51 protein-coding genes and 1 tRNA gene (1 of these 52 running past the window's edge) are annotated in these 54,070 nt (G+C 34.5%); 20 read left to right on the forward strand and 32 right to left on the reverse strand.

What is annotated here, in order from left to right; genetic code table 11:
• The 4 genes from dut to H3T96_RS10975 all read right to left on the reverse strand — a co-directional run.
• Positions 1-205: the 5' portion of a dUTP diphosphatase gene (dut, locus tag H3T96_RS10960; protein ID WP_025316822.1), read on the reverse strand. 254 nt of this gene lie to the left of the window's left edge; the window shows 205 of its 459 coding nt (coding positions 1-205); it begins with the start codon at positions 203-205; its stop codon lies beyond the left edge, outside the window.
• Entirely contained in the window at positions 189-1,415 is a 1,227-nt protein-coding gene (gene coaBC, locus H3T96_RS10965) for a bifunctional phosphopantothenoylcysteine decarboxylase/phosphopantothenate--cysteine ligase CoaBC (protein ID WP_144092619.1), read from the reverse strand. The genes dut and coaBC overlap by 17 nt, the downstream gene beginning before the upstream one ends.
• Before the next feature lie 53 nt (positions 1,416-1,468).
• Complete coding sequence (recN, locus tag H3T96_RS10970) at positions 1,469-3,130, reverse strand: DNA repair protein RecN (protein ID WP_086326115.1); 1,662 nt, start codon at positions 3,128-3,130, stop codon at positions 1,469-1,471.
• 270 nt (positions 3,131-3,400) lie between these two features.
• The gene (locus tag H3T96_RS10975; RefSeq protein WP_086325864.1) at positions 3,401-4,753 is read right to left on the reverse strand and encodes an Nramp family divalent metal transporter; all 1,353 of its coding nucleotides are present in this window, start codon (positions 4,751-4,753) and stop codon (positions 3,401-3,403) included.
• Positions 4,754-5,119: 366 nt separating this feature from the next.
• Here H3T96_RS10975 and H3T96_RS10980 point away from each other — a divergent pair, with 366 nt between their 5' ends.
• Positions 5,120-5,671 (forward strand): DUF1440 domain-containing protein, encoded by a 552-nt coding sequence (locus tag H3T96_RS10980; RefSeq protein ID WP_144092621.1) that lies wholly within the window; start codon positions 5,120-5,122, stop codon positions 5,669-5,671.
• A gap of 172 nt (positions 5,672-5,843) precedes the next feature.
• Here H3T96_RS10980 and H3T96_RS10985 read toward each other — a convergent pair whose 3' ends face one another.
• Positions 5,844-6,104, reverse strand: coding sequence for a hypothetical protein (locus H3T96_RS10985; RefSeq protein ID WP_086325866.1), 261 nt, complete (start codon positions 6,102-6,104; stop codon positions 5,844-5,846).
• Positions 6,105-6,304: 200 nt separating this feature from the next.
• On the opposite strand from H3T96_RS10985, the gene metE reads away from it, so the two are divergent.
• A complete protein-coding gene (metE, locus tag H3T96_RS10990) occupies positions 6,305-8,578 on the forward strand; it encodes a 5-methyltetrahydropteroyltriglutamate--homocysteine S-methyltransferase (protein ID WP_086325867.1) in 2,274 nt (757 codons plus the stop codon).
• A 112-nt stretch (positions 8,579-8,690) separates the two neighbouring features.
• Positions 8,691-9,566 carry a methylenetetrahydrofolate reductase [NAD(P)H] gene (gene metF / locus H3T96_RS10995; RefSeq protein ID WP_144092623.1) on the forward strand — a complete coding sequence of 292 codons (876 nt, stop codon included), beginning with the start codon at positions 8,691-8,693 and terminating at the stop codon, positions 9,564-9,566.
• A 40-nt stretch (positions 9,567-9,606) separates the two neighbouring features.
• Here the strand turns inward: metF and H3T96_RS11000 are convergent.
• Positions 9,607-9,683 (reverse strand) — tRNA-Met (locus tag H3T96_RS11000).
• Between the two features lie 734 nt (positions 9,684-10,417).
• Between H3T96_RS11000 and H3T96_RS11005 the strand changes: the two genes are divergently transcribed.
• Positions 10,418-10,837: a GFA family protein gene (locus tag H3T96_RS11005; RefSeq protein ID WP_144092625.1), complete on the forward strand. Its 420-nt coding sequence runs from the start codon at positions 10,418-10,420 to the stop codon at positions 10,835-10,837.
• 59 nt (positions 10,838-10,896) lie between these two features.
• Here the strand turns inward: H3T96_RS11005 and carB are convergent, their stop codons facing one another.
• Positions 10,897-14,112 (reverse strand): carbamoyl-phosphate synthase large subunit, encoded by a 3,216-nt coding sequence (gene carB, locus H3T96_RS11010; RefSeq protein WP_144092627.1) that lies wholly within the window; start codon positions 14,110-14,112, stop codon positions 10,897-10,899.
• A gap of 1 nt (position 14,113) precedes the next feature.
• Complete coding sequence (gene carA, locus H3T96_RS11015; RefSeq protein WP_144092629.1) at positions 14,114-15,274, reverse strand: glutamine-hydrolyzing carbamoyl-phosphate synthase small subunit; 1,161 nt, start codon at positions 15,272-15,274, stop codon at positions 14,114-14,116.
• A gap of 268 nt (positions 15,275-15,542) precedes the next feature.
• Between carA and argF the strand changes: the two genes are divergently transcribed.
• Positions 15,543-16,553, forward strand: coding sequence for an ornithine carbamoyltransferase (gene argF, locus H3T96_RS11020; RefSeq protein ID WP_144092631.1), 1,011 nt, complete (start codon positions 15,543-15,545; stop codon positions 16,551-16,553).
• Between the two features lie 102 nt (positions 16,554-16,655).
• Entirely contained in the window at positions 16,656-17,156 is a 501-nt protein-coding gene (locus H3T96_RS11025) for a phosphatidylglycerophosphatase A (protein WP_144092633.1), read from the forward strand.
• Positions 17,157-17,255: 99 nt separating this feature from the next.
• Here H3T96_RS11025 and nadK read toward each other — a convergent pair whose 3' ends face one another.
• Complete coding sequence (nadK, locus tag H3T96_RS11030) at positions 17,256-18,134, reverse strand: NAD(+) kinase (RefSeq protein ID WP_065738102.1); 879 nt, start codon at positions 18,132-18,134, stop codon at positions 17,256-17,258.
• Between the two features lie 155 nt (positions 18,135-18,289).
• Between nadK and grpE the strand changes: the two genes are divergently transcribed.
• The gene (grpE, locus tag H3T96_RS11035; RefSeq protein WP_086308186.1) at positions 18,290-18,874 is read left to right on the forward strand and encodes a nucleotide exchange factor GrpE; all 585 of its coding nucleotides are present in this window, start codon (positions 18,290-18,292) and stop codon (positions 18,872-18,874) included.
• 56 nt (positions 18,875-18,930) lie between these two features.
• Here grpE and def read toward each other — a convergent pair whose 3' ends face one another.
• Complete coding sequence (gene def / locus H3T96_RS11040; protein WP_144092635.1) at positions 18,931-19,443, reverse strand: peptide deformylase; 513 nt, start codon at positions 19,441-19,443, stop codon at positions 18,931-18,933.
• A gap of 155 nt (positions 19,444-19,598) precedes the next feature.
• On the opposite strand from def, the gene dprA reads away from it, so the two are divergent.
• Positions 19,599-20,705: a DNA-processing protein DprA gene (dprA, locus tag H3T96_RS11045; protein WP_086328804.1), complete on the forward strand. Its 1,107-nt coding sequence runs from the start codon at positions 19,599-19,601 to the stop codon at positions 20,703-20,705.
• An 86-nt stretch (positions 20,706-20,791) separates the two neighbouring features.
• Here the strand turns inward: dprA and rraA are convergent, their stop codons facing one another.
• The 5 genes from rraA to H3T96_RS11070 all read right to left on the reverse strand — a co-directional run bounded on the left by rraA (position 20,792) and on the right by H3T96_RS11070 (position 25,640).
• Positions 20,792-21,280, reverse strand: a complete 489-nt coding sequence (gene rraA, locus H3T96_RS11050; protein WP_144092673.1) for a ribonuclease E activity regulator RraA — start codon at positions 21,278-21,280, stop codon at positions 20,792-20,794.
• Between the two features lie 90 nt (positions 21,281-21,370).
• Entirely contained in the window at positions 21,371-22,273 is a 903-nt protein-coding gene (locus tag H3T96_RS11055) for a 1,4-dihydroxy-2-naphthoate polyprenyltransferase (protein ID WP_144092637.1), read from the reverse strand.
• A gap of 72 nt (positions 22,274-22,345) precedes the next feature.
• The gene (locus H3T96_RS11060) at positions 22,346-23,533 is read right to left on the reverse strand and encodes an ABC transporter permease (RefSeq protein ID WP_086325875.1); all 1,188 of its coding nucleotides are present in this window, start codon (positions 23,531-23,533) and stop codon (positions 22,346-22,348) included.
• Between the two features lie 14 nt (positions 23,534-23,547).
• Entirely contained in the window at positions 23,548-24,687 is a 1,140-nt protein-coding gene (locus H3T96_RS11065; RefSeq protein ID WP_065738095.1) for an ABC transporter permease, read from the reverse strand.
• Positions 24,669-25,640 carry an HlyD family secretion protein gene (locus H3T96_RS11070; RefSeq protein WP_144092639.1) on the reverse strand — a complete coding sequence of 324 codons (972 nt, stop codon included), beginning with the start codon at positions 25,638-25,640 and terminating at the stop codon, positions 24,669-24,671. The genes H3T96_RS11065 and H3T96_RS11070 overlap by 19 nt, the downstream gene beginning before the upstream one ends.
• Positions 25,641-25,975: 335 nt before the next feature.
• Between H3T96_RS11070 and H3T96_RS11075 the strand changes: the two genes are divergently transcribed.
• The gene (locus tag H3T96_RS11075; RefSeq protein ID WP_144092641.1) at positions 25,976-27,265 is read left to right on the forward strand and encodes an NAD(P)/FAD-dependent oxidoreductase; all 1,290 of its coding nucleotides are present in this window, start codon (positions 25,976-25,978) and stop codon (positions 27,263-27,265) included.
• Positions 27,266-27,364: 99 nt separating this feature from the next.
• Positions 27,365-27,964: a YiiX family permuted papain-like enzyme gene (locus H3T96_RS11080; RefSeq protein ID WP_144092643.1), complete on the forward strand. Its 600-nt coding sequence runs from the start codon at positions 27,365-27,367 to the stop codon at positions 27,962-27,964.
• A gap of 6 nt (positions 27,965-27,970) precedes the next feature.
• Here H3T96_RS11080 and rnhB read toward each other — a convergent pair whose 3' ends face one another.
• From rnhB to fabZ, 4 genes are read right to left on the reverse strand one after another with little or no spacing between them, the layout of a single operon-like run.
• Positions 27,971-28,561: a ribonuclease HII gene (gene rnhB / locus H3T96_RS11085; protein WP_144092675.1), complete on the reverse strand. Its 591-nt coding sequence runs from the start codon at positions 28,559-28,561 to the stop codon at positions 27,971-27,973.
• Positions 28,562-28,596: 35 nt separating this feature from the next.
• Positions 28,597-29,739, reverse strand: a complete 1,143-nt coding sequence (gene lpxB / locus H3T96_RS11090) for a lipid-A-disaccharide synthase (protein WP_144092645.1) — start codon at positions 29,737-29,739, stop codon at positions 28,597-28,599.
• Positions 29,739-30,518, reverse strand: a complete 780-nt coding sequence (gene lpxA / locus H3T96_RS11095; protein ID WP_086325881.1) for an acyl-ACP--UDP-N-acetylglucosamine O-acyltransferase — start codon at positions 30,516-30,518, stop codon at positions 29,739-29,741. The genes lpxB and lpxA overlap by 1 nt, the downstream gene beginning before the upstream one ends.
• Before the next feature lie 40 nt (positions 30,519-30,558).
• Positions 30,559-31,005 carry a 3-hydroxyacyl-ACP dehydratase FabZ gene (gene fabZ, locus H3T96_RS11100; protein ID WP_086325882.1) on the reverse strand — a complete coding sequence of 149 codons (447 nt, stop codon included), beginning with the start codon at positions 31,003-31,005 and terminating at the stop codon, positions 30,559-30,561.
• 236 nt (positions 31,006-31,241) lie between these two features.
• Here fabZ and fkpA point away from each other — a divergent pair, with 236 nt between their 5' ends.
• From fkpA to tusC, 3 genes are read left to right on the forward strand one after another with little or no spacing between them, the layout of a single operon-like run.
• Positions 31,242-32,060 carry an FKBP-type peptidyl-prolyl cis-trans isomerase gene (gene fkpA, locus H3T96_RS11105; protein ID WP_144092647.1) on the forward strand — a complete coding sequence of 273 codons (819 nt, stop codon included), beginning with the start codon at positions 31,242-31,244 and terminating at the stop codon, positions 32,058-32,060.
• Positions 32,061-32,077: 17 nt separating this feature from the next.
• Entirely contained in the window at positions 32,078-32,446 is a 369-nt protein-coding gene (gene tusD, locus H3T96_RS11110) for a sulfurtransferase complex subunit TusD (RefSeq protein ID WP_144092649.1), read from the forward strand.
• A 29-nt stretch (positions 32,447-32,475) separates the two neighbouring features.
• Positions 32,476-32,829, forward strand: a complete 354-nt coding sequence (gene tusC / locus H3T96_RS11115) for a sulfurtransferase complex subunit TusC (protein ID WP_086325885.1) — start codon at positions 32,476-32,478, stop codon at positions 32,827-32,829.
• A 191-nt stretch (positions 32,830-33,020) separates the two neighbouring features.
• On the opposite strand, the gene nagE is transcribed toward tusC, so the two are convergent.
• Positions 33,021-34,514, reverse strand: coding sequence for an N-acetylglucosamine-specific PTS transporter subunit IIBC (nagE, locus tag H3T96_RS11120; protein WP_086325886.1), 1,494 nt, complete (start codon positions 34,512-34,514; stop codon positions 33,021-33,023).
• Positions 34,515-34,763: 249 nt separating this feature from the next.
• Between nagE and nagB the strand changes: the two genes are divergently transcribed.
• From nagB to H3T96_RS11135, 3 genes are read left to right on the forward strand one after another with little or no spacing between them, the layout of a single operon-like run.
• Positions 34,764-35,570 carry a glucosamine-6-phosphate deaminase gene (nagB, locus tag H3T96_RS11125; RefSeq protein WP_086325887.1) on the forward strand — a complete coding sequence of 269 codons (807 nt, stop codon included), beginning with the start codon at positions 34,764-34,766 and terminating at the stop codon, positions 35,568-35,570.
• A gap of 11 nt (positions 35,571-35,581) precedes the next feature.
• Entirely contained in the window at positions 35,582-36,724 is a 1,143-nt protein-coding gene (gene nagA, locus H3T96_RS11130; RefSeq protein ID WP_144092651.1) for an N-acetylglucosamine-6-phosphate deacetylase, read from the forward strand.
• A gap of 35 nt (positions 36,725-36,759) precedes the next feature.
• The gene (locus tag H3T96_RS11135; protein ID WP_144092653.1) at positions 36,760-37,992 is read left to right on the forward strand and encodes an ROK family protein; all 1,233 of its coding nucleotides are present in this window, start codon (positions 36,760-36,762) and stop codon (positions 37,990-37,992) included.
• Between the two features lie 50 nt (positions 37,993-38,042).
• Here H3T96_RS11135 and asd read toward each other — a convergent pair whose 3' ends face one another.
• The 12 genes from asd to H3T96_RS11195 all read right to left on the reverse strand — a co-directional run bounded on the left by asd (position 38,043) and on the right by H3T96_RS11195 (position 48,254).
• Entirely contained in the window at positions 38,043-39,146 is a 1,104-nt protein-coding gene (gene asd, locus H3T96_RS11140) for an aspartate-semialdehyde dehydrogenase (protein WP_025316790.1), read from the reverse strand.
• A gap of 176 nt (positions 39,147-39,322) precedes the next feature.
• Positions 39,323-41,392 (reverse strand): prolyl oligopeptidase family serine peptidase, encoded by a 2,070-nt coding sequence (locus H3T96_RS11145; protein WP_144092655.1) that lies wholly within the window; start codon positions 41,390-41,392, stop codon positions 39,323-39,325.
• A gap of 215 nt (positions 41,393-41,607) precedes the next feature.
• Complete coding sequence (locus H3T96_RS11150) at positions 41,608-42,039, reverse strand: PTS sugar transporter subunit IIA (protein ID WP_065738080.1); 432 nt, start codon at positions 42,037-42,039, stop codon at positions 41,608-41,610.
• A gap of 17 nt (positions 42,040-42,056) precedes the next feature.
• Positions 42,057-43,055: an SIS domain-containing protein gene (locus tag H3T96_RS11155; RefSeq protein ID WP_065738079.1), complete on the reverse strand. Its 999-nt coding sequence runs from the start codon at positions 43,053-43,055 to the stop codon at positions 42,057-42,059.
• A 2-nt stretch (positions 43,056-43,057) separates the two neighbouring features.
• Positions 43,058-44,137 carry an SIS domain-containing protein gene (locus H3T96_RS11160; protein WP_144092657.1) on the reverse strand — a complete coding sequence of 360 codons (1,080 nt, stop codon included), beginning with the start codon at positions 44,135-44,137 and terminating at the stop codon, positions 43,058-43,060.
• Positions 44,138-44,149: 12 nt separating this feature from the next.
• Positions 44,150-44,971, reverse strand: coding sequence for a PTS system mannose/fructose/sorbose family transporter subunit IID (locus tag H3T96_RS11165; RefSeq protein WP_144092659.1), 822 nt, complete (start codon positions 44,969-44,971; stop codon positions 44,150-44,152).
• Positions 44,952-45,785, reverse strand: a complete 834-nt coding sequence (locus H3T96_RS11170) for a PTS sugar transporter subunit IIC (RefSeq protein WP_086325894.1) — start codon at positions 45,783-45,785, stop codon at positions 44,952-44,954. The genes H3T96_RS11165 and H3T96_RS11170 overlap by 20 nt, the downstream gene beginning before the upstream one ends.
• A 17-nt stretch (positions 45,786-45,802) precedes the next feature.
• Entirely contained in the window at positions 45,803-46,270 is a 468-nt protein-coding gene (locus tag H3T96_RS11175) for a PTS sugar transporter subunit IIB (protein WP_086308201.1), read from the reverse strand.
• A gap of 11 nt (positions 46,271-46,281) precedes the next feature.
• Positions 46,282-46,965: a GntR family transcriptional regulator gene (locus tag H3T96_RS11180; RefSeq protein WP_086308202.1), complete on the reverse strand. Its 684-nt coding sequence runs from the start codon at positions 46,963-46,965 to the stop codon at positions 46,282-46,284.
• Positions 46,962-47,684, reverse strand: coding sequence for a GntR family transcriptional regulator (locus H3T96_RS11185; RefSeq protein WP_086325895.1), 723 nt, complete (start codon positions 47,682-47,684; stop codon positions 46,962-46,964). The genes H3T96_RS11180 and H3T96_RS11185 overlap by 4 nt, the downstream gene beginning before the upstream one ends.
• Before the next feature lie 267 nt (positions 47,685-47,951).
• The gene (locus H3T96_RS11190; RefSeq protein WP_186279271.1) at positions 47,952-48,092 is read right to left on the reverse strand and encodes a hypothetical protein; all 141 of its coding nucleotides are present in this window, start codon (positions 48,090-48,092) and stop codon (positions 47,952-47,954) included.
• Positions 48,093-48,101: 9 nt separating this feature from the next.
• The gene (locus H3T96_RS11195) at positions 48,102-48,254 is read right to left on the reverse strand and encodes a type IV toxin-antitoxin system AbiEi family antitoxin domain-containing protein (protein ID WP_144092661.1); all 153 of its coding nucleotides are present in this window, start codon (positions 48,252-48,254) and stop codon (positions 48,102-48,104) included.
• Between the two features lie 402 nt (positions 48,255-48,656).
• Here H3T96_RS11195 and H3T96_RS11200 point away from each other — a divergent pair, with 402 nt between their 5' ends.
• From H3T96_RS11200 to H3T96_RS11215, 4 genes are all read left to right on the forward strand, one after another.
• On the forward strand, positions 48,657-48,839 hold the full coding sequence (locus H3T96_RS11200) for a hypothetical protein (protein WP_086325896.1): 183 nt from the start codon (positions 48,657-48,659) through the stop codon (positions 48,837-48,839).
• Between the two features lie 86 nt (positions 48,840-48,925).
• Complete coding sequence (locus tag H3T96_RS11205) at positions 48,926-49,816, forward strand: hypothetical protein (protein WP_144092663.1); 891 nt, start codon at positions 48,926-48,928, stop codon at positions 49,814-49,816.
• Between the two features lie 184 nt (positions 49,817-50,000).
• Complete coding sequence (locus H3T96_RS11210) at positions 50,001-51,266, forward strand: HlyD family secretion protein (protein ID WP_086325898.1); 1,266 nt, start codon at positions 50,001-50,003, stop codon at positions 51,264-51,266.
• On the forward strand, positions 51,266-53,383 hold the full coding sequence (locus H3T96_RS11215; protein ID WP_198248650.1) for a peptidase domain-containing ABC transporter: 2,118 nt from the start codon (positions 51,266-51,268) through the stop codon (positions 53,381-53,383). The genes H3T96_RS11210 and H3T96_RS11215 overlap by 1 nt, the downstream gene beginning before the upstream one ends.
• The last annotated feature ends 687 nt before the right edge of the window (positions 53,384-54,070 follow it).

Below are 54,070 nucleotides of genomic sequence, written 5' to 3' on the forward strand. Positions count from 1 at the left end.
GTACCAATGCTGCTAAGTTCGGATCGGCAATATGCATTGATAAACCGGTTGGGGTTAAAATGGTTTCACCTGGTTTAATTTCAGTCGTTTTATCAAACATGGCACGTAAATCAATACCAGCGGATCCTTCAGTTGCATACGTTGGTAGTGGAAATTCATTACCTAAACGTTTGTCTAATACTTTAATATCAATTTTTCTTTTCATCATGACTCGCTTTATATCGTGTTATCACCGCTTCAAGTAGCTGTGATGCTAATTGTTGTTTACTGCTTAATGGTAACGTTTGCTCACCATTTTGCCAATAAAGAGTTAATGCATTTTGTTCAGAATTAAACCCGATTGTTTGGTCTGAAACATCATTAGCACAGATCAAATCTAAGTTTTTTGTCGTTAATTTTTTCAGTGCGTAATCTTTGATATTATTGGTTTCTGCGGCAAACCCAACGACAAAAGGTCGATGATTCTTTAATGCCGCTACGCTTGCAACAATATCAGGATTTTTAACTAACTTTATGACTAGTTCATCATTATCATCAGTTTTTTTGATTTTTTGAGGGGCAATTGTTTTAGCATGATAGTCTGCAACCGCGGCACAAGCGATAAAAATTGTTGATTCTTGGGCATGACTTAATGCTGCTTCATACATCTGTTTAGCACTTTTTACATCAATACGATTGACATTATTTGGTGTATCTAGATGAACAGGACCACTAATTAAGGTCACTTTTGCACCCATTTGAGCTGCAACTTTGGCAATAGCAAAGCCCATTTTACCTGAGCTGTAGTTGCTAATATAACGTACAGGATCGATCTCTTCAATGGTTGGGCCTGCCGTAACCGTTATTGAGATCCCAGTAAGTGTTGATGTTGTGGCAAAATAATTCTCAATTTTTTCCACAATTGTTTGTGGTTCAAGCATACGGCCGGGGCCAACATCACCACAGGCCTGAAAGCCACTATCAGGCCCTAAAATTAAGGTATTTCTAGATTTTAGTACGGATAAATTATGCTGTGTCGCAGCCGCTTTATACATTTGTTGATTCATGGCTGGCGCGATGACTATTGGGGCGGGGGTTGCTAAACAGAGCGTTGATAATAAATCATCTGCAATGCCGTTAGCCATTTTAGCGATAATATTTGCTGTCGCAGGTGCAATTAATACTAAATCAGCCCATTTTGCCAATTCAATATGACTCATAGACAGTTCTGCCGATGGATCAAATAGATCATTGGATACCCGATTTCCAGAAACCGCTTGCAGTGTCATTGGCGTAACAAAGTGACTTGCCGAATCTGTCAGTACGACATGTACTTGTGCCCCTGCTTTTTTTAAATGACGGACAAGATCAGGACATTTATAAGCAGCAATGCCACCCGTTATCCCTAATAAAATATGTTTACCAGATAGACTCATGATCTTGCTATTCTCCCATCCAAAATTAAAGGCGTTATATTACCATAATTAAATTAGATAATAAGTAACTCTTTCGCATTGGCAAGTGTCGCATCGGTAATTTTATCTCCACCTAATAACCGAGCAAGCTCATTTAAACGTCCATTTTTATCTAATCTTTGCATATCTGTTGTGGTTTGTTTGCCACTTGTCTGTTTACTCACAAAGTAATGCTGATTAGCTTGTCCAGCGACTTGTGGTAAATGTGTTACGGTAATCACTTGTGTTGATTCTCCAAGTTGTCTTAATAGCTGTCCGACTTTAGCGGCAGTCGGTCCACTGATACCCACATCAATTTCATCAAAAATTAACGCTGGAGTATCCATTTTTTGCGCTGTCAGTACCTGAATTGCTAAGGCAATACGTGACAATTCACCACCGGATGCAACTTTAGCCAGCGGTTGTAAAATTTGCCCTGCATTAGTGCTAACTAAAAAGGTGACTTGATCGGCTCCACTTTCATTTAATCGATTTTCGTCAAAAGTGATATCGATACTCAATTGCCCATTTGGCATAGAAAGTTCATGCATAATTGTTGTCACTTTCTTGGCTAATGTTTTGCTTACCGTTACCCGTTTTTGGTGTAATTTAGTGGCAAGTTCTAGGGCAATTTGATGATATTTGCTAATGTCTGCTTTTAACTGTTCGCCTTGTTCATCTTGTTGATTAATATGTTTAAATTCGTTAAGTAAATTATGATGTAATTCAGGCAATGCTTCTGGTGCAATATGATGTTTGCGTGCTAATGCAATTTGCTTCGATAACCGTTGCTCAAGTTGCATAACCCGCGCTGGATCAATCTCTAAACTCTCACTGTAGTGACGAAGTTCATAACTGGCTTCTTTTATTTGAATGGCTGCTTCTTCCAACATGTTAAGAATATTATTTAAGGTTGGATCGAGCTCGGATAACTGTTGTACACTGTTTTTAACACTGCTAAGTAAATTGCTAACATTGTATTCATCAGCTTCATCTAATACCATGATTGACTGTTGACTAAGGTTAATCAACTGCTCACTGTTTGATAGTCGTTTATATTCTTCATCAATCTGTTGGTACTCACCTTCAATCGGCGAAAATTCATTTAATTCTTTTAATTGATATTGTAAAAGTTGCAGATGTGCTTCACGGTCTTGTCGTGTGGTTTCATATTGCTGATAAGCTTGGCAGGCCGTTTTCCAATCCTTATGAGCTTGGTGCATTTGTGCAAGTAGCGTTGGTTCATTCATATAATGATTCAACAGCAGTTGCTGATAGTCACTGCGTAAAAGCCGTTGAGGTTCATGTTGTCCATGAATTTGAATAAGCATTTGCCCTATATCTTTAAGTTGGGATATGGGCACGGCTCGACCATTAATAAACGCTTTAGAACGACCATCTTGATTAATCACTCGGCGTAAGATGCATTCATTACCCTCATCAAGTTGATTTTCTATTAACCACTCATATGCAGCGGGGGTGTCATCCAGTATAAAACTTGCTGATATGTCTACCCGATTTGCCCCATTGCGAATCGCTGAGGCATCAGAACGATTTCCTAAACATAGTCCTAGAGCATCAATGGCAATGGATTTCCCTGCTCCTGTTTCTCCCGTAATTGCGGTCATCCCTGTTGTAAAATCAACTAACAACTGATCGACAATAGCAAAATTATTAATAGTAAGTTGAGTTATCATAATAATTAAATAAATACATGCAGCTGATTAAAATTGGAACGAGTATATCAACAAAAACACTGTAAATAAATACAGTTTTTTAAATAAAATGATGATTTTGCTTTGTTCTACCAGATGGTATGGTTGTGTTACCTAGATTTTATCTTGTTTTCAACGTTTATTTACCTCATTTAATAAATAAGCAAGTAGATGACAATGAATGACAATTAAGGAGAAAGAAATTAAACAAGCCATTGATCAGAAAATCTCAATGGCTGGTAAGATAGTTAACTAATACAATGAACTAATCACTTCATAAATTAATTGTAGATTTAAAATAATAAGCGAAATCGTCGCTATCCAACCTAAAATAATGGTTAATTTGCAATTCACAAACTCTTTCATGATTTTTTTATTTGAGGTGACTAAAATTAAAGGAATCATTGAAATTGGTAAAGCAATGCTTAAAAAGACTTGAGTATAGATTAATAAATTCTCAACAATATTTTCTTTATCACCCCAGATATAAATACATAAAATCACAGGTGTAACCGCTAATCCTCGACTGATTATTCGTCTAGCCCAGAGCGGAATAGATAAATGAATAAATCCTTCCATGACTATTTGCCCAGTCAGTGTGCCTGTAATTGTTGCGTTTTGACCCGATGCGAGTAAAGCAACGGCAAATAAAGTTGCCATAATTGAACTTGCCACAGGGCCAACCATATGTGGATCTTTCAATGCATCATAAAGTTGGGTAAATCGACCAAGATTGTCGGGATCATTGCCATAAAAAAGCGCAGCCCCAAGAATTAATAATAAACAGTTTATGATAAATGAAAACGACAATTGTATATTGGAATCGATCGTTGCATATTTAATTGCATCTTTTAAGCTTGTTCTGTTTTGTCTATCATATTTTCTAGTTTGAACGATAGACGAATGCAGATACAAGTTATGTGGCATAACGGTTGCACCCACAATACCAAGAGCAATCACTAATGCGGAATCATGTCCTTTGATTGAGGCAGTAAAAATATCACTTCTAGGAATAAACCCATTTAAAATATCACTAAGCTCAGGAGAGGCTCTTAAAACTTCATAAGCGAAGATAATAAATATTGTCGCAATTAAACAAAAGACAATGGCTTCTATTTTTCTAAAACCAAACTTCATCAAAATTAAAAGGATAACAACGTCAAAAACGGTTAATAACACACCAATTAATAATGGAATATCAAATAATAGATTTAAAGCTACTGCACTACCAATGACTTCAGCAATTTCTGTGGCAATAATGGCTAATTCAGTCGATATCCATAAACAAAAAGCTACTTTTTTACCGACCATTGATTTTGTGGCTTGGGCAAGATCCATACCCGTTACTACGCCTATTTTCACACACATTGCCTGAAGGAGCATTGCAATTAAGCTAGAAATGAGTATTACGGATAGTAATAAATAGCTATAAAGTGCACCACCTTGAATAGACGTGATCCAGTTTCCTGGATCCATATAACCAACAGCAACTAAAGCACCCGGACCAGAAAAAGCCCACAGTTTTCGAAGAAAACTCGCATTAGGATCAGGAATATGAACCGTATTATTGATCTCTTCTAAACTTACTGTGGATATTTTTAACATAATTAAACCTCTAAATTAATATAGTGGCATTATATTTGATAATGAGAATCATTATCAAATAATAAATAATTATTTTGTATTTTTTTAAATTATAATTGCGGTAATGTGTATTATTTAGACTTAAAAGTGTATATTATTTATTCTAATTGAGTTTATATATTAGTATGCTATACCTGTTATGATTGATTAAATAGATATTGTTTCATTTCTCAAAAATGATAACAAAACGCAATTATCTGTTTTAAATAAAAAATTCCTAAAACGTATCCTGCAAGTCTTAAGTAAAACTTATTTTAACTAATTTATTGTGCATTCTCATTTAAATATCCATTAAATATCTATTAAAAATAGTAAGGAATCACTCAAATGTTTGGAAATAAAATAAATCGTAAAATTATCATTTGGACTACACTCATTGGTGGTTTTATTAGTTCATTAGTTAAGTGGGGATCGGAAGTGAATATGCCACCTCGTGTTCCCGGTGAAATTTCGCCGCCAGCTGCACATATTGATGCTTGGCTTGGTTGGTTAGGTATTAATTCGCATTCCCTTGATTATATTTATCAAGGGGCAAATGTTTTAGGTGCTGTGACACTTTATCACTGGCTATTTAGTTTTGCTTTTGCATTTGTTTATGTATTTATTGCCTATTTTTGGAATAAAATTCGACTTTGGTATGGTGCCTTTTATGGGTTGATTATTACGGTTGTTATGCATGGCTTTTTTATTCCATTGTTAGGCTTCCGTCATCCAGCTTATGATCCACAAGGTACCGTTGGCTGGTTATGGAATTTAAATGACTATGAATTATGGAGTGAAATTTTAGGTCATATTTATTGGGGCGTCTCCATTGAAATCTGTATGATTGCTGTACTTGCCCATTTTTCAAGACCAATTTATGGTCAGTGGCGTAAATAATTGACTTATTTTTCAATCCTTCTATTCTAAAAAATAGGAGGATTGTTAATCTTAAGCATATTGATTATTTTTTAAAATTTATTGGTATAAAACGGTTGGATTAACTTTAACTATTCTATCCGTATTTAGGACATTAATTTTTTGTTCAACCCCCCGCTTATCAACGTTCTTTTTATTTAATTGCAATAATAATATTGTTAATGGGTACAAAAAGAATAACTGAAAATAATAATGCAATCACAATATAATCAATGCGTTGCTTGTTGGATTTGAATGCCCAGAAACATAAATTCACAATACAGTTAAAACCAAAAATAATGGTAATAATAATGTTGTGAATTATTTGTGAAGATAAAACGACATTATTGTTATCACCCAACATAGGCAAAATTAAAATGACTTCTAAAATATAAAGATAATATAAAAATTTCATTTTTGTCATTCCTTTAAAAAACTAGTTTTACATTATACTGTTATCCTTAAAATCTGCTAATGATTATTCGTTATAACGATAAAAAAGCAATTTGATATAGTTAAAAACTATATTAATTAATAAAAAACTAGAATTATTCAATAACATTTTTTTTTGCTATCTTTTTAACCACGCAAGAACCGTGATTAAAGGAAAATAAAATGAATACAGCCGTTATTGGATATCCTCGTGTTGGTAAACTTCGTGAATTGAAATTTGCAACCGAAGCCTACTTTAAAGGTAATAAAACCCAAACCGAATTATTAAGTGAAGCTAAAGCATTACGTGCCGAGCATTTACAACAACAAGCTTCGCAAAAAATTGCATTTATTTCGTCTAATGACTTTTCATTTTATGATGCAGTATTAGATACCGCCTGCTTACTTAATGTTATTCCTAAACGTTACCAAGATTTGGGATTACCAGAACTTGATCGTTATTTTGCTATGGCTCGTGGTTATCAAGGTGAAAAAGGCGATGTGCGTGCGCTAGCAATGAAAAAATGGTTTAACACCAATTATCATTACTTAGTACCTGAAATAGAAGATTCCGTGCAGATCAAAGTAGCTGGTAGCAAACCGTTTGACGAATATCAAGAGGCCAAAGCGTTAGGTATACAAACTAAACCTGTTGTTGTTGGTCCATTAACGTTTTTCAAATTAGCACAATATTTAGGTAATAAACAGTTTATTGACTTTAAAGCTGATATTATTAAAGCCTACCAAGAAATTATTCAAAAATTCACAACACTTGGCGCTGATTGGATTCAAATTGATGAACCAATTTTAGTCACAGATCTTAATCAAGAAGATATCGCTTTATTTACAGAGCTCTATCAAGCAATCTTATCCGTTAAAGCTACCACTAAAGTGGTTCTACAAACCTATTTTGGTGATGTACGTGACTGTTACAAAGAGTTAGTGGCTCTGCCGTTCGATGGTATTGGTCTTGACTTTGTCGAAGGTAAACAGTCATTAGCATTGCTTGAAAATAATGGTTTCCCTTCGGATAAAGTATTATTTGCTGGTGTAGTGAATGGTAAAAATATTTGGAAAAATAACTACCAAAAAACGTTAGCATTACTCGGAAAAATTAAGCAAAAAGCAGCTAAAGTTGTAATTAATACTTCGTGTTCATTGTTGCACGTACCTTATACGTTACAAAATGAGACTAAATTAACCATTCAACAACGTGCTTACTTTGCGTTTGCACAAGAAAAACTGCAAGAATTAGCGGAGCTTGGCCAGTTATTTAATGAAGCTAACCCAGAAAATAGTGAGACTTATAAAGCTAACCAAACCCTATTTACTCGTGAGCGTGAAGGGGCAAATCAAGATGTTCGTCAAAAAGTTGCGGCATTAAGTGCCTCTGACTTTACTCGTTTACCTGAATTTTCAGTACGTGAAGCAGAGCAGAAAAAAGCATTTAATTTACCATTGTTACCAACTACAACGATTGGTTCATTCCCACAAACGCCAGATGTGCGCTTAAATCGTGCTAAATTCAAAAAAGGTGAAATTTGTTTGAATGAATACACTGAATTCAATAAGAAAAAAATTGCCGAATGTATCAAATTGCAAGAAGAGATCGGTATTGATGTGTTGGTGCATGGTGAGTTTGAACGAAATGATATGGTTGAATATTTTGGTGAAAGCTTAAATGGTTTTGTCTTTACTGAAAAAGCATGGGTGCAATCTTATGGTACTCGTTGCGTTAAGCCACCAATTGTATGGGGTGATATTTCACGTTCAAAACCAATTACGGTTGAATATTCAAAATATGCGCAAAGTTTAACAGATAAACCTGTTAAAGGCATGTTAACAGGTCCAGTAACGATTCTTAACTGGTCATTCCCTCGTGAAGACATTTCACAAAAAGAATCTGTATTCCAAATTGGTTTAGCTATCGGCGATGAGGTACTCGATCTTGAAGCGGCTGGCATTAAAGTCATTCAGATTGATGAAGCAGCACTTAAAGAAAAATTACCATTGCGTAAGGCAGATTGGAACAGCGAATATCTAGATTGGGCAATTCCAGCATTTAGATTAGTACATAGTAAAGTTCAAGCAGATACGCAAATTCATACGCATATGTGTTATAGCGAATTTGCTGACATCATCAAAGACATTGATGCGATGGATGCGGATGTTATTTCGTTTGAAGCATCACGTTCTAATTTACAGTTGATTGATGTGCTTAAAGCCAATAATTTTAAAACCGAAGTAGGACCAGGTGTTTATGATATCCATTCACCGCGTGTACCGCCTGTGGCTGAAATTAAAGGAACTATTGAGAAATTGCTTGCGAAGATCGATAAACAAAAATTATGGATTAATCCAGATTGTGGTTTAAAAACGCGTGGTGAAAAAGAGGTGGTTGAAAGCTTACAACACTTAGTTCAAGCCACATTAGAAGTAAGAAAGACACTCAAATAATACTGTTTTTCAAAATAATTTAACTTTGTTAAATCTGATATTACCGCCGCCTCATTAGGCGGCGGAAACGTCAATAAGGAAAAATAGTAATGATAACCAATGGATAATGCAGATGAAAACAAATCTACTTTTTAATCAAAAAACGGTGTTCTCCTTTGAGGTTTTTCCTCCTAAAAAAACATCACCTTTAGAAACAATTTACAGTACTTTGCGCGAACTCGGTTATTTTAAACCTGATTTTATTAGTGTTACCTATGGTGCAGGTGGTAGCTTGAATGGTCAAACTACTATCGATATTGCTCACTCAGTTAAGCATACCTATGGTATCGAAAGTGTTGCCCATTTACCGGGTATCAATTTTGATAAAACCGAGATGAAAAAAATCCTTCACGATCTTAAATGTGCGGGTATTGATAATGTACTTGCGTTACGAGGTGATATCAATCCAAATATAAAACCGAAAGATGATTTTCGTTTTGCAAGTGAACTTGTCTCTTTTATTAAAGAAAATGGCGATTTTAACGTAATTGGTGCATGTTATCCTGAAGGGCACCTTGAAGCGGCAACCATTAAACAAGATTTAATTCATTTGAAAGAAAAAGTGAACGCAGGTACCGATCAACTGATTTCCCAATTGTTTTTTGATAATGATTATTTTTATGCCTTTTTAGATAAAGCGCGTGATATGGGCATTGATGTACCCATTGAAGCGGGAATTATGCCGGTAACGAATAAAAACCAAATTGAACGTATGGTTTCAATGTGTGGTGTTAATCTACCTAAGAAATTTAAGCAAATGATGGAAAAATATGAACATCATCCAGATGCATTCCGTGATGCAGGTATTGCTTATGCTATCGATCAGATTGTTGACCTAGTTTCGCAAAATGTTGACGGTATCCATTTATATACCATGAATAATAGCTATATCGCTCGAAGAATTAGTGAAGCAGTATCAACGTTACTTGCCGTTCCAAAATCAATATAGTTTTATCATTAAGAAAATTTAGAATAGGGTTGGGAGGAATTGGTTGCGGGGGCTGGATTTGAACCAACGACCTTCGGGTTATGAGCCCGACGAGCTACCAAGCTGCTCCACCCCGCGTCAGAGAGGTGAGTTATATTATAGTAATAAAATAATAAATCAATACTATTCTTTACTGAACGCATCATTTTTACACATTTCTTAACAAATGAGCGTAATTTATATACTAAATTGTATGGCTTCTGAATATTTTTTATAAGATTCTACTTAAATGAGTTTACTGATTAGTTTAGGTTTGGTGTGATTAAAACGATTAATAAGGCATTATTTATAAATAAAAGTAATTTAAATGCTGAAACGGTATACACTCCTGAATAATTTTTACAAAATTCTACTTTACTAAGTTCACTGATTAGTTTAGGTTTGGTGTGATTAAAACGATTAATAAGGCATTATTTAAACATAAAAGTAATTTAAATGCTGAAATGGTATACACTCCTGAATAATTTTTACAAAATCACTTTAATTATTTTTAATCCATTGCTCTATTTCTTTAAAATGATTAATTAAAATGTGTTTCTCATTTTCGATATTCACCATAAATTTGTTTTAGATATCAATTCTGTCATGAGTTGATAGATGTTTTATCTGTTGTTCTATCGCGTCTATATTATGTTTGATATTGGTAATGATACGACGTAAAAATTCATCCATATTTAGATTATACTTATTTTTTATTTTACCGTTTTATTAGACTGAATATTTTAACAAAATTCCATTTTATGGTTTAACTACTATTATGCTAACATCATTAAAATTACATAATGTTTATTTAATTGGAAAAGGAAAAAAATATGTCAACTCAATATCATGGATCTTGTTTGTGTGGAAAAGTTAAATTATCTGTTCCATTTGCCAATACGGATTTTAGTGCATGCCATTGCCAAACTTGTCGTAAATGGAGTGCCGGGCCTTTAATGACCTTAGCGCACAGTGGTGATTTAACAATAGAAGGACAAGAGAACATTACCCATTTTAACTCATCACAATGGGCGGAAAGAGCATTTTGTAAAGAGTGTGGCTCTCATCTTTATTATCATTTAAAAGGTACGCAAAATTATTATATTGCAGCTTGGATCTTTGACGATATTAAGGATTTAAAATTCACGGCTGAAGTCTTTATCGATAAAAAACCAACTTGCTATGCGTTTGCTAATCAGACTCACAAATTAACCGAAGCAGATATTTTAGCAATGGCGGAAGGAAAGGCTTAAAAAATAAATTATAACTTGATGTATTTATAAAAAAAGACGAGCATTGCTCGTCTTTTTGGTTATTGATAAAGTGCCTGTAATGGTATCACACTGTGAGCCGGATCGTAATCTAGAGCCGACGTTGTGGCATAAGCAGCATTCATAGTGGTATCGTAATGGACTTTATATTGAATAGCACTACGGCGCAGGATTTTAGAGGCTTCAATGGCAGCTCGTCCTGAGGTTGTGTTAAGAATATAACTGTATTGACCATTTTTGATATGATCATGAATATTTGGCCGACCTTCATTTTCTTTCTTGACAATTTGACAGGCAATTCCTGCTTGTTGCAATGCTTTTGCTGTGCCAAGTGTGGCATCAATACTAAATCCATGAGCGATTAATCGTTTAGCAACTTCTAATAGACGTGGTTTATCTTGTTCACGAATAGAAAGTAATGCTTTGCCGGATTTTTTCATATTCGACAAGCTGCCAAGCTGTGCTTTGGCAAAGGCTTCTGCAAATGTTTTACCAATTCCCATGACTTCGCCGGTTGAGCGCATTTCTGGTCCTAAAATTGGGTCAACACCGCTAAATTTATTAAATGGTAATACTACCTCTTTAACGGAATAATAAGGCGGAATCACTTCTTGAGTGACATTTTGCTTGGCCAGCGATTGCCCTGTCATGACACGGGCAGCAATTTTAGCCAGTGGTAAGCCAGTCGCTTTCGAGACAAACGGCACCGTACGGGCTGCACGTGGATTAATTTCAATCAGATAAACTTGATTATCTTTGACCGCAAATTGCCCATTCATTAAACCTTTTACATTAAGTTCAAACGCCAATTGTTTCGCTTGTTTTCGCAGTTCAGCTAAAATTTCAGGGCTTAAGGTATGAGTTGGCAGTGAACAAGCTGAATCGCCCGAGTGGATACCGGCTTGTTCAATATGTTCCATAATGCCACCAATAACGATTTGTTCGCCATCTGCAATCACATCAATATCCACCTCAATGGCATCATCTAAAAAGTGGTCAAGCAGTACTGGCGCATTATTGGATTCACTTACTGCGGTTTTAAAGTAGCGTCGTAAATCTTGTTCATTGTATACAATTTCCATTGCTCGTCCGCCTAATACATAAGATGGACGCACCACAAGTGGATAACCGATTTGCTCTGCCTTGATCACTGCTTCATCAATATCGGTTACGGTGGCATTAACGGGCTGTTTTAAATTTAATTTATCAACTACTTCTTGAAAGCGTTTGCGATCTTCAGCTCTATCTATGGCATCAGGTGAAGTGCCAATAATAGGAATTCCAGCAGCTTCAAGGGCTCGCGCCAATTTCAGCGGAGTTTGTCCACCATACTGCACTATCACGCCATCAGGTTTTTCAACGTGGGCAATTTCAAGCACATCTTCAAGGGTAACTGGCTCAAAATAGAGTCGATCGGAAGTATCATAATCGGTTGAAACTGTTTCGGGATTGCAATTTACCATAATGGTTTCAAAGCCATCTTCACGTAAAGCTAAAGCAGCATGTACACAGCAGTAATCAAATTCGATTCCTTGTCCAATACGATTAGGTCCTCCTCCTAAAATCATAATCTTTTTACGATTAAATTGTGGATTGGCTTCACACTCTTGTTCATAGGTTGAGTAAAGATAGGCGGTATCGGTTGAAAACTCGGCTGCACAAGTATCCACACGCTTATAAACTGGGTGAATATCATATTGTACGCGCAGATCTCGCACGGCTTGTTCTTGAGTATTAAGCAGTTTAGCAATACGAAGATCCGAAAAGCCTTTACGTTTAAGTTGCCATAATGTCTCTTGATCAAGATCATTAATGGTTTGTTGCTTTAAGCGGTTTTCTATTTGCACTAGTTCTTCTATTTGCACTAAGAACCAGCGATCAATATGAGTTAATAAAAACACTTCATCAACGGTAAAACCCGCTCGAAAAGCATCGGCTATATACCAAATGCGATCGCTACCTGCTTCTTGTAATTCGTAACGAATTTTAGCAAGATTCTTTTCATCGCTAGCATCATCGATTTTTTCATCCAATCCGCACGCACCGACTTCTAAACCGCGAAGTGCTTTTTGCATCGATTCTTGGAACGTTCGGCCAATTGCCATCACTTCGCCTACTGATTTCATTTGCGTGGTTAAGCGATCATTGCAACCAGCAAATTTTTCAAAATTAAAACGTGGGATTTTAGTCACGACATAATCAATAGACGGTTCGAAAGAAGCAGGCGTTTTACCGCCAGTAATATCATTGGAAAGCTCGTCAAGTGTATAACCGACGGCTAATTTAGCTGCAATCTTGGCAATAGGAAAGCCGGTTGCTTTAGAGGCTAACGCTGAAGAGCGTGATACCCGAGGATTCATCTCAATGACAATTAATCGTCCCGTTTGTGGATCAACCGAAAATTGCACGTTTGAACCGCCAGTTTCAACACCAATTTCGCGCAATACCGCAATAGAGGCATTACGCATGATTTGATACTCTTTATCTGTCAAAGTTTGTGCCGGTGCAACCGTTATTGAATCACCGGTATGAATGCCCATTGCGTCAAAGTTTTCAATCGAACAAACAATAATACAATTATCGTTTTTATCACGCACAACTTCCATTTCATACTCTTTCCAGCCAATCAGTGATTCGTCGATTAGGAGTTCATTGGTTGGGGATAAATCAAGTCCACGAGTACAGATTTCTTCAAACTCTTCTTGATTATAAGCGATGCCACCGCCTGTTCCGCCCATCGTGAATGATGGACGAATAATACAAGGAAAGCCCACTTGTTCCAGTACCGCATAAGCTTCTTGTAATGAGTGAGCAATGCCCGAACGTGCGGTATCCAGCCCAATTTTTTTCATTGCCTGATCAAAGCGTTTGCGATCTTCAGCTTTATCAATCGCATCTGCGGTAGCGCCGATCATTTCAACATTAAACTCTTTTAATACACCTTGTTTTTCAAGTTCTAATGCGCAATTTAATGCCGTTTGTCCGCCCATCGTTGGTAAAATGGCATCGGGTCGCTCTTTTTCAATAATTTTGCGCACACATGTCCAATGAATTGGCTCAATATAGGTGGCATCCGCCATTTCAGGATCGGTCATAATGGTTGCTGGATTAGAGTTAACTAAAATTACTCGGTATCCTTCTTCACGTAATGCTTTACATGCCTGAGCGCCTGAATAATCAAATTCACAAGCTTGACCAATAACAATTGGGCCTGCGCCAATAATTAGAATACTTTTAATATCTGTTCGCTTAGCCATATTATTGCTCCTGCTTATAAATTTTAATTAATTCGATAAAGTGATCAAAAAGTGGCGCAGCATCGTGTGGACCCGGACTGGCTTCAGGGTGTCCTTGAAAACTAAATGCAGGTTTTTGATTATGATGAATCCCTTGTAATGAACCATCAAATAAGGATTTGTGTGTGGCTCGTAAATGTGCGGGCAAGGTGCTTTCATCGACAGCAAATCCGTGATTTTGTGCGGTAATCATGACACGATTATTTTCTAGATCCTTAACAGGATGATTACCACCATGATGACCAAATTTCATTTTGACGGTTTTCGCACCGCAAGCGAGCGCTAAAAGCTGATGTCCTAAACAGATACCAAAAACTGGAATATTGGTGGTTAAAAACTGCTTAATTGCCTCAATGGCATAAGTGCAAGGAGCGGGATCACCAGGACCATTTGATAAAAATATTCCATCTGGGTTTAATGACAATACTTCATTTGCAGGTGTTTTAGCGGGTACAACTGTTAATTTACATCCTCGTTCAACTAACATCCGTAATATATTTTGTTTAACGCCAAAATCATAAGCAACCACATGATAAGGCAATTCACTGTCCGCTTTGGGTGTAGGATGCTCTTGTTGTCTTGTCCAAATACCGCAAGTCCATGTGTAACTTTCCTTACAAGTCACTTCTTTAGCCAAATCTAATCCACTTAACCCTTTATAATTTAGTGCCTCTTGTTTGGCATTTTCGGCTTTATCTAATAAGGTCTGTTTATCATTAGCCGTAATAATCACACCATGTTGTGCCCCTTTTTCACGTAAAATACGGGTTAAACGACGCGTATCAATATCCGCAATTGCAATTACGTTATGCTTTTTTAAATAACTGGAAAGATCCATTTCACTTCGGTAGTTGCTCGCCATTAACGGCAGATCGCGAATAATCAGTCCTTTTGCATAAATTTGGTTAGATTCGGCATCCGCATCATTTGTTCCTACATTACCAATGTGGGGATAAGTGAGAGTAACTAATTGTTCCGAATAAGAAGGATCGGTTAGGATTTCTTGATAACCTGTCATTGAAGTATTAAATACTACTTCCCCAACAGTCTGTCCATTAGCACCAATTGATTTGCCAATAAATTGCGAACCATCTTGTAACATAAGGAGGGCATAAGTTTGCATGATTAAAAAGGCCTTTTGAATAAGTTGTCATTATTTTTGAATAAAAATTCAAATTTACTTATCTGTTAAGTTACAGTGATTGGCATTTTATTACACTTTTTTATACAAAAAAAGCAATATTATAAAAATTATTTTAATAATTAAATCTAATTTTTGAGACTTTTTGACGAGTTAATAAAATATGAAGGTTATTTTGATGTTTAACTTGAATTTGCATAATTATTCAAATAGAATCGTGTGAATATTTACGGTTATTAGGAGCCACATTATGCACGGTTTTTATCAACGTCACTTTTTACGCCTACTCGATTTTACCCCTGCCGAAATCAATCAATTAATTAATCTGGCTATTGAATTAAAACAAGCTAAGCAGCAAGGGCTGGAACAAAAGTATTTACTCGGTAAAAATATTGCTCTTATCTTTGAAAAAGATTCAACACGTACGCGCTGTGCATTTGAAGTTGGTGCTTTTGATCAAGGCGCAAACGTTACCTATTTAGGGCCGAGTGGTAGCCAAATTGGGCATAAAGAGTCAATTGCTGATACTGCACGTGTGCTTGGTCGTATGTATGATGGCATTGAATATCGTGGTTATGGGCAAGAAATTGTTGAAACTTTAGCAAAATACGCGGGTGTACCTGTATGGAACGGTTTAACTACTGAAGCCCATCCAACCCAAATTTTAGCTGATTTTATGACCATGAAAGAACATATTGGCGATAGAGCATTAAGCAGTGTTAAATTTGCCTATTTAGGTGATGCACGAAATAATATGGGAAATTCGTTAATGGAAGGGGCGGCATTAATGGGTATGGAAATTCGTTTAGTTGCGCCAAAAGCCTGTCAACCCGAAGCTCAATTGGTACAGAAGTGTCAAGAGATAGCCAAAACGACAGGTGCTAAAATTATTTTAACTGAAGATGTTGCTTCAGGTGTTAAAGATGTTGATTTTCTTTATACCGATGTATGGGTATCAATGGGTGAACCGAAAGAAGTGTGGGATGAGCGTGTAAAATTATTAACGCCCTATCAAGTCAATCAAAATGTCATTAATTTGACTCATAACCCAAATGTGAAATTTATGCACTGTTTACCTGCTTTCCATGATATGAATACCACGGTTGGCAAACAAATGGCAGCACAATACGGTTTAAAAAATGGCTTAGAAGTGACCGATGACGTCTTTGAATCGAAACACAGTATCGTATTTGATGAAGCTGAAAACCGCCTCCATACGATTAAAGCGGTAATGGTTGCAACGTTAGTGAAAGACGAATAATATAGTTGATTATCATAAATACTTAGCTTAGTTTAGCTTTGATAAGCAACGTTTTTGCCGACTTAAAGTCGGCATTATTTTATCTAAAAGACCTTTAACATAATGACAAAACAAGAGCGAAATAAAGACTTTAAAAAATATGTGCAATTAACCAATCCTATCCATTTACTTGCGGTGGGTTTAGGGTCTGGTATGTCACCTATTATGCCCGGTACGATGGGATCGGCAATGGCAATACCACTTTGGCTGCTATTTAATGGTTTGCAACCGTATTTATATTGGGTGTTAATTGTCGTCGCTTTTATTTTTGGTTGTTTTTTATGTCAAAAAACGTCGGATGATACTCATACTCATGATTCAGGACATATAGTATGGGATGAATTTGTTGGTATGTGGATCACCCTATTTTTTATTCCACAAATCTCTGTTTTATGGATTGCTATGGCTTTTTTTGCTTTTAGAGTCTTTGATATGGCAAAACCTTGGCCGATTCGTTGGTTTGATAAACGAGTACCCGGAGGTTTTGGTATTATGGTTGATGATGTCATTGCGGCTATCTTCTCTTCAGTTACTGTTTATGTGTTAGCTTTGCTAATTAAGTAACAACTTTTATTGCTAACATAAATAGGAATTGATTGTAATCAACCGCATCAAAACAGAAGAGTAAAAGCGATTTGTCTTAAGATAGAAACGATGCATTAATTAAAACATTTTTTGTGACCAACCTAATTTACTTGAAAGATTATTAAAATAGTCGTAATCCTTTGAGTGAATTAAATTAAATTCATATGAAGAACGGCGGATAATGACATCGTGTGATGGTTTTACGGGTAAAATGATTTGGCTGTCACAGGCAATATTCAAATCCAAGGCTGTTGTTGGGAATTTAAGATGAATAGGATTATCCCCTTTAATCACTAATGGTCTAACCGCTAAAGAATGCGGAAACATTGGTGTAATAATCAAGGCATCTAAATGGGGCGCTAAAATAGGTCCACCAGCCGAGAGTGAATACGCTGTTGAGCCAGTCGGAGTAGCAATAATTAACCCGTCGGCACGCTGCGAAAATGCATTACGCTCATTAATATAGACATCATAATCAATCATATGTGCAACTGTATTTGGGGTTATCACAATTTCGTTTACGGCGAAGCCTGAGTTAATCATTTTACCGTTATCAAATATGGATACTTCTAATAAAAAACGCGGATCATCGACATATTCACCTGCAATAACGGGGCTTAATTGTTCAATTACCTGTTCATGAGAAATATCAGTCAAAAAACCTAGATTACCTCGATTAACCCCAATCACTCTGATTTTATAGTGAGATAAGTATCGTGCTGAGCGTAACATATTGCCATCTCCACCAACCACAATAGCTAAATCAGCTTGCTCGCCAATTGTTTCCAACGAGGCATAATGGCTAACTGGAAATTGAATATATTCGGCTAATCTATCTTCTACTAATACACGAATACCAAGTTTAACAAGCCAATCATAAAGCACTTGATGGGTTTCAATTGCTTCTAATTTACGTGGAAGTCCAATTAGACCAATGCATTTAAATGGAGTCACCATAAAATATCCTTACCTTATTTTTTCATAAACATCTGTATTTTTTCGGTATAAATTAAAAAAAATACATATCAATGTCTCGATAAGCTTGTAATAATAAAAATTGTCCCCATAATAACCGTTATTCATTAAGTTTTCGACTACATTTGGAGTACCTTATGACAGAACAAGATAAAAATATGTCAGAAAATGAAGCTAACATTGACACCCCAGCAGAAGAAACAACAGAACAACCAGCGGCAGCGCAGCCGGATTTAGAAGAGCAATTGAAAGCAAAAGATACTCGTATTGCCGAGCTTGAACAAGCTTTACAATTAGCTAAAAAGAATGAAAGCGAAGCGATGATTCGTGCGCGTGCTGAAATTGATAATGTTCGTAAACGTGTTGAGCAAGATGTCGATAAAGCACGTAAATTTGCGTTAGAAAAGTTTTCAAATGAATTATTACCCGTCATTGATAACTTAGAACGTGCTCTATTATCTACTGATAAAAATAATCCGGAACATCAAGCCACCGTTGAAGGTTTAGAACTGACATTAAAATCGTTCCTAGATACGGTCAAAAAATTTGGTATTGAAGTTGTTAGCACGGAAGATTCCCAATTAAACCCTGATGTGCACCAAGCAATTAGTATGGTTGAATCACCTGAACATCAATCAGGACAAATCGTTAATACAATCCAAAAAGGTTATACTTTAAATGGTCGATTAATTCGTCCAGCGATGGTTATTGTGGCTAAATAATCGTATCGTCGTAAATAGTAGATGGTTTAACCGCCATCTATAAATGGCGGTTAATTTTATTTTTTACGTTGTTCTTCACGCATCAGTTTTTTCATCTTTTGTTCAATTCGCTGACGTTTTAATGGTGAAAGGTAATCGACAAATAATTTACCTTTTAAATGATCCATTTCGTGTTGTATACAAATAGCAAGTAGGTCGTCGGCATCAATTTCATAAGGATTTCCATCACGATCTAGTGCTTTGATTTTAATTTTTTCCGCTCTTGGTACAAACCCTCGACAATCAGGTATTGATAAGCAACCTTCTTCAATTCCTGTCTCGCCTTCTTTACTGATCACTTCAGGATTAATAATCACATAAGGTTGACTTTTGTCTTCGGTTACATCAATTACAATGATCTGCTCATGTATATCCACTTGTGTTGACGCAAGACCAATGCCTTTTTCTGCATACATGGTTTCAATCATGTTATCGATAATGGTTTGTAACTCTGGCGTAAATTGGGTGACGGGTTTAGCAACTTTGCGGAGTCGCTCATCAGGGAAACGTAATACCGGTAAAATAGCCATAAATTCTTCGATCTACTCCTCAAAAGTCAGATTAGTTCAGTTTATTACTCATTGTAAACATTTATCATGTCATTGAATAGCCCTTATTGGCTATTGGTAGTATTTATCTTATCTATTCAGAAAATTAAATTTATTTAACATGAGTGCAAAAAGTTATGATGAGTAAATATGAATTCTTATTACGAATTTCAATGCTTGGACAAGGAAAACTTGCAATTTTAAAAAAAATTAGCCAAATTTTTGGTACAGATCTGCCTAATATAATTAATAATGTATCGTTTTTACTTGAGAAATTAGCATTAACTCAAGAGCAACAAGAAAAGTTTTTAGCTACTTCTTATTTTCATTTTGAACCGATACTTGAATGGCTCGATACTCCTTATCCTCAAAAGCATTTGATTGCGTATTGTGATTCAGATTATCCGATTTTGCTTAAGCAAATTAATTCACCACCAATATTTTTATTTATTATGGGAGATTGTCAGTTACTACACTCTCCACAAATTGCTATGGTTGGCAGCCGTGAATTTAGTGAATATGGCGCTCAATGGGGACGATATTTTGCTGGTGAATTAGCCATTAACGGGTTAACCATTACCAGTGGTTTGGCACTGGGTTTAGATGCGATTTGCCATCGTGGTGCACTTGAGGTAGGCGGTAATACTATTGCCGTACTCGGTAGCGGATTAGCTAATATAGCACCAAGATCAAACCTAAATTTAGTGAATGATATTTTAGCGCAACATGGTGCGATAGTATCAGAATTTTTACCTTTTGAAAAAGCAAGAACAGAATATTTTCCACGGCGTAATCGAATTATCAGTGGGCTAAGTTTAGGGACTTTTGTTATTGAAGCATCAGAAAAAAGCGGTTCGCTAATAACGGCCCGTTATGCACTTGAGCAAAATCGTGATGTATTTGCATTGCCAGGAGATATTGATAATCAAAACTGTGTTGGAACACATTCTTTAATTAAGCAGGGTGCCTATTTAGTTACTGAGCCAATTGATATTTTAGAGCATTATAGTCGTTATTTATCAACAATAAATCGACAAACAAAAAACGAGGATGACCTCAATAATCATATTTTGTATCCTGAAATTTTTGCTGTCATTCATCATCAACCTATTGCAGTTGATACAATTGCATCATTGGTTAATTTATCGATTCCTGAACTTACCAGTAAATTATTAGATATGGAAATCGCTGGATTAATTATGACGGTAACAGGGGGATATATTCGCAAGCGAACGATCAAATAATAGATAAACTATTGTCAAAAAGTTTGAGGTGATGACCGTGTTTCAGTAAAAAACCGCCGATATTTATCGGCGGCAAGAATGATATCTTATTCTTCTATTTCTAAGGCAATTTCAGACAGAATAATACCTGTATTATCCGCATAGACAAAATCACCAGAGAAGAATGTTACGCCACCAAAGTTAACACGAATATCAACTTCACCAACGCCTTGATTTTCAGCGCCTACAGGAATTGCGGTAAGTGCTTGAATACCAATTTCAGCTTCAGCTAAATAGTCAACTTGGCGAACGGCACCATAAACAATAATACCTTCCCATTGATTTTGCACTGCAATATCAATTAGTTCTGCATCAATCAACGCACGACGCACTGAACCACCGCCATCAATTACTAAAATTTTTCCTGTGCCGTCAGTTTGCAGAGTTTCAAAAAGTAAACCATTGTCCTCGAAGCATTTCACTGTCACAATTTGTCCAGAAAATGATGTCACACCACCAAAATTACTAAATATAGGTTCCACTACGTTAACATCTTCTGGGTAGTAATCGCAAAGAATTGAAGTATCAAACTCCATCATCAGGTCTCCTTTTGCTGTCGTATTTTAATACTATATAGTATAACGCTAACATCAAGTAAAACGATATTAAAATTAAATAATCGTGAGCTAGCTCAAAATTATCCCCAAACAATAAAGTAAATTAATCAATAAAGCAAGTTTGACCATTTGTAATAGTAAAGGGAACGCATCTTTTGCTGTTTTAAAACGAAAAACGGCATAGATATGTTCAATTAACAAAGGTAGACCGAGCATAAATAGCCAACCCCAACGAGGATTTAGATAACTATAGGAGAATATGCTAAATGAGCATAATGAGATCACCAATAATAGAAGGTGATAAACTCGCCCACGATCTTTGCCCATTAAAACTACCAGTGTTCGTTTGTGATTCATTCTGTCACTGTCTATATCACGAAGATTATTAATATTAAGTACTGCAACGGACAATAATCCACAGCCTAAAGCTGGTAAAATAATTGGTATTGGTAATGTTTTGGTTTGTAAGTAATAGCTTCCTATTACACTAATTAGACCAAAAAAGATAAGAACAGATAGATCTCCAAGACCTATATAACCATAAGGTTTTTTACCTACCGTGTAAGTTATTGCTGCAATAATAGATAATATTCCTAATAGTATAAAACTTAAAATTTCATAAATATTATTACAAGCTAAATAAATTAAAGCCAGTCCAAATAAAATACATAAAAAAGTATTAATCCATAATGCTTTTTTTAATTGATTAAGCGTAATTAAACCTAACTGCAAACCCCGTTTATGCCCAGTTAAGTTTTGATCATCACTGCCTTTAATCGCATCACCATAATCATTGGCTAGATTCGATAAAATTTGTAGTAATGATGCGGTAATAATTGATAAGAGCATAATCAGTGGATCAAAAGACCGACCCCAATACGCAAGCGTATTACCCATCAAAATGGCACAAAGTGATAATACTAATGTTTTAGGGCGTAAACTAATAATCCATGGATAATATTTATTGGACATACAACATATTATTTATTTAAAAAATCAAGCATTCATCATATCAGTAATCAATAATATATTCACGTTTTAGTACTAACTAATTGACGGTTTATTATGAATTTTTGGATTTTTAGGCCGTAAAAATTTCTTTAATTTTTTGAAATATCCTCTGACTTTTCCTTCTCGTAGTGCAGCAATAAAAAAGCCTAATGAACCATACATTACACCGAGAAAAAGAATCATAAATATATTAAATAAATTGTCTGACAGACCTAATCCCATCTGATTTACGCCGGCAATCATATTCGTTGCCCATGTTGATGGCAGCATTCTCGATACTGTTTGTACCCATAAAGGCATCGCATCAAGTGGCCATATGGTACCAGATAGGTAAAATACGGGCGTGGTTAAAAAAGCTAAAGTTAAATAGATCATCTCCGCTCGGCGTAAACACTCTGTAAGCAATTTACTTAAGCCCAAAATTCCTAATAATAGAGGAAATGTCATAATAATAATTTCAGGTATACTGGCTAATTGCCGATAACCGAGTAGCCATGGCCATAATCCAAATAGGACTATAGATAAAAATAACCATATTGGAATAATACCGAATAGACTTCCGAATATAACAATCCTTGGTGGCTTACCTTGTGGCAAGGAGTGTAGGGTAATATTGATTCGCGTTGAGGCAATTAAAAAGGAGTGTTGCAACAACATGACTAGTAGTCCAGGAAAGGTTATTGCTGCAAAGCTGATACCAGCATTATAAAGTGGCATCGTTTGCCCTTTTATTGGCGATAAAATGATATTAATCTGCTGATCAGAAAACCCGCCATTACGCATTACTCGCATATTATATTCGGTCAATATTTGTTGATATATTCCCTTAATATCAACTTGTATCAAACCATTAGCTAAACGGCTAGAAGCATCGCCATAAGCAGGAATGGTTACATCTTGACCATTTAATAAGCGTTTTTCAAAATCCCTTGGAATGGTAAAAACTGCAAACAATTTACGATTGTTTATATCATCATAAGCTTGTAATGAATTTTCATAGGTTAGGACATTGATTTTAGAACTGGTAGTTAAAGAACGAATCAAACTGCGGCTCGTCGCGGTATGATCTTGATCGACAATAGCAACGGGTAAATTAGTGATAGTACCATTAAGATAAACAAGACTCATTAATGAGACAGATAATAGCATCAATAACCACATTGGTCGCATTAGCATAAAGAAAAACATTTTTACAGCTGAAGAAAAAAATAGCTTAAGCATCCAAATATTGCCTCTTACTGTGAATGTAAACGCTTGACTAAACGTTTTCTAACTAACACTGTAATAATTATTGGATAGATCATCAAAATACTACAGGTTTTTAATACGGATAGATAACTAGAATGCCGTAAAAATAGATCAAACAATTTATTGAGCGCATAAGTTAAAGGCTCAAGTGATGAGATAAACCTAGCTATCCAAGGCATAGATAACTCTGGTACAACCACGCCTGAATAGGTTAATGCAAGCCCTACTAAAACCCCAATATAAGTATATGCATCTAATGTTGTTTTGGTAAACGTGTAAAGCAAAATACCAATACTTTGTGCCGCAATTACATAAAAGAAAACCACCATCATCATAGCAAAGGGCGAACCGGATACTCGAGCATCAGAAAATAAAACCAGCATTGCTATTTCAAACATCAATAACATGGTATACCAAATGGTATAAGGGGCTAATTTACCTAATACAAATGGATAATTAGGTCGAGTGCGTTTGGGTAATTGCGACAAAATATAAATAGTTGTCGTAACCACAAATAATTGCAACAAATGTACTACTGCCGAAAACTGTTGGAAGTACATCGAGTTACCGCTTGCATTAAATAGCCCATCATAATTGAAATTAACTTGAGCAAGTTTTGGAACGGGTAAACCAATACTGGTTGCCATGGTAGTCCGATATTGGGTGTTTAATGATGCAATTAACCCTGAATAATCCATTATTGAATATAAACCCGCACTATAATATAGAGCATTATAATAAAGCATTGGTGTTGGTTGACGACCAGCTAACACATCTGCTTCAAAATTAGGTGGTATATAAAGAACGGCATAAATCTTGGCTTTTTCTAAATCATGCTCAGCCATTTTTAGCTGATTATCATAATTAATCAAATTGGCATGTGCGCCAGCGTTAAGATCCCGTATTATTTCACGAGATAAAGAGCTTTTATCTTGATCAACATAGCCTACCGGTAGATCAAACAGTACACCTTTGTGAAAGATACTGCTAATTAACACAAAGATAATTAGCGGTAAAATCCACATTAACCAATGGAAAGTAAATCGCTTAAATATAACTGGTATTTCATCGTTAAAAGCGTCTTTAAAGCGATGCCAGAAGTCTAAAACTAGTTGTCTATTTTCCATAATGTACTCATACCTGCGCGTAAGCCTTCTACAGGTTTAGTTGGATAAAGTCTAATTTCAAACGTTTTTAAATCAAAATCACCGGTCGCACGAGTGGCGCGTTTGGTTGCATAATCACCCATTGGTGAAATAAAGCGAACTTCCGCTTCAACTTCTTTGTTACCAAGTGCGGGAACTTCTAGCTTAATATGATCACCTTTATGAATATGAGGCATAATATTTTCACGAATATTAAACACAAAATAAGCTTGTGGTAATCGAATAACGGTTAATAGTGGACTATTGGCATTAAATAATTCGCCTACTTCAGCAGGAATCGAACCTACTTCTCCATCTACTGGGGCTTTAACTTGCAAGTCATCAAATTGGATCTGTAATTGCTTAAGTTGTTCTTCAGCTTCTTTTAATTTGGCATCATAAATTTGTCGTTGTTCAACACGATCACCATTTCGTGCTTGATCTAAATTAGCCTGTGCTGATAAAACTTGTTGATAAGCAGCATCACGCGTTTTCAGCGCATTATCTAATATTGATTGTGATACAAAGCCTTTTGCTGAAATTGCTTTATTACGATTGTACTCTTTTGAGGCATTGTCATAAGCTACTTTAGCTTGTTCAAGTAATGCTTCATAATAACGAATACTTTCTTCACGTGTGCCATGTTCAGAAAGTGATACTTGTGCTTGTGCTTGATCTCGTGCTGCTTCGGCCGCTTTAACTTGTGCTAAAAGTTCTGGACTATCAAGCGTAATTAAGACATCATTTAGTTTGACATCATCACCACGATTCACATGAATAACTTGCACTCGCCCCTTTGCTTTAGAGGAAATGCTAACATTAGGCGCATCAACTTCGCCTTGTAAGATAAGTTCACTATGATGAGCACGAATTAAGATCGTCATCGAAATTAATATAACAATCAATGCTATAACAATAAAAATTTTTTTATTCATAAATTTGTTTTGAATGACAATTGTAAGAAAAGGCCTAAAGAACTAGGATAATTGTACGCAATCAAGAATTAACATACGTCATTAATGATTACTATATCACACGATATAGTGTTTTACTTAAACAAACAACGCTATATTTTTAAACCAAAATAAAGATTATATGGAATAATTTATAACTTGATTGTTTACATTCTATTTCACCCTTAAATAAATTTCAATAATTCTAAACCACCATTTTAATAGATTTTATTTATGAATATCATCAGTCAAAAGAAATAGATAAAAACCTACTTATTTAGTAAGATATTTTTAATTAAATTAATAAGGCTTTAATTATGCAAAAAATAATTATTATAGGTGGTGGTGCTGGCGGTTTAGAGCTCGCTACTGATCTAGGTGATAAATTAGGCAAAACGGACAAAGCTCAAATTACCTTAGTTGATAAAAATAGTTATCATTTATGGAAACCATTATTACATGAAGTAGCAACGGGTGTCCTTGATGAGCAAGTTGATAATATTTATTATGCATCTCAAGGGCAACAGCATAATTTTGAGTTTACCCAAGGTACATTTACCGATCTTGATCGAGATAGCAAGCGAATTACGATTATCAACCATAATGATGAATCTATTTCTATTGATTACGATATTCTGGTTATTGCCATTGGTAGTACCTCTAACGATTTTGGTACACCTGGTGTTAAAGAACATTGTATCTTCTTAGATGATCAAAATGCGGCTATTCGTTTGCGAGAAACCTTGATCAATAAATTCACTAGTTTTTGTTCAATCATTGATGATCATCAAAGCACTGATCAAGATAAAATCCGAATTGCAATCGTTGGTGGTGGAGCAACCGGTGTTGAATTAGCTTCTGAATTACCAAATATGGTAGAAACATTTGGCGCCTGTGGTCGCAACAAAATGTGTTCGGATCTTCTAGATGTGTCTGTTATTGAAGCAACTGATCGTATTTTACCTGCTTTGCCAGAAAAAACAGCGATAAGTATTACTAAAACGCTTGAAAAACAAGGTATTCATGTATTAACAAAAACCATGATTACAAAAGCGGAAAATGATGGATTTTATCCAAAAGATGGCGATATCATCAAAGCCGATATTATGATTTGGACTGCGGGTGTTAAAGCACCTGATTATTTAAAAGAAATTTCAGGCTTAGAGTCTAGTCGTTCCAATCAATTGGTGGTAAAACCGACATTGCAAACTTCCCGTGATGACAGTATTTTTGTTATTGGTGATTGTGCTTATGCAATGCAAGAGAATGGTCATGCCTCACCACCTACCGCTCAAGCTGCACATCAAATGGCAAAAATATGTTATGAAAATATTATCAATATACTAAATAACAATCCATTGAAATCATTTAAATATACCGATAATGGAACAATCATTTCTTTACATGATACTGCACAAGGTGTGGTCAAAATAGCTGGAAAGAGTGAAATGAGTGTTAAAGGTTGGTTTGCATTAATTATTCATCGATTATTGTATCGAATGCATCAAGCCAGTTTATTGGGTATCTTTAAAACGATTCGTTTTGCTCGTGCCAGCAAATTTATGTACAAAACCAAATCGACTTCCATTTTTTGTAATCGTGATTAATTATTAAAAAACAACTAACAGCTACTTAAAAAATTTGTTAAGTAGCTGTTTTAGATTATACTATAATCTTAATTGATTCGATTTTATAGGTAGTGGTTAATGCGTTTTATTTTCATTTTTGGTTTACTTTTCGCTAGCTATACTGCTTTAGCAAATTATCAACCACAAGATGGTGATATTATTTTCCAATCTTCCCAATCAAACCAAAGTAAAGCCGTTGAGCAGGCAACTAAGTCGCCTTATAGTCATATGGGTATCATTTTTACTAAAAATGGCAAACCTTATGTTTTTGAAGCGGCAAGTAAAGTGGTTTATACACCATTAGATAATTGGATAAATCGCGGAAAAAATAAAAAATATGTGATAAAACGTTTAAAAGATCATACATTATCACAAAAAGAAATTACTAATTTAAAACAGGTCGCCAAAACATTTGAAAACAAACCTTACGATATTTGGTTTGGTTGGGATGATAACTATATTTATTGTTCAGAATTAGTTTGGAAAATTTATAATCGGGCACTTAAACTGAAAATTGGTCAATTACAAACGATTAAGGATTTTAATCTGTCATCACCAGCGGTTAAACAAAAATTAAAAGAACGCTATGGTAATAAGATACCTTATCAAGAAACGGTAATTTCACCTGTTGCGATGTTTAATTCACCACTACTAATCACGGTTGATAAGCGCTGGTAGTTGACTTTAGCATTGCAGTAATTTTTTTATTGGTGCAAAGCTTTTACGATATAAATGGTTAATGCCATGTTTTTCTATTGCAATTAAATGATCTTTGGTTGGGTAACCTTTATGTTTAGCAAGACCATATTGGGGATAAAGTTTATCTAACTCGACCATCTCACGATCTCGTGTGACTTTAGCTAAAATTGATGCAGCACTGATTTCTGCCACTAATAGATCACCTTTAACAACGGATTGGGTTTGAATGCCAAAATCGGGGCAACGATTGCCATCGACTAAGACATAATTGGGTTTGATTTTTAAGCCAGATACCGCTCGTTGCATCGCCAGCATAGTGGCATGTAGAATATTTAACTCATCGATTTCATCCACCGATGCTCTGGCAACACACCAAGCTAATGCATTGTCTTTTATCACTTCAAATAACTGTTCACGTTTTTTTTCAGTAAGTTTTTTTGAGTCGGTTAAACCAACGATAGGTTTAGTTGGATCTAAAATAACTGCTGCAGTAACAACATCGCCACATAGCGGTCCTCTTCCAACTTCATCGACACCGGCTATTAATGTAGCATCAGGGTAAGTAAATTCTAACAACAATATAAATCCTCTAACAGCGTATTTTTAAAACATTAATCCTTTAAAACATCTAATACTGCTTGTGCAGCTTGTTCATCAGCATTACAACGAATTTGTTTATGTAAAGTGAGAAAGGTATTTTTAACTTCGGTATTATCTCCTTCTAAAAAAGGGATAATATGATTGGCGATATTTTCTGGTGTGCAATCTTGTTGTAATAGTTCGGGTACAAGTTCTTTTCCCGCTAAAATATTGGGTAAAGAAACATAAGGCGTTTTGATTATTTTTTTAGCTAACCAAAAAGTAAAGGCTTTCATTTTATATCCTACTACCATTGGGCATTTGGCTAACATACACTCTAATGCTGCTGTGCCAGATGCCAAGATAGTGGCATTACTTGAAATCATCGCTTCACGGGCTTGACCATCTAATAGCTGCACTTCAAGATTAGGGGCGATTTGAGCTTTAATTTGTTCAAACTCTTTACGTCTTTTGGCATTAACTAACGGAACTACAATATGCAAATCAGGGTAACGCTGGCGTAATAATTGTGCGGCTTTTAAAAATGGTTCTGACAGTAAAGAGACTTCTGCGTGACGGCTACCAGGCAATAAAGCCAAACAAAGACAATCAAGAGGGATACCTAATTGCTGACGCATTGCTTTTTGATCTGGATTTAGTGGGATATCATCTGCCATTTTATGACCGATAAAACGGCAAGGAACATCAAACTTATCATAAAACGCTTTTTCAAAAGGTAAAAACGCTAAAATAAGATTAGTATTGCGTTTAATTTTAAATACTCGTTTTTGCTTCCACGCCCAAACCGAAGGACTCACATAGTGAATGGTTTTAATGCCTGCTTGTTTAAGTTTACCCTCTAACGAAAGATTAAAATCAGGGGCGTCGATACCAATAAAAATATCAGGTTTTAATTCAATGAGGCGTTTAGTGATGTCGCGACGAATAGCTAAAATACGACGTAATCGACCTAACACCTCAACGATGCCCATAACCGAAAGTTCATCCATTTCATACCAAGCTTTACAGCCTTCAGCCTGCATTTGTGGCCCAGCAATGCCAATAAACTCAATATTGAGATGATGATTTTTGAGTGCGCGAATTAAACCAGCACCAAGAATGTCGCCCGAGGTTTCCCCTGCGACTAACGCAATGGTTAATGGTTTATTTATCATTAACGGATGATGCCACGTGTTGAACGTGAAAAGAAATCAATAAATAATTGGACTTCAGGATACTGTTTCGCTATGGTTTCAATCTCTACTTTGGCATCGTCTAATGTTAAGCCATTTCGATAAAGAACTTTATAACTATTGCGAATCGCTTGCAAAGCCTCTTTGCTAAATCCACGACGTTTTAAACCTTCATAATTTACACCGTGAGGCGTTGCATGATTACCTTGGGCAATAACATAAGGTGGTACATCTTGGGCAACTCCAGAGCACCCACCCACCATAACATGTGAACCAATAACACAAAATTGATGTACGGCTGTCATGCCACCGATAATTACATAATCGTCTAATTGGACATGCCCGCCTAAAGTTGCATTATTAGCTAAAATACAGTGATCACCAATAACACAATCATGAGCAACATGCGCATTAATCATAAATAGATTATCACTGCCAATACGTGTTAATTCACCACCCTGCACGGTGCCACGGTGAATGGTTACGCTTTCGCGAATCATGTTGCGATCACCGATTTCAGTGCGTGTTGGTTCACCACGATATTTTAAATCTTGGTTAACTTCACCAATTGAAGTAAATTGATAAATTTGATTATCTTTACCAATTTTAGTGTGACCGTTGATGACTACGTGTGATTTTAAAAAAGTCCCATCACCAATTTCAACATTTTCACCAACAAAGCAAAAAGGTCCAATTTTGACATTATTGCCAATCTTAGCCCCTTTTTCTATTACTGAACTTGGATGTATTTCCGTTGACATAGCATTTCCTTAATACTTTTGGGATATTTCAAAGTCAATATTATTTACGTGCACACATCATTTCGGCTTCACAAACCAGATTACCATCAACGGTTGCAACACCATGGAACAATGCAATACCACGACGTTCTTTAATATATTCAACGTCTAATACGAGTTGATCACCAGGCACTACAGGGCGTTTAAAGCGAGCTTTATCAATTGACGCAAAATAATAAAGTTGTCCCGGAGATAACTCTTCAATACTTTTGAAAGCTAAAATTCCAGTTGCTTGAGCCATCGCTTCTAGAATTAAAACGCCAGGAAAAATCGGTTTATTTGGAAAGTGGCCTTGGAAAAATGGTTCATTAAAAGTGACATTTTTAATGGCTTTTAATGTTTTGCCTTTTTCATAGCTAAGTACACGATCAACCATCAAAAATGGATAACGATGAGGCAATAAACTGATGATTTCTTCAATATCAAGGGTATTAAGTTCGGTAGTCAAAATAGCTATCCTTTATATTATTTGCTATAAATTGCACCTATTATAACTGAGGATGTGGCTTTCACTCAAGAATGATTTGAATAGTACTTTTCTTTTATATGAATCTGCTTATGCTATGTTATTATAATTTATTTACATAAATGATTTGTAAAAACTATATTATCTTACATTAAATCATTTATAATAATTCAAATAGTAAAATTGAGCTATAAAAGTTTCTAACTCGGAGAGGTAGTATGAAATCATTGATTAAAATGACATTAGTAAGTAGTGCAATCGTATTAGCATTGGTTGGATGTGATGATAAAAAAAATACAACTGATAACAACGCCAGTACCAATAAAGTGACCATATCAACTGATGCACAAAAAGAAGCTTATGCATTAGGTTCTTCATTTGCTTCATATATGTCGACAAATTTAGAGCAAAATGAAATTAGTCCAGATAAAGAATATCTAATTAGTGGTTTTAACGAAACTTTCCGTGGTGCTTCTCAACTTTCAAAAGATGAAGTTAAAGATGTTTTAGAAGCATTTGGCAAACGTATTCAAGAAGAAACCAAAGCTCGTTTTGAAAAAGAAAAAGCGGAAAATACTGCCGCTGGTGATAAATTCCGTGAAGAATTTGCAAAAGAAAAAGATGTTAAACAAACAAAATCAGGATTACTTTATCAAATCATCAAAGAAGGATCTGATCGCCATCCAAAAGCAGATGACACCGTTATTGTTCATTATACCGGTACTTTAACTGATGGTCGTAAATTCGATAGTTCTTATGACCGAGGTGAAACTGCAACTTTCCCTCTTAATGCGGTAATTAAAGGTTGGACTGAAGGAATTCAATTAGTTGGTGTGGGTGGTAAAATCAAACTTGTTGTTCCACCAGATTTAGCTTATGGAGATCAAAGTTTTCCTGGTCAAGATGATAAAGCAGGTATTCAACCAGCATCAACATTAGTCTTTGAAGTTGAATTACTTGGTATTGATGGTGATAACAATGATAAAATTGAACAATCAACATCTGATCAAAATAAAAACAACAATAGCGCTAAATAAGATTTAGCTGACTAATTTTGACTGATTCATTTAGTTATACACTTGTTGTTATGGGTCCCGCATATGGGACCCAATCTGCTTATTGTGCCTATCAATTTGCACAAACTTTGTTATCCAAAACTTCCCATACAATTAAAAATATCTTTTTTTATGCAGATGGTATCTATAATGGTAATAAGTTTATCGATCCTGCTAGTGATGAATTTGATTTAGTATCGGCATGGCAAGCGTTGGCAAAAGAGTATTGTTTAACGTTAACTATTTGTGTTGCTGCTGCTCAAAGACGAGGTGTTATTGAAACGAATCTTGCTGATTGTTTTCAGTTAACTGGGCTTGGTGAATTAAGTGCATCTATTGCAGAAACAGATCGAACTATTCAATTTTAATATTAAAATTTTAGTATTAAGGCTGGTAAATGAAAAAAGTCGCAATTATTATTAGTTCTCCACCTCATGGCAGTGCTAAAGGTCGAGAAGCATTGGATATAGCCCTAGCTGCATCCGCAATTAATCATATTTCTGTCTTTTTTATTGATGATGGTGTATTTCATCTGTTGCCTAATCAATCTCCAGAACACATTTTAATGCGTGATTATATTGCGACATTTAATATGCTTGAACTTTATGATATTGAAGATGTTTATGTATGCGAATCTTCACTTAATACACGAAACCTTGCTAAGGTAACACAGAATATTGCTTGTAAAGTTATTAATAACCAATCATTAAACCAATTATTAAATATCCAAGATGTAATCTTAACATTCTAATTTTTATACTGAAACGTATAGATAACCTGAAACTTTTTTACAAATAAGATTTATAAAAAGAGATAGCTAATGGATTAGGATTATCGTAATTTTTATGAGATTGGATGAGGAAAAATAAATAATCCACGCTATTTTTTATACTGTATAAATATCGTGGATTATTTTATTAATATAATTGTATTAATTTTTTACTATACTAATTCTTTCATATGATTGGCGATTTTTTCTGCTTGCTGACCAACTACAATTTGTACACCTGTTTTCCCTAATTTAATTACTGCCATAGCGCCAAGAGCTTTTGCCGCTTGTTCATCAATTAGATCTGTGTCTTTTACACTTAAACGTAAACGTGTGATACAAGAATCAATATTGGTTAGATTTTCTTTACCACCAACGATTGCTAAATATTGCTGAGCAAGTGTTGATAAATCACTTGTTGTTGCTTTTTGTTGTGTTTCTTCTACTGTGGTGTCCGCACTATCATCATCCTCACGTCCAGGTGTTTTTAAATTGAATTTAACAATAACAAAACGGAAAACTACATAGTAGACAACAAAGAACACTAAACCTTGAAGGATTAGCATGTACCAATGAACAGCTAATGGGTTGCCTGATTGCAGTAACATGTCGATTAAACCAGCACTGAATGCAAATCCAGATATCCATTGCATAGTTGCAGCAATAAATAGAGAAATACCAGTTAAAATAGCATGAATTAAATAAAGCACTGGTGCTACAAACATAAAGGCAAATTCTAACGGTTCAGTAATACCAGTAAAGAAAGCGGCGAAAGAAGCTGCTAACATAATTGAAGCCGTTTTATCTTTATTCCCTTTTTTCGCTGTATGATACATAGCTAATGCTGCGCCAGGTAAACCAAACATCATAATTGGGAAGAAACCTGCTTGATAACGGCCAGTAATCCCTATCGTTGCCGTACCCGCCGCAAGACTTTTTTCCGGTTGCAAGAAATTACCAATATCATTAATACCTGCTACGTCAAACCAAAATACTGAATTTAGCGCATGGTGTAAACCAACAGGAATTAGTAGACGGTTAAAGAAACCATAAATACCTGCTCCAGCTGAACCTAAATCTTTGATTTGTTCACCAAATGAAGTCAAAATACTAAAAACCATTGGCCAGATAAAATATAAAATAAAGGAAACCAAGAGCATTACAATAGATACAATAATCGGGACTAAACGTTTACCACTGAAAAAAGCTAACGTTTTATGTAATTCGACCGAATTAAATCGATTGTAAATTTCCGCAGAAATAACCCCAACTAATATCCCAATAAATTGATTATTAATTTTGTCATATGCAAGTGGTACTAATTTTTCCCAACCAGCTTGTTCAATATCAATCCCATTAAAAAGGGCATATGACTTAGTTGATAAAAGTGTGGTAATAATTAAAAATCCGACTAATCCCGATAACGCTGCCGCGCCATCTTTGTCTTTAGACATACCGTAAGCCACACCAATTGCAAACAATATTGCCATATTACCGATAATAGCACCACCAGATTGAGTTAAAAATGTTGCAACAATGCTACCGGAGCCCCATGGCATACCATTAATCCAATTCCCTATTCCTATAAGTATTGCAGCAGCAGGCAATACAGCAACTGGCACCATAAGTGAGCGCCCAATACGTTGCATATAAGCTAAAATTCCCATTAGTTTAACCTCATATATTTATTAAAACTATATTTAAAAATGATCTTTTATTATGCATTTTTAAATAGTAGTAAACGATCGATCCTATTTCACCTTATATTATTTTACTTCGCAAATTAATTATGCGTTTTATGTGATTTACATCACGATTTTTTTTGATTAATTCCGCTAATATAGTAAAATACAATTAACATATTTTACTTCTAAAAAAAAGAAGTTATTTAATTATACCAAAAGAGGCATTATCTCATGAGACTTATTCCTTTACAAAATGCACAAGAAGTGGGTGCTTGGGTGGCACAACGCATTGTAAAAAAAATTAATGATTTCAAACCGACAGCGGATCGTCCGTTTGTATTGGGATTACCAACAGGCAGCTCACCATTGATCATGTATCAACAACTTATTAAACAATATCAAGCAGGTAATGTAAGTTTTAAACATGTGGTTACGTTTAATATGGATGAATATGTAGGGCTCCCAGAAGATCATCCAGAAAGTTATCACACATTTATGTATGAAAATTTCTTTAACCATATTGATATTGATAAAAATAACATCCATATATTAAATGGTAATGCAGTAGATATTGACGAAGAATGCCGTCAGTATGAAGAAAAAATTAAAAATTATGGAAAAATCAATGTGTTTGTTGGCGGAGTTGGTCAAGATGGACATATTGCCTTTAATGAACCAGGTTCTTCACTTTGCTCTCGTACTCGAATTAAAACATTAACCGAAGATACACGAATTGCTAATTCTCGTTTTTTTAATAATGATGTTACTCAAGTGCCAAGACATGCATTGACTATTGGTGTTGCAACTTTAATGGATGCACAAGAAGTCATTTTATTAGTTTGTGGCCATAACAAGAGCTTAGCACTGCAAGCTGGAGTTGAAGGATCCGTTAATCACCTTTGGACTGTGACTGCATTACAAATGCATCCATCATCGCTTATTGTTTGTGATGAGCCAAGTACTGATGATCTTAAAGTAAAAACATTAAAATATTTCAAACAATTGGAAGCTGATAATCTAAAAGTTACCGTTTTATAAAGGATAAAACAATGTATGCATTAACAAATTGTCGTATCTATACTGGTTATGAGATTCTTGAAAATCACGCTGTTATTATCGATGGTGATAAGATTTCTAAAATCTGTAAACAAGACGAACTGTCTGCAAATATCACTATTGAAGATTTACAAGGTGCGATTGTCGCACCTGGGTTTATTGATATCCAAGTAAATGGTTGTGGTGGCGTGCAATTTAATGAAACACTCGATGCGTTAAGTGTTGAAACATTAGAAAAAATGCAAGCAACCAATCTTGTTTATGGGTGTACGAGCTATTTACCGACTTTAATCACATCAACAGATGAATTTATGATCAAAGCGGTAAAGGTGATGCGTGAATATTTAGTTAAACATCCTAATCAAGCATTGGGTTTACATCTTGAAGGGCCTTATATCAATCCTGAAAAGAAAGGTATTCATGATGAAAATATTATTCGTTTACCATCGCAAGAAATGATCGACTTTCTTTGTGATAATGCTGATGTAATTAAAATTATTACTCTAGCACCCGAAAGAGTTGAAGCTCATTTTATTAAACAATTGGTTAACGCTGGTATTCATGTTTCAGTTGGCCATTCCAACGGTCATTACGATGATTGCCGTCGAGGTTTTAATGCTGGTATTCGTTTAGGTACACATTTATTTAATGCTATGCCATATATTACTGGGCGCGAACCAGGTGTAGTTGGTGCAATTTATGATGAACCTGACGTTTATGTTGGTATTATTGCCGATGGACAACATGTTAGCTGGGCAAATATCCGAAACAGCCATAAAATCAAACAAGATCACTTGATATTAATTACTGATGCTATGTTGCTGGCTGGGTCAAATTTAACATCAGCGGTATTTGCAGGTAAAACCATTTATTATAAAGATGGTCGTTGTGTAGATGAAAAAGGTACATTAGGCGGTTCAGCTTTAACCATGATTGATGCAGTAAAAAATGCAGTCGAATATGTTGGTATTGCATTGGACGAAGCATTAAGAATGGCAACCCTTTATCCTGCGAAAGCAATTGGTGTTGATAAAACCCTTGGTAGCGTTAGTGAAGGTAAAATAGCCAACTTAGCTATCTTTGATCGTAACTTTACTATTACTAAAACGGTTGTTAATGGAGAGATCAATGGCTAGAATGTAAGATAATTAATGAAATATTGAGATACCGTATGACCTTTAATTATCTAAACTTAGTTGGAAATGCTGATCTGATCAAACAATTAAATTATGCCATGATTTATCGTTTGATCGTTCAGCATGCTCCTATTTCTCGTATTCAATTAGCTGAAATCAGCCATTTAGCACCAGCCAGCATTACTAAGATTACTCGCCAACTAATTAAAAAAAAATTGATTAGAGAAGTTGATGCACAACAGTCAACGGGAGGGCGTCCTGCTGTTTCAATTGAAGCTAAATTCAACAATTATCAGACTATTGCTGTGCAGCTCAGTCGTTCACATGTAACAATTGAACTTTATGATATTGGTGGTCGCTGTTTAGCATCGAATGTATATCCATTAACACATTTTACACAGGAGCTTGCGCAAAAATATCTGATTAAATTGATTGAGCAATTTATCCAAGAGAATAATAAAAGAATAAAAAATCTTATAGCCATATCAGTCGTACTTCCGGGATTGATTGATTCTGTACATGGTATGATTCGTTATATGCCTCACATTCAAGTTAAAGAATGGCCATTAGCCGAAGAGTTACAAAAACAATTTAATGTTTCAATTTTTTTAGGTAATGATATTCAAAGTTTGGCATTGGCTGAAAGCTATTTTGGTACGACACAAAATGTGGATGATTCTATTTTAATACGTGTCCATCGAGGAGTCGGTTCTGGTGTTATTATTAATCAACAATTACTAACTAATCATAATCAAAGTGCATGTGAAGTTGGTCATATTCAAGTCGATGCGTTAGGTGAACGCTGCCATTGTGGCAATTTTGGTTGTTTAGAAAATCGAGTGGTTAATAATGCGATTGAGCATCGAGCCAAACAGATGATTGAACAAGGCTATCCAACGCAATTATCTCTGGATGAATGCAGTATTGCTAATATTTGTCATTTTGCAAATCAAGGTGATGAACTTTCCATCAAGTTAATCAAAGATGCGGGTGAAAATCTAGGCCGTGCAGTTGCTATTATGGTCAATATTTTTAATCCACAACAAATCGTGTTAGCGGGTGAATTAACTAAATCATCAGAAATATTGTTAAATGCGGTAAACTGCGCGTTAAATGCACAAAGCTTAGAAGAGTTAAGAAAAAATCTTACTATCAATTGTTCATCACTCAATGACCGATCGGCAATTGGTGCGTTTGCATTGGTGCAACAAGCTTTATTTAATGGTTCATTATTAATGATATTACTCGAAAACGATATAACTGTATAATGGCATTTATTTATAGCGTAAAAAGCCCGTTAACCGGGCTTTTTTGTTGATTAAGCTAAGATACGAAGCATTCTTCTTAATGGTTCGGCAGCACCCCATAATAACTGATCGCCAACAGTAAAGGCAGATAAATAGTCTTTACCCATATTAAGTTTGCGTAAACGTCCAACAGGTGTAGTTAATGTACCTGTAACAGCAGCAGGAGTGAGTTCTCGCATTGAAAGTTCACGATCATTTGGAACAACTTTAACCCAATCGTTATGCGCAGCAAGTAATTTTTCAACTTCTGGAACACTGATGTCTTTTTTCAACTTAATTGTGAATGATTGGCTATGACAACGTAATGCACCGATACGCACACAAAGTCCATCAACAGGGATAATTTCGCTAGTACCTAAAATTTTATTCGTTTCAGCTTGACCTTTCCATTCTTCTCTACTTTGACCATTATCTAAAGCTTTATCAATCCAAGGAATTAAACTACCAGCTAATGGAACACCAAAATTATCCGTTGGTAAGCTGCCATCTCGCATTTTTTGGGTAACTTTGCGTTCTATATCTAAGATAGAAGAATTAGGATCCTGTAGCTCTTTAGCTACTTCAGCATTAAGCATTCCCATTTGTGTTAATAACTCGCGCATATGTCGAGCACCACCACCAGAAGCCGCTTGGTAAGTAGAAACCGATATCCAATCAACTAAATTTTCTGCAAACAATCCACCGAGTGACATTAACATCAAACTTACCGTACAGTTACCACCAACAAAGGTCTTTATTCCTTTGTCTAAAGCGGCATGGATGTTAGCTTTATTTACAGGATCAAGAACAATAATAGCATCATCTTCCATTCGTAGAGTTGATGCGGCATCAATCCAGTAACCTTGCCAGCCAGTTGCACGTAATTTTTTATAAATTTCAGAAGTATAATCACCACCTTGACAGGTCACAATAATATCTAATGCTTTTAACGCATCAATATTATCTGCACTTTGTAATGTTCCTGTTTTACCGCCAAAAGTAGGCGCAGCTTGACCAGCTTGTGATGTAGAAAAGAAAACAGGGTTGATATAATCAAAATCATGTTCTTCAACCATTCGTTGCATAAGAACAGAACCAACCATTCCTCGCCAACCGACAAAACCAACATTTTTCATAGTTTATTTCCAATAAGTAGATGTTATAGGTAAAGATTATCTACTATTAAAACAAAATATTGTAATAAAACAAGTAAGATAAGAATTATTTTTGTAGTAGCGGATATGATAACGTGGTGTTATATATAATTTTATAGACAAAACTGAATGTTATACAAAAATTAGCATATCATAAGCTAGTCAGTAATATTGGTTTTCCACATAAAAAACACCATCATATTGACAAAATTATTAACAAAATGACCAGCATCTTCATTAGCAATTACCAAGACCTTTTTGTCTAAAGAGGTGTGATTGATCTCATTAAGTCGAGCTGAAAATTTTGCACTCTGCCAAGGAAATACACGCTCATCTTTCAATCCGACCGAAAGCATAACTGGTGGGTAGTTAACATCTTCACGTAGATTAAGATAAGCATCGATTGTTTGCAGATTATTAAATTCCTGCTTATTAAAAGGTGAACCAAATTCCGGAAAATTTATACTACCAATTGGTATTTGATCTAAACGGCTCATATTCAACATACCTGAGGTGATTGATGCGGCGGCAAAAAGTTCCGGATGTGTTGCTAATGCAATGCCAATTACAATGCCACCAGCACTGGCGCCACTAATGACTAGCTTGGATGAGTTTGTGTAATGATGATCAATAAGGTATTTTGCGCATTTGATAAAATCATTGACTGAATTTATTTTATTTTTTCCTTTTCCATCATGATGCCATTTAGGTCCGAGTTCTCCACCACCACGAACGTGGGCAATAGCAATAATTCCACCTTTCTCAAGCCAAATTAAACGGGTGGTATCATAATTATTAGGATAATTACTTTCGCCATAAGCTCCATAAACCGTTAACCAAGTTGGATTATTGCCATCAAGTTTGATTCCTTTTCGATGAATAAGGGTAAGAGGAATGAGCTCGCCATCATTGGATTTAACCCATTTTTGCTCTGATTCATAATCTGCAAATAGTGATGCATCAGTCTTTATTATTTTAGAATCTTCAATTAACTGACTATCAGGATCATATTGCCATATTTTAGGTGGTATATTCCAATTTTGTTGGGTGAATAAAATCTCTTTGTGATCTGAACTAGAAAAAATAGCCGTTACCTCATTACCATTAGTAATCGGAATGGATTTGATAGTATGTATATCGGCGAAAGGGATAGTAACAAATTTAGGTGTCCCAGATTCATAATAAGCAAGATAAATAGCATCTTTGCTTGCTGTAAACTCCGTCAATTCCCCTTTTTTCCATTCTATTATTTTTTCTTCTGGCGAATGGATATTATCAAGGTTTAATCGAGAAATGGTATAACCTGAAAAGTCATTATATTTAGCCAAGTAAAGCCAATTATCTCGTACCAAAAAATCCGTTACATTTTGTTTTCTATCGATGATCTTTTGCCAATGTTTGTTTTCCTGATAAAGAGAAGTAGAGTCGGTTAAATATAAATCTATGGTATCACCGGATATTGAAGATTCCACTGAAGTAACTGCCCAGTTGGCAGATAGAGATAAGTAGGTATATTGGTCAGTATTAGCATGATAATTCACAATATTGGCTTTGCCAAAAATAGCCAAATCCTTTTCAATATTGATGCCTAAACGATGAAGATAAAGTTCTTCCGTTCCTGATTTTCGATTATCAGAATCAGCAAGATCATTACGATGATAGAAAAAAGATGCATTATCATTCGTCCATACTAAATTTGGCACAGTAATGCCGGATATGCTATCGGGTAGGTGTGCTCTAGTTTTTACATTAATCACATTGATAGCTGAAATTTCAGAGCCATTTTCAGAAATAGCATAAGCAACATACTTACCATCATTTGATGGGTAGAAAGTATATATACCATATCCTACTGGCGGATCGACTAATAATTTTTCTTTGCCCAGACGATCTTTAACAAACAAACGGTTATAAGGGTGGTTCTCTGTTTCTTTTAGGTAAAAGCAATTATCGCCAACATATTGAATATTCCATATGACTGGTTGGGAATCATAGGCTGTTAAGGTATTAAATCGTTTTACTACAGAAGCTTTCCAAGGCAGAGCATTAAGTATTTTTTGGGTTTCATGTGACTTTGTTAATAACCATTCATTGGTTCGTGCTTGATCGGTTTCCATCCAACCATAGTTGTCTACTGATGAATAAGAGTTTTTAGATACACAACTAATGCAATTCATTAATGATAAAAAGATGATAATGATATAAAAATATTTTTTGAATAAGAACATTACCGTTTCCCTTTATCATATTTATAAAAAATGAAGCTTAAATAATCACCTATTTCTATCATTTATATCATGATATATTAAACGGTTATTATTATTTATTCGTATTGACTCACAATTTACCAATACTTATAGATTATTATTGCTATTTAAATAAATTATTTTGATAAAAAAAGCCCGATAATTCGGGCTTATTTAAGTTTGGCGAATTGTCGATTTTAGAAATCTTCATCACTTGATTCATCTACACTCATTGAGGCCATATTATACCGCTCAATACCTTGAGTTCCGGCTTGTATAATATCGGGTAACAATGTTGGTAGATTTACTTCATCACGTTGCATAAAAGTTTCTAACAACATGGGGACATTTACACCAGTGACTATTTCTATATTAGGAAAATCAGCCATCAATCTAACTAAAGTATTAAATGGTGTCCCACCTTTTAAATCAACAAAACATACAATTTCTGAGCCAAAACCTTGTAACTCTTCTAGCTTTTGTTGCAGTTGTTGTTGAAAATCATCTGTTGATTGTCCCATTGCAAACGAAACAGCTTCACACTGAGATTGTTTACCACAAATCATTTCAGTTGTTTCAATTAAACCTTTCGCTGTTGAACCATGTGTACTGACTAATACAGAAATCATCGATTTAAGTTCCTATTTTAGTAATCTAAACAACGATAATAACGACGGATTGACATTGGATGACGATTTAAATGTTCAACATAAGCATCAATACGGTTATTAATAGCACGGAAAACAAATGGTGAAAGGTTTCCACGATATTTTTCTGATATGCCTGGTAATTCATAATCTTTGGTATCGATAATGGTGTAATTACCACAGATCTGAGGTAAGAATTTAGCCACTCTTTCACTTAATGGGCGCTGAGTATCTTCACCAACATAAACAGTGACTGCAGTGTCACGGTCGATAACTTCTAACGTACCATGGAAGAACTCTGCTGATTCAATTGATTTTGATCGTAACCAATGTTGTTCTTCCCAATAACACATAGCATGAGAATACGTTGCACCCCATTGATTACCCGCACCAACAAAATAGTGCATTGAGTCGTTATGGTGTTTTTCAGCAACTTCTTGACCAAATTTATCGGCTTTTTTCGCAACAGCAACGATATTTTTGGCAAAATGTTGATCCATTTCTTGATAAAACTCATCATAATCAGGGAATTCACCCGCTAAAAACATTAAACGATCCGCTGTCATAAAGAATTTTAATTGTTCATTCATTGGGTAAACAACTACATGATCAGACATATTTCCTAATGGAGTATCTGCTTTATCCATGAAAGCGAATACAGTTGAACCAACTTCTTTTTTAATTTTATCAATAGCAGCAACAACTTCTTGTGTGGTACCTGTTACAGAAGAAATAATAATCAATGTGTCTTTAGTGATACGTTTATTGCCTGTAACTAAATATTCAGCAGCATGTTGAACGAAAGTTTCAATGGCTGTTTTTTCTTTCATATGGACAACCGCTTGCATTGATGATGCATAAGTACCACCAATACCTAACCAACAAACATTGCTATAACCACGCTCGTGGATTTTATCGATAAATTCATTAATTTGTGGTCTTAATGCTAAAGCACCATTCATGCTGTCTAATTCTTTCTTTTCATCATATTTTCTCATTTTTAGATCCTCTTAATTTTCGAGCTAGTTATTTCATCAAATTCTGGATAGGTTGATTTTTCAAGGTTATGACCTTTTAATCTTGAAACTTGGTAACTTAATAGATGAATAGGGACAGTCATAAACAATGATGCATATAATTCATCTATATCGACATTAAGGCACAAGTCCTCTTCTTTAAGATTGTTACTGCAATTGGCGTAAATGGTTGAGACATGTTTAACATGTTTATCTAAAAAAACTTTTAATAAGTTTGCTCGTTGAGCTAACTGGCCGTGGGGCTCAAGAAACACGATATGATCATCCTCATGTAATCCTAAATATGGGCCATGCATGTATTCTTCGAGTTCCTTACCAAAAGCGGTATTACGTACGGTTTCGGTAAATTTTGTTTCGCCTTCTCTAGCAACTCCGTAGGTTGCGCCATAACCAATAAATATTACTCTTTTAGCGTGATAAAACTGATGTTGGTATTGATTAACCCACATTTGGGATTGTTCAATGACTTTAGGAAGTAAATGAGTTACTTTCTGAAGTTGATCCAGATAGCTGTTAACTTGTTGATCGTTTAAACTCCCCTTTTTTTGAGCAATCACTAAGGAAATCAATATTAAATCAAGAATGGTTACGCTATAACCCGCACTTACATAAGGCATTTCCTCAACTGGAATTCCCATAGATAACACATGATTACTAATTTTATACAATGGGCTATTGGGATTGCTGGTGAGCGTATAGATGGTTTGATTATTTTTTATAAATTCTTCAACTAAATGAATCGTTGAATAACTTTCCCCACCTTGTGAAATAGCAAAATACAAAGTATTAGGATCACTGTAATGTAAATAATTAGCAGCGATTGAAGGATCCTCAATATAAACAGGAACCTTTAAGATTTTACTCATTAAAGATCTTGCACCATAAGCTGCATTAGAACTTGAACCTGTTGCAAATATGACAATTGAGTTAAGTTGTTTAATTTTACTCAAGTCAATATGTTGGGTGAACAGTGTTTGATAATCATCCAAGATGTTCTGATAATATTCAGGCTCTAATGCAACATAATCAGCGATACTTTTCATTTTTTCCCCTTATTATCCTAATAATCCACTCCAAGCGCCATAAATACCGATACAAGCTATAATTAATAAAATCCAAGGTGCTTTAATTCCTTGTTTATCTAAAAAAAAGATAAATAAGGTAAATAACAAAGGTAATATTTGTGGCACAATACCATTAAAAATATCCTGTAATGATGTGGCATCATCGCCAGAACCTATTGTTAATGGCATATTGAGTGTCACCATCGTCGCCACCATGGCCCCAACAACCGATAGCCCCAAGATAGAAGCCCCATAAGATAATTTATCCATCAACCCCGTCTTTTGAACTTTTTCAATAAAAGATGCACCAATGTTATAACCAACGAATAGACCATAATAACGAGCTAAAATAGCAGGAACATTGAAAATTAATAGAAACAGAAGTGGTCCTAAAATATTACCTTGCATTGCTAATGACGTACCAATACCTGTGGCAATAACTCGTAAGGTTCCCCAGAAGAATGAATCACCCAAACCACTTAATGGTCCCATTAATGCAACTTTGACATCATTAATTGAACTTTCATCGAAATCATCATTCAGGGCATTTTGCTCTTCCATAGCAATGGAAATACCTAACGGGAAAGTAACTAGCCAAGGCGTAACGTTATAAAACTCTAAATGTCTTTGATAAGCGCTAGTTAATTGTTCTGGTTTTTGACTATAAATTTTTTCTAAAGCGGGACGGATTGCAAAAGAATAACCTAAATTCATTTGTCGTTCATAATTCCATGACCACTCCGCAGTAAAAGAACGCCAAAAGGTTTTCATTAAATCATTTTTAGTTAAAAGTTTAGAATTCTTCATTTTCATAGTCGATCTCCTGTCCTACTAAAGCATTGCCTGAATGATTATTAACTTCTTGATTGTCTGAGGTTGTTAATTTTTTGCCGGTAAATGACGAATAACCAGTAAGAATTAACGCCATACATGCGCCAAAAATAGCAACACCAGTGACAGGTACTTTCATATATACAGCTACAGCAAAACCAAGAATAAAGAATGTTGCATTGGTTTTTTTGATCATAATTTTCATTAACATAGCAAAACCAAATGCAGGTAATAAGCCCGTTGCGATTCCTAAACCATTAATGACAAAATCCGGAATCACTTCAAGCAAGCCTTTAATTGCTTCACTACCAAATAGATAAGAAAGTCCGACCACTAATCCAATTGGGAGGTTGATGGAAAAGAAACCACCGAAGATATTCATCCGATCAACCCCTTTACCGTTTCCTTCACTCGCATACTTATCTGCTTTATGAACAAAGAAAGGTAAAATAAATAAGAAACATAAGTTTTTAACAATTAGTACCAGAGAAGCAATAGGAATACCTAAAGTTAGAGCAACAGCCGTACTTTTACCGGCTCCAATTGCAAAAGCCGTTCCGAGTACACTCCCTGATATAATTTCTGGCGGGATAGATGCTCCAATGGAAAATGAACCAACAAAGGCTAATTCTAAGGTTGCACCAATAATAATACCTTGGGTGATATCTCCCATTACTAATCCTGCTAAAGTACAGGTAACGAGAGGTCTTGATAACATAGATGAACCTAAAAAGTATTCACCATTAGCTAACATAGCAATCAAGGCCAAAATAATTGCTGTAATAACAATACTCATTTTGTGTTCCTTTTTGTCTATTTTTCAAATTTTTGCTTAGATTCATTTGGTATTTGTTGTATGTAAACTTCAACACCATCTTGTTGTAATCCAGCTAATAGATCTGCTTCTAATTCTGTTAAATTGATCGTTTTAGAGTAATTCTTAGTTCCATCACGAGGTTTAGTTCCTCCTAAGTTAAGACTAGTGATTTTCCCTTGAGTGCCTCGGATCAATTTTTCTGCATCTGCAACGGATTCAACGACGATTAGCATTTGATATTTATCCGTTACGCCCGAGTTAATTGCTTCAATACTGTCATCAACAGACTTCATTACCAATTTTGCGTTTTCTGGTTTAGCTAACCGAATTGCTGATTTACGAAGTTCATCACTCGCTACAGCATCATTGGCAACTAAAATAGTATTAGCGCCAACATTTTCAAACCATGAAACAACGACCTGACCGTGAACTAAACGGTGATCAACACGTAATAATTTAATCATTTGGTTACCTCCTAGGTGAAATCGACCACATATTTAGTATTACTAGCAAACTTATATTCAATGGCTATCGGTTCTCTATTAATATCAAAATAGTGATTAGAAATTTTAAATAATGGATCGTTAATTTTGCATCGTAGCTGTTTTGCTAATTCAGCATTTGCCACAATTAGCTGTAAATCTTGCTCTAATTTATCGACCTTTTTTTTGCCCGAATTAGTGATTTCGAGCGCTGATAAAACTTTGATTATAGATATTTGGAAATCGGGAAAATTATTAAGAGGTAAGAGAAAAATTTCTTTAACTACACTGTTTTTTGCAACTTCTAAAAAACTGATGTAATAGATAAGCTCGGAGGGTTTTATCTTTAATAACTGGCTATAGTAACTTCCGGCTTGCCTTAAATAGGCCTCTTTAATAATTTTTTTATGATTTTGGTAAATATGTGGTTTGATAATTCCTGTCATTTCTAAAATATTTTGGGTAGATAAGGTTGGTGCAACAAATAAACCAACGCCTTTTTTCCTAACCACCATATTTTTATCAACCAGCAAATCAATTGCTTTTCGAACGGTTGTTCTACTGACATCATAATCCTTTTGTAATTGTCCTTCAGGGGGTAATTCAGCGCCAACTCTATAATGTCCAGTATTTATCTCATCCATTAAATGAGCGGCTATTTTTTCAAATAACTTCATTGATGTGTTACCTCATAATTGAAGATATTTTTAGCCGATAAATGATATCGAAATCGATTGCCAACTAAATACTGATCGGTGTGTTCAAATGGTTGGAAATTATTATCAAAACTATAACTTGATACTTTATAAATTGGTGTGCCTTGAGCAACTTGTAAATATTTGGCTTTATCATCAGTTGCTGCTTCATAAGTAATCTCTTCTCTACCGTGGCTTGGTGTCAGATGGTAGTGTTCTTTTAAAAATTGATAAAGAGAAATACCGTTTAAATCTATCTTATCTAAATCTTTAAATTTTGGTGATGATAAATAAGTAATTTCATAAGAGAGTGGATCTTGGTTTAAAAAGCGTTGTCGAATAATTCTAATTAAAGGATCATTTGAACCAAAGAATGCCCTCAACTCAGCAGGCATTTTAATTATTTGGTTAGAAAGTACTTTTATTTTGATTGGAATATCATCTTCTTTTTGGAATTCTTCACTAAATGAAGACATCTTTAGCATATTAATTTCAAAAACTTTATGGCATGGTAAGTTTTTATCATTTTGAAAAACATATCCTTCCATCGCTAAATCATTCAAGGCGTTGCGTACCGTGGTTCGACTGACACCAAAGTATTCGGCAAGTCCTCTTTCTGTCGATTTATCTTTAATTATGTTGAGATTAGCTCTAATTTTTTCTTCAACATCTGTTTTTACAGCGATATCACGATATTCCAAAGGTCACACTCCATTTGTGGGCTTTTTTATCCATTAGATATATCTTAATCCATATAAGATATCTTAAAAAATAATAAAAAAAATACATGTTGTCAATTTTGAGAACCAAAATTGATATAGAGATCACAATTTTTATCGTAATCTATTAAAATAATTCAGATAAAATTAATAATGGTGATTAATCTATTTAATTCAGATGATTAGTTTTAATTAATGAAAGTGATTAAATATAAGAAATAAGAAGCAATGGACAGATAATAAAAAAGCCTACTCAAATGAGTAGGCTTTTTTATTTAAAATTGGTCGGCGAGAGAGGATTACTCGCATTTTATCCGTTTTATTTTTTGCAAAAGGCAAAACTGCGAGCAATAATTTTACTTGTTGGTAATAAGATGAATATTTATCCATTTGAAACACCTATATATTAATAAAATTATTTGGAACTATAATTTGATATTTTCTATTAAATTTACCATTTGGCACAACATTCCTCTTTTCTGATCCTAAATTTATTTTGGTCTTATCTATATGCTTTGTTCTTTGTGAGGATTTAATTAATGAGATCATCATTGATATTCTAAGCTGATAAGTCTAGTAACATGCGCATATTCATTGGGGCTCTATTCGTGATTGCATATAGACAGCAGATCATTTTTTGTAACCAGTTGATATATATTTATTAGCTAAAGGGGGAGATCCCATTTTTGGTTAACTAAAATCGTAAAATTAAAAAGCCTACCACATAAGATAAATTATCTCCTCGATAAAATACCTACCTGGCGATATATACAAAAAACCTTTGGAAAACTTAAGTATTAAAAATATAAACAATATAGTTATTTATATATTAATTTTGAAAGTTATAAATAACTAAAAATTTAAATGATATTGATAATCATTATCATTAATGTTAAAGTAATTGTGTTGTTTGTTTTGCAAGCAACATTATTTTAATTTAACTAAGGAGTAATTATGTTTACTAAAAAAAATAAAAAAGTTGATTCTTCGGAATTAAACGGTTCTGAAATGAGAGAGCTTAGTGGACGAGAATTGAGTTCGGTGAATGGTGCGGGAGGTTTCGTTTGGGTTGAAGGACGTAAATCAGGACGCCGTAAGGGAATTTCTGCTGGGGTTGGTTATGAATGGCGATTCTAGCCTTTAAGTGAGTTCTTAGATTGTAATATTATGTGGTAATGTAACTAGCTATGTAATATTACAATCTTATTATTAGAGATACTACAATGAAAAAAAGATTAATTATTGCTATTTTGACATTATTTACCGCGTTCGTCCAAGCTAAAGAAGTCGAATGGTTGCTAAATGAAAATGATCTTGGGCAACAAATGATATCATTGAAAATCAATAATGAGAATGTTGATTTTAAATTAGATACTGGCTCGACAACTGCTTTAAGTTTACCTTTAAATATAATTAATAAAATTGAAGATAAAGTTGAAAAAAAGGATAAATTAAAATTCACTGATGGGTTAGGAAATGTTCACTATAGTCGACAATTCGTTGTACGTAATTTGAGAATTAACGATTTGTTTTATGAACAGTTAGAGGTAGAGGAATATCAACCTTGGGGATTTGTTGTCGATATTGAATCGGGTGATAAGATAACCACCCAACAGCAACAAGAAATGAATGAAAAACAAATAGCAGTTGCAGGATTAGGTCTATTTATTGATAAAATGGTTACGTTTGATGTTCGTAGTCACAAGTTGACCTTATCTGATGATTTCACTACTCAATTGGCAAGCGATTGGTTTGAAATTCCCTTTTCTACTAGTTCCAAAGGACATTTGTTGGTAAATGTCACGGATAATGCAAAAAATTACATATTAGCATTAGATACTGGTGCTGGTTCTAATGCAATTATGTCAAAAAGACTATCTAAACAAGCGGAATTAATACAGCAAGAGGATGTACCGTTTCCTATTACAGAGCTTTCATTCGTCGATATGCCAAATGTTAAAGAATTTTTCGCTGTGCTAGATGATATTACCGATGAAATGCCATTTGATGGAGTTTTAGGTTATGGATTTTTTTATAACCATGTAGTTAAAGTTGATTTTAAAAATAGAAAAATATGGATAAAACCTCATCCAGAAGAAGCAGAAAATCAATAAAATTGGCATTTGGAGTGCTGTCTTATTGTATTTAGGCAGTAACACAACATTAAATTTATGAGATATTTTAATATAGATATAGGTTCTTATATATAAAATATGGCAAGTGTATTTAAACACTAGAATATAGCAAATGTTTGAGTAACTAAACAATTTTAGTGTTTTAAAGATTAGTTTCAATAATATGAATGAATCAAATGAATCTCTCTTTAGAAGAGAATGCTTAGAAAATAATAAGATAACTATTGTCGGTCAAATAATGCTTATTACTCCTTATAGCATAAAGTTGATAAATGTATTATTTCTAATTATATTTATTGCAGTAATTTTTCTTTTGATTTTTTTTGATTATGGTAGAAAAATTCATGTAAATGGTGCTTTACTTCCGGTGGATGGAATAGTTACTATTTTATCTTCAGAGCCTAGCATCGTTGACCAAATTTTGGTAAAAGAAAACCAAACAATTAAAATGGGACAACCTCTATTTGTTCTAAGAAATTTAAAGTACAGTTCCACTTATGATGCGGTACATAAGTTTTTGTCTAATAAAAAAAATACCCTATCATTTCAGCATAAAATTTTTTTAGAACAAAATAATGTAAAAAAAATCTCAATACAACAAACAAAGAAAAATCTAGAAGAAGAAAAAATTATTTTACAATCTCAAATAGCAGTACAAACAGAACGAGTTAAAATTGCCGATGAAATATCACAAAAGTACAAAAAACTTTTTAATTCGGATTCTGTTTCAGTAATTGAATATAATAACCGACAATCAGAATTACTTGACCAAAAATCTATATTATTTGACCTTAAACAAAAACTAGAATCTACAAATCGTAAAATTTATGATTTAGACGTTGAATTGCTCCAAATACCATTACAAGAAAAAAGAGAAACGTCAAAGTTTGAACAAGAAATGAGTTCAATTGAAAAAGAACTTATTGAAAATGAGGGATTAAAACTGATGACTATTGTCGCACCAAAAGATGCGGTCATCAGTACTATTATGGTTTCAAAAGGGCAAAGTATTAGTGATAATGTTATTATAGCAACACTATTGCCTGAAAATCCTAAACTAGAAGCTAATTTGTTTATTCCATCGAGTGCTATTGGTTTTATTAAAGTTGGCTTACCTGTATCAATTCGATACGATGCATTTCCATATCAAAAATTTGGTCAACAGAAAGGAATAGTTGATGAAATTTCAAGCAACACGTTGTATTTGAATGAATTAACATCGCTAGGTATTTACTCACAACAATTTAATAATCAGAAAGATGCGTATTATAGAGTTAAAGTGAAATTAAATAATCAAAATATTTTAGCGTATGGTAAGAATTACCCTCTAAAAGTAGGGATGTCTCTAGAATCCAATATTATGTTAGAAAAAAGAAAAATATATGAATGGATATTTGAACCTTTATTCAGTATTCATGGCGATAATTAATGAAAAATAAATTAAATTTAACATTTATTAGTAAAAAGAAATTACCCATATTATTGCAGAGTGAGTTATCAGAATGTGGGTTAGCATGTCTAGGTATGATTGCTCAATATTGGGGAATTGAATTTAGTTTGCGAGAACTCAGGCAGAAATATCCTTTTACTTTACGTGGAGCCTCACTCAAAAATATAATGGATATTGCGATCGATTTGAAGTTTAATTGTCGCCCTATTAAATTAGATCTAAATAACCTGAAAAACCTTGTATGTCCTTGCATTTTGCACTGGAACCTGAATCATTTTGTTGTTCTAAAAAAAGTAAAAGGAAACACTGCATATATTCACGATCCAGCTATAGGTAAAATTAAATTAAAGCTTGAAGATGTATCAAAATGTTTCACTGGAATTGCCATTGAATTAATCCCCTCTTCATCATTTTCTCCACAGAAAACTTCTTCAAAAATTTCGCTTAGATCTGTAATGGGAAATGTTGTTGGTCTAAACAAAGGTTTGATACAGTTATTTATCTTAGGAATCATGATCCAAATTTGCATGTTAATTTCACCATTGTATTTACAATGGGTTGTTGATGATGTTATTGCTGTCTCCGATAAGAATTTATTAACAGTATTAGGAATTGGCTTTATATTATTAGCCTTGTTACGTGTGTTTATTGAAATCGTCAGGGATTGGTTTATTACCGTTTTTTCCACTCAATTAAATTATCAATGGCGAGGAAATGTATTAAACCATCTATTGAATTTGCCATTAGAATGGTTTCAAAGACGAAGCCTTGCTGATATCCTATCAAGATTTCATTCAATCCAAGAAATACAAGATGGTATTACAACAAAAGTGGTTGCTAGTCTAGTTGATGGTATGTTGGTTATTACAACATTCATAATGATGTTTTTATATAATACGACATTGGCTATGATTTCTTTTTTAAGCATTTTTATTTATGCTCTTTTACGATGGTTTGCTTTTGATTTACAAAAAAATCTTATTTCAGAATATATTATAAATCAAGCTCATCAAGAAAGTCATTTTTTAGAGTCAATGAAAGGAATGCAAACTATTCGATTATATAACTACGAAAAAGAACGAGCTATTAAATGGATGAATTTATCTGCAAAAGAATATAATGCACATCTTAGAAAAGAGAAATATTCTTTATTAATAAATTTTGCAAATAAATTAATTTTTAGTTTAGATAAGATCATTATAATCTGGTTTGCATCAACATTAATTTTGAATGCTACGTTTTCAATTGGTATGTTATTTGCTTTTGTAAGTTATAAAGAACAATTTACAGATAGAATCATTTCATTAATAGATAAAATTAGTGATATTTTAATGTTAAGAATACATGTTGAACGCTTAGCTGATATTGTATTGAGTCAAACAGAAAATACTTCAAAAACTAATCCACTTCTCGAAAAGAATATAACATTAGATTTAGTTATTAAGCTAGATAATGTTTCTTTTCGTTATTCACCTAATGAACCTTTTGTTTTGAATAAAATAAATTTATCGATTCCTATGGGACAATGTTTGGCAATTACTGGGGCTTCAGGATGTGGAAAAACAACATTAATGAAAATAATATTAGGATTACTCCCTCCCACTGAAGGTGAAATTTTTATTGGAGATATTCCACTTTCAACTATTGACAAAAAAGCTTATAGAAAACTAATTGCAACAGTAATGCAAGAGGATAATTTATTTACAGGGACTATTGCTGAAAATATTTGTTTTTTTGAGTCTGCCCCCAATTTTGAAGAGATAGAAAAATGTGCCATTGATGCCGCAATTCATGATGAAATAATTAATATGCCAATGAATTATAATACTCTTATTGGAGATATTGGTACCGGATTATCTGGAGGACAAAAACAACGAATTTTATTGGCTAGAGCATTGTATCGTAAACCCCAAATTTTAGCTCTTGATGAAGCGACTAGTCATTTAGATATTTCGAATGAAATTGCTGTAAATAACTCAATGTCACGGTATAATTTTACAAAAATAGTTATTGCACATAGGCAAGAAACTATTAATGCATCAGATAGAATTATTGTGCTGAATAACGGTATTATAGTTTCTGATACTTTAAAGTGAGTAATTGGTATTATAGTTTATTATGCTTTAACGATCTTTAATCGTGAGTAGCTCATCCCAATTGCATAACTCTGAATGAGTAATTTAAGTTTAATCTGCCAATGTGTTGGCTTTTTTATACAACCATGTTGCAGTGTACTTTTGCCCATTTTCTGCTTGTTTTTGCTTTTAGGTTAAGTAGCATTTCCACCGCTTTCATAAACAAATGATCTTTCTTATGAGTAGCGAGTAAATTCTTTTACGTAAATTAAATTATCTGTAGATAAGAGAAGTAGAGCCACGACGGAAGAATGATAACGCACAGTATCTTTACGAGACTAATTGTTTTTTTAAAAGAGTATTATTACACGGGCTACAGAGTGTTGATATCTCTGTTTTACAACCTAACGATTAGTATGAACACGATCTACTCACTTCTTGTAAATCAAATAAGTTACCAGTAAATTAATCACAGCTAGACGATGTCATAATGTTTTGGTGTGTGGTGTACTTTATAAAAGTCAAAGATGGCTTATTCGAGTTCCTTACCGAATTTTTTAGGGAAATATATTAAGTTTGAATTAGGTTAATATCTATGATAATAAAAAAGCCTACTCAATGAGTGAAGTGACCCCCAATAGTTGGACAACCAATAACTGGGGGTCTTTTTATGTCAAAATATAGTCGAGATTTAAAAATTATCATAGC

Origin of the sequence: Gilliamella sp. W8136 (assembly GCF_016101285.1) — a bacterium.
In the GTDB taxonomy this organism is placed as follows: Bacteria; Pseudomonadota; Gammaproteobacteria; order Enterobacterales; family Orbaceae; genus Gilliamella; species Gilliamella apicola_N.

Coding starts and splice junctions, on each gene's coding strand:
- coaBC (WP_144092619.1), bottom strand. CDS start 1,415: ATGAGTCTATCTGGTAAACATATTTTATTAGGGATAACGGGTGGCATT.
- recN (WP_086326115.1), bottom strand. CDS start 3,130: ATGATAACTCAACTTACTATTAATAATTTTGCTATTGTCGATCAGTTG.
- H3T96_RS10975 (WP_086325864.1), bottom strand. CDS start 4,753: ATGTTAAAAATATCCACAGTAAGTTTAGAAGAGATCAATAATACGGTT.
- H3T96_RS10980 (WP_144092621.1), top strand. CDS start 5,120: ATGTTTGGAAATAAAATAAATCGTAAAATTATCATTTGGACTACACTC.
- H3T96_RS10985 (WP_086325866.1), bottom strand. CDS start 6,104: ATGAAATTTTTATATTATCTTTATATTTTAGAAGTCATTTTAATTTTG.
- metE (WP_086325867.1), top strand. CDS start 6,305: ATGAATACAGCCGTTATTGGATATCCTCGTGTTGGTAAACTTCGTGAA.
- metF (WP_144092623.1), top strand. CDS start 8,691: ATGAAAACAAATCTACTTTTTAATCAAAAAACGGTGTTCTCCTTTGAG.
- H3T96_RS11005 (WP_144092625.1), top strand. CDS start 10,418: ATGTCAACTCAATATCATGGATCTTGTTTGTGTGGAAAAGTTAAATTA.
- carB (WP_144092627.1), bottom strand. CDS start 14,112: ATGGCTAAGCGAACAGATATTAAAAGTATTCTAATTATTGGCGCAGGC.
- carA (WP_144092629.1), bottom strand. CDS start 15,274: ATGCAAACTTATGCCCTCCTTATGTTACAAGATGGTTCGCAATTTATT.
- argF (WP_144092631.1), top strand. CDS start 15,543: ATGCACGGTTTTTATCAACGTCACTTTTTACGCCTACTCGATTTTACC.
- H3T96_RS11025 (WP_144092633.1), top strand. CDS start 16,656: ATGACAAAACAAGAGCGAAATAAAGACTTTAAAAAATATGTGCAATTA.
- nadK (WP_065738102.1), bottom strand. CDS start 18,134: ATGGTGACTCCATTTAAATGCATTGGTCTAATTGGACTTCCACGTAAA.
- grpE (WP_086308186.1), top strand. CDS start 18,290: ATGACAGAACAAGATAAAAATATGTCAGAAAATGAAGCTAACATTGAC.
- def (WP_144092635.1), bottom strand. CDS start 19,443: ATGGCTATTTTACCGGTATTACGTTTCCCTGATGAGCGACTCCGCAAA.
- dprA (WP_086328804.1), top strand. CDS start 19,599: ATGATGAGTAAATATGAATTCTTATTACGAATTTCAATGCTTGGACAA.
- rraA (WP_144092673.1), bottom strand. CDS start 21,280: ATGGAGTTTGATACTTCAATTCTTTGCGATTACTACCCAGAAGATGTT.
- H3T96_RS11055 (WP_144092637.1), bottom strand. CDS start 22,273: ATGTCCAATAAATATTATCCATGGATTATTAGTTTACGCCCTAAAACA.
- H3T96_RS11060 (WP_086325875.1), bottom strand. CDS start 23,533: ATGCTTAAGCTATTTTTTTCTTCAGCTGTAAAAATGTTTTTCTTTATG.
- H3T96_RS11065 (WP_065738095.1), bottom strand. CDS start 24,687: ATGGAAAATAGACAACTAGTTTTAGACTTCTGGCATCGCTTTAAAGAC.
- H3T96_RS11070 (WP_144092639.1), bottom strand. CDS start 25,640: ATGAATAAAAAAATTTTTATTGTTATAGCATTGATTGTTATATTAATT.
- H3T96_RS11075 (WP_144092641.1), top strand. CDS start 25,976: ATGCAAAAAATAATTATTATAGGTGGTGGTGCTGGCGGTTTAGAGCTC.
- H3T96_RS11080 (WP_144092643.1), top strand. CDS start 27,365: ATGCGTTTTATTTTCATTTTTGGTTTACTTTTCGCTAGCTATACTGCT.
- lpxB (WP_144092645.1), bottom strand. CDS start 29,739: ATGATAAATAAACCATTAACCATTGCGTTAGTCGCAGGGGAAACCTCG.
- lpxA (WP_086325881.1), bottom strand. CDS start 30,518: ATGTCAACGGAAATACATCCAAGTTCAGTAATAGAAAAAGGGGCTAAG.
- fkpA (WP_144092647.1), top strand. CDS start 31,242: ATGAAATCATTGATTAAAATGACATTAGTAAGTAGTGCAATCGTATTA.
- tusC (WP_086325885.1), top strand. CDS start 32,476: ATGAAAAAAGTCGCAATTATTATTAGTTCTCCACCTCATGGCAGTGCT.
- nagE (WP_086325886.1), bottom strand. CDS start 34,514: ATGGGAATTTTAGCTTATATGCAACGTATTGGGCGCTCACTTATGGTG.
- nagB (WP_086325887.1), top strand. CDS start 34,764: ATGAGACTTATTCCTTTACAAAATGCACAAGAAGTGGGTGCTTGGGTG.
- nagA (WP_144092651.1), top strand. CDS start 35,582: ATGTATGCATTAACAAATTGTCGTATCTATACTGGTTATGAGATTCTT.
- H3T96_RS11135 (WP_144092653.1), top strand. CDS start 36,760: ATGACCTTTAATTATCTAAACTTAGTTGGAAATGCTGATCTGATCAAA.
- asd (WP_025316790.1), bottom strand. CDS start 39,146: ATGAAAAATGTTGGTTTTGTCGGTTGGCGAGGAATGGTTGGTTCTGTT.
- H3T96_RS11145 (WP_144092655.1), bottom strand. CDS start 41,392: ATGTTCTTATTCAAAAAATATTTTTATATCATTATCATCTTTTTATCA.
- H3T96_RS11150 (WP_065738080.1), bottom strand. CDS start 42,039: ATGATTTCTGTATTAGTCAGTACACATGGTTCAACAGCGAAAGGTTTA.
- H3T96_RS11155 (WP_065738079.1), bottom strand. CDS start 43,055: ATGAGAAAATATGATGAAAAGAAAGAATTAGACAGCATGAATGGTGCT.
- H3T96_RS11160 (WP_144092657.1), bottom strand. CDS start 44,137: ATGAAAAGTATCGCTGATTATGTTGCATTAGAGCCTGAATATTATCAG.
- H3T96_RS11165 (WP_144092659.1), bottom strand. CDS start 44,971: ATGAAAATGAAGAATTCTAAACTTTTAACTAAAAATGATTTAATGAAA.
- H3T96_RS11170 (WP_086325894.1), bottom strand. CDS start 45,785: ATGAGTATTGTTATTACAGCAATTATTTTGGCCTTGATTGCTATGTTA.
- H3T96_RS11175 (WP_086308201.1), bottom strand. CDS start 46,270: ATGATTAAATTATTACGTGTTGATCACCGTTTAGTTCACGGTCAGGTC.
- H3T96_RS11180 (WP_086308202.1), bottom strand. CDS start 46,965: ATGAAGTTATTTGAAAAAATAGCCGCTCATTTAATGGATGAGATAAAT.
- H3T96_RS11190 (WP_186279271.1), bottom strand. CDS start 48,092: ATGGATAAATATTCATCTTATTACCAACAAGTAAAATTATTGCTCGCA.
- H3T96_RS11195 (WP_144092661.1), bottom strand. CDS start 48,254: ATGATGATCTCATTAATTAAATCCTCACAAAGAACAAAGCATATAGAT.
- H3T96_RS11200 (WP_086325896.1), top strand. CDS start 48,657: ATGTTTACTAAAAAAAATAAAAAAGTTGATTCTTCGGAATTAAACGGT.
- H3T96_RS11205 (WP_144092663.1), top strand. CDS start 48,926: ATGAAAAAAAGATTAATTATTGCTATTTTGACATTATTTACCGCGTTC.
- H3T96_RS11210 (WP_086325898.1), top strand. CDS start 50,001: ATGAATGAATCAAATGAATCTCTCTTTAGAAGAGAATGCTTAGAAAAT.
- H3T96_RS11215 (WP_198248650.1), top strand. CDS start 51,266: ATGAAAAATAAATTAAATTTAACATTTATTAGTAAAAAGAAATTACCC.